This is a genomic window from Stutzerimonas sp., assembly GCF_982611455.1.
Map to the genome: position 1 here is coordinate 1 of NZ_CEXBBO010000032.1, position 56717 is coordinate 56717.

Here is a 56717-nt window from a genome sequence, read left to right on the forward strand (position 1 = left end):
TTTTCAGTCGGCAGAACAGCCTCTACTGGGTCAGTTTTCGGTCAGCGGCAACACTATGCGCCCTGATTGCACTCGCAAAGCGTCGAAGCGGCCTGGGATGGTTCCTCCTTGGGTGCCTTTTCGGTCCACTGGCCTTGCTATTCGCTGCTGCCATGTCTGCGACACAGAGAATCCAACATGAGCCAGCGCATACGCTGAAAACATGTCCTCACTGCGCTGAGACAGTAAAAATTCAAGCTGTAGTCTGCAAACACTGCGGCCAGCCCTTAGGAAGCTTGATCGAGAACAATCCAACGCAGGATCAATGGAACAGAGAGCTGGAAAAGCTCCCGCAGCGCCAAAAAAGCCGCTGGGGTTCCTCTCCCCAACCGGAGAAAGAAGACGACTAGCTCTCATCGACACAACTGAGCAAGGCACACTGATCTGACCAACCGCACTCCGACAGCGCATTAGGGTGACAGGCAAAAGCGGCCAGAAGCGGACGATCTGCCTCACGACTGCGCAATTGTATACTTGACCAGTCAGTTGCGTAGCACTGACCAAGTGTCCGCATCCAAGTTGGCCATCGGATCGTAAGTAGAGGCAAGAAAGCCCAGATTTCTCATTCTCCACCGGCGGTTTCCGGCCAGATACCCTTTCGGCCTCCGTGGCCGGCTGTCTGCGCTGACCCTAGATAGCACGGTCATTTGACAAACCAGGCTGTGTGAACGAATATCTGCAGCAATCGCGCCCAATCCTCTGGGGCTGGCATGTCCGGCTCTATGGTTGGGCCTTCTCATTTCTGGGACATGGAAGTTGCGACAACTCGCTCCACCGAAGCCATTCCGATCCTACAGCGACCTGGCCAAACTCTTGATCAGCCGCGGGATGGAAGTTGCAGATCCTCTCCGGGCTGAGCGCAAGCTTGCGCAGGTAGGCTATTACCGACTAAGTGGATTCTGGTTCCCGGCACGGGAGTATGTTCGGGATCAGCACGGCCAGGTCACCCTCTGCAACGTCACCCAAAAGCCTCTTCGCCAAGACACCTTCATGGCGGGGGCTTCCTTCGATTCAGCGTTCAGCCTGTATCTTTTCGACAAGAAGCTTCGCCAGTTGATGCTCGATGCCATTGAGCGCATCGAGATTCATGTGCGCTCGGTAGTCGCTCATGAGGTTGGGTACCACGAACCACTGGCTTACCTAGATTCTCGCTTCATCAACCCCAAGCAAACCCGCAACTGGCAGGACCGCTGGGGGAGACAGCGCAACACCTGGAACGAGTGGCAGGCACGACAAACGGAGCAGATCAACCGCAGCCGGGAAGACTGCATCGAGTGGCACCGGCAGAATCACAAAGCAATGCCCTTCTGGGTCGTCGTCGAAGCCTGGGACTTCGGGGTTTTATCCAAGTACTTTGAGATTTTAAAGGGAAGCCATCAGAACCGCATTGCCGCTCGTTTAGGCATCAGCAATGCCAAGGTACTGAAGGACTGGCTGCAGGAAATTAACACGCTGCGCAACCGCAGCGCTCACCACACGCGCGTCTGGAACCAGGTCGCCTCGAACCCTGTGCCGGTGCTACCCACCGAGGCCTACTTCCAAGGCTTGGCGTTGGATCAGAACGCGCTCAGCCGACTCTTCGGGCTGATCTCTGTAATCTGGTTCCTACTACGCCAGATCGGGCCTGGCTCGCAGTGGCTGCACCAGGTAGCAGACGTGATCGACACGAAGCCTGATTTGCCTGGCTGTCCATTCGCATCGCTTGGCCTGCCGTCCGAGGATGGGTTTCCCCGGCAGTTATTTGGAATCTGAGATGCTGCTCGATCTGGCTTGATAGCTGGGCGACCAGATGAGGCACCGATGGAATCAGGAGGCGATGCGAATGCCGCCTGCCGAGTACTTCTGCTTAAGCGCCAGATCGATGTCTGCAACGTACTTCTCGGGCGCCATGCTGCACGGCTCATCTATCAGGTGATGCACAGCCTCGACTGTTTCAGCCCGGACCTTGTGGTTGCTGACGATCTGGACCGTCAACTGCAGGTTCGCCGGCTTAAGGAAATCGGCCAGCAACTCGGCTTGATCCTGTAACTCGTTCTCGATAATCGCCAGCGTCGACACTTGGTTGAGGGCCGCCTCAGCCTGTTCCAGTTGCATTTGGCTCAGCCGCGCTTTGGTTGGAATTGCCTCCAACTCCCGGCGAAGGTACAGCAGAGCTTCCTGATACAACTGTTGATCTAATTGCAGCCATAGGCCCAGGCCTTTGAGCTTGCCGAAGGAATGCCGGTACCAGGTCCGTTCCTCATGCGGCTTCCCCTTTTCGTCTTTCCCCTTCTTGATGACTAGGTACTCCCAGGAGACCTCCAAGGCATTCCGCTTCCAACGATCGAGTAAGGCGTCACCTACTTCGCCAGGCAGGGTTGAGAGAATCAGGCTGACTTTACTCTGCAGCCCCCTGAGCTTGATGCTCGCGGCCCGGGTCCGGCCTATGAGACTCTCCCGCTGTTTGAGCATTGTTTCGATCTTATGCCGGCGGATGTTCTGCCGCTCGGTGGCGCTCAGCTTCTTAAGCTCCCCCCTGACCTGCTCGTCATCTAGGCCCAAGTGATTCAGGGCGCAGCAATTCCCTATCAGCACCTTCGAGTCGTCGTGCCGCTCGACGACGAAACCGTGCTGATGCATCTGGGAACATCGCTTCCCGTTCTTCTGGTACTGACAGCTGGCTTCAGGCTGAATCAGCCGGTATGGCCGCAACGGGTTTCGGTACTGGTCCTTTGTCAGCGTGCTATCCGAGGCGATCTCATAAAGGGACAACAATTCGGCGAGCGATCTGATTTCCACAATGTTATTCGAGGGGATCATCAAGTCCTCCTAGCGGGCCAGCCATGCGCAAGGCTGTATATTAACCCAGTAATTGCATTGTGGGATCATCTAGTGAATCGACCCTAATTTCGTAGACACCTCCAAGCCTCAATGGATGTCTGCTAAGACAGTTCTGAAAAGTCCGCTTTGGGCCGAAAGCAGCCTGCAATGAATGATCAAAGGCCTGTTAGACGCTCGCCTTTTCGCCTTTGAAACATCTACCTACATGCAAGGAGACGGTACAGTAGAGGTACAGTGCCTGTATGGAGTAGCTAACCTGAAATTGATCAAACCCCAGCATATTCAAGGGCTTAGGTTGTTGTATCTGGGTCTTATAGGGTCTAGACTGGATCAGCCTCGGTGCATTAGGCTATGACTTGTAATCAGTAGGTCCCGAGTTCGACTCTTGGTGCCGGCACCATATAAATCAAAGGCTTGCAGCGATGCAGGCCTTTGTTTTTTCCGGCGCGGGCCAACATTCGGTTAACAGTTATCCGAAGGCATTCCGCGAAACAGCCTCCCGGCCCGTATGCGCGGCGACTCTCCATCGCTCGCTGCAACCAATTAGGCACGGTCTCCATGCGAACCTGCTCGCCCTCTCGTGAGCTGCAGCCGTGGGCCTCGGCCCGAATATCCATGACTTGCTGCGTCTGGCATCCTCTCGCCACGATTACAGCCGCACCAGCATCTGGCTCCGAGGGCAGCTGGAACAGGGAAGGCTTCGATGAATGCAAGCGATGCCATCAACCTCACTAACGATGCGCTGAGTACCGTTCAGGGGATCGCAAGCCGCGCCAATAAGCTGGCCAACCGTTGCAGATGACGCCACGAAGCTTTGGCGTTCATCGATACTGCTTCGGCTCAGTTGAGTGCGGATTTCAACGCTGTCTCACGCCGCCCTTAAAGCGGCTAATTGGACATAATTTGGACGAACGCGCTCCGCGCCGCAGCATCACCAACTCAAACGTCAACTAGTGGAACGGAATAGCAACATGGAAGCGAACATTCAGAGCACGCCGACCAAACTCCTTGCCTGGCTGACAGGTTTGCTGTCTACCGTGATAGGGCTCTGCTGGGGCGGTTATCACGTATGTATTTCCAGACCCAACGGTATTCGGCCTGGGCGTGGTTAATTGGAAGAACTTTCTCTCCTTCTTCGCCGCCTTTGTTTTCATGGGCGCCCTGCTGCTTTCCGTCATGACGTGGCGGCTGCCAACTTTCCTGCGCCGCACCGTAAATCTGATATTGGCCGCAGCCCTCTGTGCCGGTTTTTTCGTGATCGGAATGGAGTACGCCAAGCCGTCGTTCGAGTTCGCACGGGAGCAGGATCGCATCATCGAAAACGACAGCCCAACGCTACTAGGCAAGCGCGTGGAAATGGTCAACAACGTTCGTATCAACCTCAGCGGGTGCAATTTCGTTGCGCAAACGCCTTCATGCGTATTCGAATTTACGAGCACCAACAAGGATCGCGAAATTCATGTTCGCAGCCTGAGCGCGGTCTTCGAGCCAGACGGCAACAACCTGCGCCTGGAAAAGACACTGGTGGGAAATACAGAACTGCAACGAGGGGCCATCGAGCTTGTGCGCAATCTCGATACGAAGGTGACCCTGATCTTCCAGCAGACCCGTAACGACCTCAGGACCATTCCCGCAGTCAAGCTGGTAATCAATGGCCTTGAACACCATGAGCAAGTCGTGAAGTTTAATGAGGTAACCACACGCTAATTTGGAATTACTGGTCCTGCGTTTGGCTCTCACACTGCAATCGGCATAGGGGACAGTCCCGTGGACTGCACCCTGCCACACCACCCGGCATGCGGGTCCGCACCGGGCGGTTCGGGAGATCGAGGCTATGAGAGCCGAGCTAATCCCAGACGGTCAAACCAGGTCAGGTTCAGCACACTATTGAGCAGTTTGCCGCTGTTGCATCACCAGCGCCGGCTGTTAGCCGCCACCCGTTGCGCCACCGCTGTGCTTGCTCCAAGTTCGCGTAGCTCCTGAACATGGTCTTGCCTCGCTTCCACTGCTTGGATGGCTCGCTTTCAGGACGGGCACCGTACCAGCACCGTCGAGCGTCCTTGGATACCGTAACGAGCCTGAGCCTCCTTGTAACTTAATTCGCCTTTTCAATCTGGTCTACCACCGCCAACTTAAAAGCCAGCGTGTAATCTCGCTGCGCTTAACACCTTCTGCCATGAAGCTCTCCTGAAAATAAGGCTGAAGGTGTAAACCTTATTCAGGACAAGCCAACAAACGCAAAAAAGCCCCGCATCGAGCGATGCGGGGCTTTTCTGTGTAAGGCTGAGTCCTATCCCTTCGGCCGCTCCAAGCGGCATTTCCTCGCGCCAGTCCAGGCGCTTGCGACATCCTTCGCGGCAGCCACAACCGACAACCCGAGAGTCGTAGGCGCGCCGTGCTAGGCGATCAGTGACGCATCAAGATGGGTCACCGACCGGCCAGCAACGGCAGCAGGGTTATGAGCGGGCGTGATGGCAAAAGTTCCACTTTTGAAATGAAAAGGCCATCAGATTAAGTACGACATAGCCAATCGCCAGTAAATGCAGGCGGCCGAGGCGTATGCAGCGGGTCGCCTTGCGTAGTTTTCAGACCACACGCCTTCGCCGTCGCAGCGAATTCGTCACGGCCCGTCACACGCGCCTTGCGGCCTAGTTCGGCTGCTAATGGTCTTCGCCATACCGAACCAAGGCAGTGGCCTCGATACATTTTGCTCCACTTGCAGCCGGGAACATGCCGAACGATTCGCGGTCAGCTGTCCGTCGCCACACTCCAGCGCATTGAAGGCAATGCTTGCACCACGGAGCCAGCCTTGGGAGCCAGGCAACTCGATGACCGCGATTACAACGCTCTTCAACAAACTCAAGCTCTATCTGTTCAACGCCTCGTGGATGATGGCGGAGCGGCTGCTGCACATCGGCGTGGGCTTTCTCACCGCGGTGCTGCTAGCGCGCTATCTGGGGCCGGAGCAGTTCGGCATCCTCTCCTATGCGATTTCGATGACCGCCATCTTCGCCTCGGCCGGGCATATGGGGCTGGCCGGTCTGGTGGTGCGCGAGGTGGTGAAGCAGCCGGACAAGGTCCCGGAAACCCTGGGCACGACCTTTCTCCTGAAGCTGACCGGGATGACGCTCGGGTTCATCCTGATCCTGATCTATTCACTGCTGTTCGAGGAGATCGGCGGCACCGAGTTCTGGATGTTGCTGATCGTCGCCTCGGCGATTTTTTTCCAGACGTTCGACGTGGTCGAATACTGGTTCCAGTCGCAAGTACAGGCCAAGTACCCGGCCATCGCCAAGTCCAGCGCGATCCTGCTTTCGGCCGGACTCAAGCTGTTGCTGGTATTCAGCGGCGCCGGGGTGGTGGCCTTCGCCTTCGCCCACACCGCGCAGTTCATGCTGGCCGCAGTGATACTGGCAATCCTCTACAAAGGCACCACAACCGTCTCGGTGATGAGTTGGAAAGCCAGCTTCGCCAAGGCCAAGGAGCTGCTCAGCCAAGGCTGGATCATCTATGTCGGTTCGATCTTCGCGGTGATCTACATGAAGATCGACCAGGTGATGCTCAAGTGGATGGTCGGAGCCGAAGAGGTTGGAGTCTATGCAGTTGCGGCGCAGCTTTCCGAAGCCTGGTACTTCCTGCCGACCGCCATCGTCGCGTCTTTCTTTCCCAAGCTGATCAAGCTGCACGCCGCCGATACGACGAGATTCAACCAGCGTTTCCAGCAGCTGTTCGATGTGCTGTTCATCCTCGCCATCGCCGTTGCGGTGTTGGTGACGCTCGTCGCCGGGCCGCTGATTTCGCTGCTGTTCGGCGCCGAGTATCAGAACTCCGCCTCGATCCTCACCATCCATATCTGGGGTGGCGTGTTCATCTTCATGCGCGCGCTGTTCAGCCGCTGGATCCTCATCGAGGGCGCGCTGATGTTTTCCCTGATCACCCAGGGCCTCGGCGCTCTGGCCAATATCGGTCTGAACCTGCTGCTGATTCCACATTACGGCGGTGAAGGTGCAGCCATGGCGACGCTGATTTCCTACGCCATTGCCTCCTACGCCGCGCTGCTGGTGCACAAGAAGACCCGGCCGGTGTTCTACATGATGACCCGATCCATATTCAGTCCATTTCGCTATGCCTTCAGCGCTGTAGGAGCCACCCGATGAGCCTCATGTCCCTTGCCCGCGCCCTGCCCGACCCGGTGAAGACTGCGCTCAAAGCCACCCGGGACAACACTGGCCTGGCCCTGGTCCGGCTGTTCTCCAGCAACGGTTTCCTGTCTTCTCTTTACTACTGTTTCATCAGCCGCGAGTTCGACCGCGAGCACCGCGCGGTGCTGCTCGGGCGCCTGCAGTTCGCCCGATTGATGCGCAGCAAGGGCGAAAACGACGCCTTTTTGCGGCGCAACGTGCACCGTCTGGAGAAGGGCCTGATCATGCGCCCGCGCCGCAATACTTTCGCCGAGGATTACATCGGCCCTACCGTTCGCTGCTATGCCGATGCGACGCAAGCCGGCGTGATCAATGGCCAGCAGCGTTGGGCCAACGACGTGCTGACCGATTATTTTTCGGCGGTCGGCAGCACGCCACGCATCGATTCGGCGAAGCGCGCCTTTACCCATGCGCAAAATCTCGATGAATCGAACCGCTGCGTGCCCTACCCGCACAGCCAGCTGCCGGAATGCCCGGTCAGCTATGACGAGCTGATGACACTGTTCCGCCGTCGGCGCTCAGTGCGTTGGTATCAAGACAAGCCGGTCAGCAACGAGCTGATCGAACAGGCGGTCAAGGCTGCCGCGCTGGCCCCCTCCGCCTGTAATCGCCAGCCGTTTCGCTTCTATGTCAGTAACGATCCGGTCAAGGCGTCGGATGTCGCCAAATGCGCTGGCGGCACGGCGGGTTTCCACGACAATCTGCAGTGCGTAATCGCCGTGGTGGGCGATCTGGGCTGCTACCCGGAAGCGCGGGATCGCCATGTCGTCTACATCGACGGCTCGCTGGCGGCGATGCAGCTGATGCTGGCGTGCGAAAGCCTTGGTCTCTCCACCTGTTCGATCAACTGGCCGGACGTGGAAGAACGGGAACGACTACTCGCTAAGAAACTGGGCCTGGCCTACCACGAGCGCACCGTCATGCTGCTGGCGGTGGGCTACGCCGATCCAACGGGAGGGATTCCTTATTCGGACAAGAAGACCGAGCAAGACCTGATTGTATTCAACTGAGGTAAGCGATGATTATCGAGATCAGAAAGGCAGGCTTCGTCAATAAAGGCGCAGAGCTGATGCTGCATGCGGCGCTGCAGAAGCTGAAGGCCCGGTATCCCGACGCTACCTACGTCATGGCACCGACACCGAAAAAGGCAGAACAACCGTTCCGCAAGCTCGTGCAGCTGGGTTTCTATCCCAAGGCTTGGCTGTGGCGCTACGGCATCCAATGGGGCGGGCTGGCGAATTTTGCGCCGCGCCCGCTACGTGAAATGTATGGCGTGGTGCTGGACAAAGAAGTCGATGTGGTCATCGACGCGGCTGGCTTCGCCTACAGCGACCAGTGGGGCGAAGACCCTTGCGCAGAGCTGGCGCAATCGGCCAAACGCTGGAGAAAGAACGGCACCCGAGTGATTTTGTTGCCGCAGGCGCTGGGCCCGTTCAAGTCCGAGAAGAACCAAGCGGCGATGAAAACCGTTGTCGAGAATGTTGACCTGATCTTCCCGCGCGAGCGCGTCTCCTATGAGCACCTGACCCACCTGGTTGGCGAACAACCCAAAATCAAGCAATCGCCCGACTTCACCAATCTGATTTCCGGCGTGATTCCACCCAGCTTCGACGCCGTACAGAACCGCTTCTGCATCGTTCCCAACTGCCGGATGCTGGACAAGACCGATCAGAAGACGCGCGATGCTTATCTGCCCTTCCTCATCAAGTGCACCCGCTATTTGCTGGAGAAAGACGCCAAGCCGTTCGTGCTGGTCCACGAAGGCAAGGGCGACCTGGCGCTGGCAGAGAAGCTCTCGGCGGCGGTTGGCGGCATTCCAATTGTGCAGGAAAGCGGCGCGCTGGAAATCAAAGGCATCCTCGGGGCCTGCAGCGGCACCTTGGGCAGTCGCTTCCATGGCCTGGTCAGTGCGCTGTCGCAGGGCGTGCCGGCGCTGGCGACCGGCTGGAGCCACAAATATCAGATGCTGTTCGAGGATTACGGCTTTGCGGATGGGCTGGTCGAGGTGACCACCGACGAGGCGGAGATCAAGCGCAAGATCGACCTTGTGACGGATGAAAGCGCGCGGATCGAGGCGCTGATTCAAGCCCACACTGCGCAGCTCAAGCAACAATCCGAGCAAATGTGGCAGCAGGTCTTTGAGGTGATCGATCAGTGCGAGCGCGCGCGCCAGACGCAGCACCACACCGCCGGCGCAGCCTGAGCTCGCGGAAACAGTCCTGGCGAGACATTGGAGAGCTGCTTGAGCGAGCAAGCGCTCCGCTTCACTCTCTGTAGGGTGGGCTTCAGCCCACCAGGAGAGCTATCGTCGACAGACCTGGCGAGGCGTTTAAGAGCTGGCGGTGCGAGAAAGCGGTGGGCTGAAGCCCACCCTACGCGGCGCGGGGATTGTAAGTCGCGTTCCGCTCAGCCACGCCGGGCAAATCGTTGGCGAATCAGCCTGTACAGGTAAAAGAGCACCATCAGCACCACCACGCCGGTGGAAATCGGATCGAGGTACTCGGCGACCTTTTCATACTGGGATTCGAGCAGAAAGCCCGCCAATGCCAGCAGCGCCGTCCAGAGCAGCGACCCCAGCGTCGAGTAAATCAGGAATCGGGTCATCGACATCCCGGCGATACCCGCCGGCACCGAGATCAGGGTCCGCACGGCGGGTATTAGACGACCGAAGAACACCGCACCCTTGCCGTGCCGGTCGAACCAGCCGATGGCCTTGTCGACATCCTCAGGCGACAGGGTCAGCCAATGTCCCCAGCGCTTGGCGAGGCGCTTCATGCGCTCCTTGCCGAGCTTGGCGCCGGCGTAATACCAGGGCAGCGCACCCACCACCGAGCCGGCCGTGCCAACCGCAATCACACCAGCGAAATTCAACTCGCCGCGCGCCGCCACGAAGCCCGCCAACGGCATGATCAGCTCGGACGGAATCGGCGGGAAGATATTCTCCAGCAACATCAACGCGAAGACCCCGAGATAGCCGAACGCCGAAACCACTTCCACGATCTTGTCGAACATCGGTTACCTCTGTTGTTGTGATGTCGGCTCGCTGGCCATTTGGGGCGCGGCCTTTTCCGGCAGCGAGGCATAGTAATCCGCCAGATCCTGCATCTGCTCGGGTGTCAGCCGCTGCGCGGCGCTGTGCATGATATGAGCGTATTCGCTGCCGCCGCGCTTACCTGCGGTGAATAGCTCCAGCTGCTGCTTTAGATAGCTGGCGTACTGTCCGGCGATGCTGGGGTACATCGGGTTGCGCGGACTGGTCTTGGGACCGTGGCAATGCACGCAGGACGGGATGCCGCGCTCAGGCACGCCGCGTTCGGCCAGTGTCTTGCCCACCGCAAGCGCAGCGGGCGTCGGCGCTGGTGCGTCCGTTCGGCTGACCGTCGGCAGTTCGGCGAAGTGCCTGGCCAGCGCCTGCAGAACCGGCGGATCGAGCCCGGCGGCGATCGGTTGCATGATGCCGCTGTGGCGGTCGCCCTTGGCGTAAGCCTGCAACGTGCCAAGCAGATAGGCCTCGCTTTGCCCGGCCAGCCGCGGAAAGGCGCCTTGCCCGCGCCCACCGCCATCGACGGCGTGACAGCGATTGCAGTTGGCCAACACCGGGCCCAGCGGATCACCGAGCGAGCGCAAATGATCAGGCGTCACTGGGTTGGTCGCATCAGCGGCACGTTCGCCCAGCGCCAGCGCCCGGTAGCGAGCGGTGGACATCTCCGGCATCGCCTGCAGAAAGGCGACCAATGCCCAGACTTCATCCTCGCGCTTCGACGCCGGCCAGGCTGGCATGGCGGTGAACTTGACGCCGTTTTTGACGATCCAGAACAGCTCCTGCGGCTCCCAATGCTCGATACGCGGCAGCAGTAGCGGTGGTTCGGGCATCATCTGCTGCGCGATCAAAGACCGCTCTCGTCCCGGTGCGCCATGGCAAGTGGCGCAACCGGTCTCGTAATGCCCGGCGCCCTTGAGTACCAGCGCCGGATCGTCGAGTGACGGCACCTCGATGCCCATCGACTGAGTGCTCACCGCGCGGCGCATGGCGTAATGCAGCACCCAGCCGGTCGCCGCCCAGTGGCCGGAACTGGCGCTGATCGACACCAACCCCAGCGAGATCAGCAAGAAGCCGCCGGAGCCTGCGATCGCAATCATCAACACCACTGCCGCCAGAACGCGTTTCCACGAGCCGCCCGTCAACCAGCGCAGCCACCGGCACAGAGGCGCCGAAACGCGACAGAACAGCCGCTTAGCTGATCGAAACGGCATGGCGCTTGTCCTGTAGAAGGCCACTCAGCAGATACAACCCGCCGATCAGGTAGGACGTGCCGCCGAATACCAGCATGATCACGCCGCCCAGTTGCTGATCTTCGAGCGGGCCGAGGCCCGACAACGCCGAGCCGGTGTGTTCGAACAGCGGTCGGCTCGCCATCGTCAGCAGCACGCCGAGCAGCGTCATGTGCATCGAGGTCAGCAGCAATCCAGCGATACCGGCCAACGCGCGTTGATGCCGGACGCCGCCGAACGCCGCGAGCCACACCAGCAGCCCGACGAACAGATAGCTGCCCTGCTCCAGCAACTCGGCGGACTGCGAAGTGCGTGCCGCGTGGTGCAGGGCTGGCATGTGCCACGCCCAGACTACGAACAGCTCGATCACCGACGCCAGAACCGGCGAGAACAGAAATGGGATTCGGCTGGAGAAATCCAACCGGCTGCCAGCGAGGCCGATCGCCAGCAACGGCGCCGCGACTGCCACCACCATCACGTGCATGAGCATGTGGCCGACGAACAGCCGATCGGCCATCGCCGGCAGCGGGCCGAGCCAGACCGCCGCCAGCGTGGCCAGGCCCAACATCAATGACAGCGGACGCCAGATCATGCGCAGCTCCTGATGAAGACCACACAGAGGGCGACGAAAACCGTCGCGACAAAACTCAGGCCACTGAGCAGTAGCGTTGAAAAGCCGAGAAACCGATGGCGGTCGCCTGGAGTATCGAAATCATGCGGCGCGGTGGCGTTACCGAAGCTGTGCATGCGCCAACCGCGCCAGCCGGTCAGGGCTATGCCTGTCAGGGCCAGCAGCGTCAGCACACCGATGACCAGACGCACGTCACCCAACGGTCCCGTACGCCCCGCCACCTTGGCGCACCAGACCGCGGCCGCCGCATAGGACAGCACGAAGTGCACCGCCCAGATCACCGGCCCGAAGGTCAACAGCCAGAGCGTAACCCGCTCGTCAGGCGGCGCTTCGGCCTTTTCCTCCGGCCGGATTTCGGTTCGCTCGTTCACGCGACCTCCGGGAAGCCGGCAATGACCGCGACGGTCATGCCCACGGTTATAGCCATGAAATGCCAGTACAGCGCGACGTTACGGATATCGATGTCGTGCTCGGCCGTCATCCGCCCGGCAGCGCGGCGCGCCAGGCAATAGAGCTGCATGATCAGACCGATACCCAGGTGCAGCAGGCACCAGAGCACCAGCACCCAGACCGTTGCCGGGTAGACATTGCTGGTCGGATCGAGCCCGCTGAAATGCGGCCCCGCAAAGAGCGCACCACCGCCGGCAATGGTCAGCAAGGAGGCCAGCCCCAGCGCCAGATAGAAGCTCGCCGCCTGGTCGCGGTCATTGCAGCGGCGCGCCAGCAGCGTCAGGCCCCAAGAGACGAGGATCAGGCCAAGCGCGATCGACGGCCAGACCACGCCAGGCCCGGTCGCGTCCGCTGGCGGGAAATCCTCATGCACCGTCCAGAAGAAGAAGTAGCCAAACACCAGACTGGCGAAGGCACTCATATCGCCGATCATGGTGATGAAGGTCGCCCACCAGCCCACCGACTTCGCGCCGGAGGCGTAGAGCGGCGCCGACACGTTCAGGCCGATGTCTTTTCGCGGCTTCTCCGGAATCACCGCAGTGCCCGTCCACAGCCAGATGAGGATGGTCACCAGGGCTAGAAAGCCGCTGGTCAGCGCCGCGACGTACCAGCTGTAGGTGGCGAAGATGAACAGGCCACCGGTGAATACCGCCGCCCAGAAGCTTAGAAAGGTCGGCCCCGGCACCCGCAAACACTGGATCGGCTCGGCATCGATGATGCTGCTGATCAGCGTCTCGCGCTTGCCCTCCTCAGCGTCCGGTAGATAGAAACGCCCGGCATCGACGTCGCGCATCAGGTTGGGCTGATCCCACAGCGGATAGCGGCTCTTGATGATCGGAATCGAACGCACGCCCCAGGACTTGCCGGGCATTTCGGCCAGCCATTCCAGAGTGCCGGCGTTCCACGGGTTGCGCTTGCTGTAAGGCTGCTTGCCCTTGGGCCGCAGCACGTCCCAGACCAGCACCGCGACGCCGATCGTAAGAATGAAGGCGCCCACCGTGGAGACCATGTTGAGCACGTCGAAACCCATATCCGGCGCATAGGTATAGACCCGCCGTGGCATGCCCAGCAGCCCAGTGAAGTGCATCGGCAGAAAGGCGACGTTGAAGCCGATGAACATCAGCCAGAAGGCGATGCGTCCGAGGCGGTCCGACAGCGTCTTGCTCATCGCCAGCGGGAAGAAGTAATAGAGGCCGGCAATCACCGGGAACAGCATGCCGCCAATCAACACGTAATGCAGATGCGCGACGATGAAGTAGGTGTCGTGCGCCTGAAAGTCGAACGGCGCCAGCGCCACCATCACGCCGGTCAGACCGCCAAGGACGAAAATCGCCAGCGCACCGGCGACGAACAGCATCGGCACCGATTTGACGAAACGCCCCGCCAGCGCCGTGGCGAGGAAGCAGAAGATCTGCACGCCGGTGGGAATCGCCACCGCCTCGGACGCCGCCGAGAAGAACGCCAGTGAGATGCCCGGCATGCCGGTGGTGAACATGTGGTGCACCCACAGTCCGAAGCTGATGAAGCCGGTGCCCACTGCCGCCAGAACGATGAAGCTGTAACCGACGATGGGCCGCTGCGCGGCGGTGGGAACGATGGTCGCCACCAGCGCGACGGCGGGCAGAAAGATGATGTAGACCTCGGGGTGGCCGAAGATCCAGAACAGGTGCTGCCAGAGCAGCGGATCGCCGCCGCGGGTGTGGTCGAAGAACGGCCAGTCGAAGGCGCGCTCCAGTTCGAACAACAGGTCGCCAGCGATCAGCGGCGGGAAGGCAAACAGGATCATCCCCGCCACCACCAGGATGTACCAGGTGTACAGCGGGATCAGGTTGATGCGCATGCCCGGCGGACGTGTCTTCAGCACGCCGACGATCAGTTCTACCGCTGCCGCAATCGACGACACCTCGATGAATGACAGCCCCAGCAGCCAGATATCCGCGCCGAGACCGTCCTGGTAGGTAGTGGTCAGCGGCGGGTACATGAACCAGCCGCCCTGCGGCGCGACGCCGAAGAAAATCGAGCCGCAGACGAACACGCCACCGATGATGAAGCACCAGAAACCGTAGGCCGACAGTCGCGGGAACGGCAAGTCCCGCGCACCCAGCATCTGCGGCAGGATGAGGATCGAAAACGCCTCGAAAATCGGCACGCCGAACAAGAACATCATCACCGAGCCGTGCAGGGTGAAGACCTGGTTGTAGGTGTCGGCAGACAGCAGGTCGTTATTCGGCACCGCCAGCTGAGCACGAATCAACATTGCCAGCACGCCGGCAAAGAGGAAGAAAAGAAAGGCCACGCCGGTGTACCAGAGCCCGACCTCAGTGTTGTTCACCGCCGACCAATAGCGCCAGCCGGTGGGCGTCTTCCAGGCGGCGGCGAGGCGCTCGGCTTGCGCCTTGGCACGGGCTTCTTCCTGCGGGTTGCGGTCGCTCTCCGGCTCGATCACATCCTCGGGCTCGCTCATTTCAGTCCGCTCAGGTAATGCGCCATGGCGCTCAGCTGATCATCGGGCAGCATGCCGAAGGCCGGCATTTTCACGTCCGGCTTGATATCGCCGGTGTGGCCAATCCAGCGCTGGAACGCCTCGACATCTGCCGGCAGCGTCCCGGCCGCGAGGCTCAAGCGGCTGCCAACGTGGGTCAGGTCCGGCCCGACCGTGCCGTCGGCCTCGGTGCCGCGCACGCTGTGGCAGGCGCCGCAACCGTTGCTGAGAAAGGCGCGCTGGCCAGCTTGCTCCAAAGCCGAGTCTGGCGCTTGCGCAGGTTGCGCCTGTTCCGCAAGCCAGCGGTCGAAGTCTTCTCGCTCCATGACTACTACGGGAAAATTCATCAGCGCGTGGGACGCCCCGCAATATTCGGCGCAGGCGCCACGGAAGGTGCCGGTGCGCGTGGGCTCCAGCACCAGCTCATTGGTGCGCCCAGGAATCATGTCGACCTTGCCGCCAAGCGAAGGAATCCAGAACGAGTGGATCACGTCCGGGCTGGTCAGGCTGAAGGCGACCCGCTCACCCACCGGCAGGCGGATCTCGTTGGCCAGCTCCACCTTGTCGCCTGCATCAGTTGCATAGCGCACGCGCCACCACCACTGCTCGCCGGAAACCTCGACGCTGAGGTCAATAGCCTCGGTCGAGCGCAGCTGTGGCATCAGCATCAGCCCATAGATCAACAAGCCGGTCAGCACCACCACCGGGAAAACGATCCCCCCGCCGATGATCAGCCAGCGGGCACCTCGAATGCCGTGCGCTTCTGGGTGCGCCTGGGTCGCGTAGAGGGCGATGCCCATCACCACCATCCAGATGACGAGCGCGCCACCGCTCATCCACCAAAACAGCTCGGCGATACTCTGTGCACCCACGCCGGCAGGATTCAGCGCCGATTGTCGTCCGTCGCAGCCAGCCAGCAGCGTGAGCAGCGCCAGCCCAAGGCCATGCGGTGATGGCCTCGCTCGGATGCCGCTGGTCAGAATGGGCACATAGTCCGCCTCGCTAAGGGTCCAGCTTTTGTGACCCTTCTCAGGCGGAAAAAGTTGGGTAGCGGCCTGCTGCAATATCGGCCCCGGCCGCTGGACGGACCCTCTTGCCGCTGCGCTGGTCCCACAAAGAACACAGTGATCGTTCAGGAGAGAACATGGAGACAGACCGAAGCCACCGACACTTCCTGCTGACGCTGGTTGGGCTCTTTCTGCTGGTTTGGGGCGTGCTCGCCATCGCACCGTTCAACCGCCACGATTGGCTGCTGGAAAACCTGCTGGTGGTGGCATTGGCTGCCGCCCTGCTGTTTGGTCACAAGCACTACCTGCCATCGCGCAGCGCGGCAACGTTGATCTTTCTTTACCTCTGTATCCACCAGCTGGGCGCGCATTACACCTATGCCAAGGTTCCTTACGACGCTTGGTGGCAGGCGCTGACTGGAGAGGGGCTGGACGACCAAATGGGCTGGGAGCGCAACCAGTTCGACCGGCTGGCGCATTTCAGCTATGGGCTTCTGCTGGCTTATCCCATTCGCGAAGTGCTCATTCGCCTGGGCCTGCGCCCCGGTTTCTGGAGCGTTCTGCTACCGGTGGATATCGTGCTCTCGACCTCAGCGGTCTACGAGCTGATCGAATGGTTTGGCGCCGAAATGCTCGGCGGCGGGCTGGGCCGCACCTTCCTGGCGACACAAAACGATAGATGGGACCCGCAAAAAGACATGGCTTTGGCGACTGCCGGAGCGATCGTCGCCATGATCATCACCGCACTGTTTTCCCAGAGGACAAAGCATCGGGCAGCGAACTAGGCCGCTGATGCCGGCCGCTGCCACGTCGTGCCGAGCCAGCACTTCAGGAACGGGTAGCGCTTTCCAGGCGTTCTATTTGCTCCGGCGCATCGATGTCGGTGGTGACACCGATACGGCGCAGATACCACTGATAGGCCAAGTACGAACAGCCCCAGCCAAGCAGCACGCCCAAGGTGTTGGCCAGCATGTCGCCCAGCGATGCCTGGCGATTGGGCAGCATGCTCTGGCCAATCTCGATCAACAGCGCGGCGGCGAGGCTCACCACGATTGCCCAGAGCACGCGCCACTGCGGAAACGCCAGGCGCAAGGTAAACATCAGGGCAGCAAAGCCGAGCATGTGGTGCAGTTTGTCCTGCTGATCGAAGATCTGCGGCACCGGCTCCGGGCGCAGACCGCTGAACAGGATGACCGCCAGGACTGCGATGAACGGCAGTGAGCGCAAGAAATTCATAGGCAATCGGTCGCTCTCGCTGTGATCGTGAAAAAGGAAGGATGACGGCAGGACCCGATGCCGGGCGTGTTGAATGTGACTAGGTAAAGGCGGCGTAAGATATCAGCCCCGTGACGCGATGCGTACCGACCATGGTTGCCGGCTTGCACGCTATGGAGAGCTAAAGCGGTCGATAGTTCGTGCCGCTCTGTAACAAATTGCTCGGCGGCGCGACGGTCGGCATCGATAGCAGGACGGCAAACGGAGCCGCGTTCGTAAGGTCCCACCTGATAGGATCGGCGAAATCGACGGTGATCAGGCTCGCCTCTCGACGCCACATGCAATACGGGACCCAACCTTGACGCAAACCACTTCGCCGCCGGGCAGTCTGCAACGGCAACCGACCAGCGACGCACAGGCCGCCACTCTGGCCATCGGCGGCGACTGGACGTTGCAGCACTACGCGACGCTCCGACGCGAGATCGAGCGGGCGCGTCATCAGATCAGCGAGACCGACAGCGTTGAGCTCGATGCCATTGGCGAACTGGATACCGCCGGCGCCGGCCTGCTGGTCGAACTGCTCGGCCCGACCCGAGTCGCCCGACTGAACGAGTGGGCGCCGCAGCTTGCCCCGGAGCGCCAGGCTTTGCTGAAAACTGTCGCCGCCGCGATGAACCAGCCGGAGGCCAAGCAGGCCCCGGAAACCAACGGCATGGCCGATGTGCTGGCGCATGTCGGGCGCACCATTGCCGGCGTCTGGAACCAGCAGCGCACCCTGCTCGGCTTCATCGGCCTGACCCTGCAGACGCTGTTCAGCGTCATCCTCAATCCTCGACGCTGGCGAATGACGGCCCTGGTCGCGCATATCGAGCAGACCGGCCTGGATGCTATTCCCATCGTCGCGCTGCTGACCTTTCTGGTCGGCGCGGTGGTCGCTTTTCTCGGCGCCACGGTGTTGGCCGATTTCGGCGCGACCATCTACACGGTCAACCTGGTGGCGTTTTCCTTTCTGCGCGAATTCGGTGTGCTGCTGGCTGCGATCCTGCTCGCGGGGCGCACCGCCAGCGCCTTCGCTGCGCAGATCGGCGCAATGAAATCCAATGAGGAGATCGACGCCATCCGCACCCTTGGCCTCAGCCCGATCGAACTGCTGGTGCTGCCCCGCGTGCTGGCGATGCTGATCACGCTGCCAATCCTGACCTTCATCGGCATGCTCAGCGGCATTGTCGGCGGGCTGGCGGTCTGCTCGCTGGCACTGGATATCTCGCCAGCGATGTTCTTCACCATTTTGCAGCGCGACATTCCGCTCAATCACTTCCTGGTCGGCATCGGCAAGGCCCCGGTGTTCGCCTTCCTGATCGCGGTGATCGGCTGCCTGGAAGGCTTCAAGGCCAGCGGCAGCGCACAGTCGGTCGGCGAACACACCACTTCCAGCGTGGTGCAGTCGATCTTCATGGTGATCCTGCTCGATGCCATCGCCGCGTTGTTTTTCATGGAGATGGGCTGGTGAAGACAGACGAACCCGTGATTCAGGTCAGCGGCCTGGTCAACCGTTTCGGCAGCCAGGCGGTGCACGTCAATCTCGACCTGGACATTCGCCGTGGCGAGATCCTCGGCGTCGTCGGCGGTTCCGGCACCGGCAAGTCGGTATTGCTGCGCAGCATCGTTGGCCTGCGCCGGCCGAACGCCGGCAGCGTCAAGGTGTTTGGCGAGAACCTGCTGAAACTCTCGACCCAGCGCCGTTCAGAGATCGAACGGCGCTTTGGCGTCCTGTTCCAGCGCGGCGCACTGTTCACTTCGCTGAACCTGCAGGAAAACGTCGCCTTGCCGCTGATCGAGCACATCGGCCTCAAGCGCGCCGATGCCGAACACCTGGCGCGGCAAAAGCTAGCGCTGGCTGGCCTGCCACCGGAAGCCGCCTGCAAATACCCCGACGAGCTGTCCGGCGGCATGGTCAAGCGCGCTGCGCTGGCTCGTGCATTGGCGCTGGACCCGGAAGTACTGTTTCTCGACGAGCCGACCGCGGGCCTCGACCCTATCGGCGCAGCGGCCTTCGACCAGTTGATCCTGACCCTGCGCGACGCACTGGGCTTCAGCGTGTTCCTGGTCACCCACGATCTGGATACGCTCTACACCATCTGCGACCGCGTCGCGGTGCTGGCGCAAAAGCGCGTGCTGGTGGTCGATACATTGGAGGCGGTCGCCGCCACCGACGACGACTGGATTCGCGAATATTTTCACGGCCCGCGTGGCCGCGCGGCGCACGAAGCGGCGCTGGCAGGTCGTTGAAACGTATGCGAGGCAGGCAAGACAAGGCGCAACGACCAAAGGGAGTAACAGCCGAAGGCTGGCCCGAAGGGCGAGTGCAACGAGTCAAAACAGGCGAGGAAGCGGAGTTTAGTCGTCTAAATGAGCATTCCGAGCCTGTTTTTTAACGCAGTATTGCCAACGCAGGTAGTTTTCAACGGCCTGCCAAAGTTGGAGAACTGAAATGGAAACCCGTGCCCATCACGTACTGATCGGATTGTTTACCGTGATCGCGGTCGGCTGCGCGCTGCTTTTCGCGCTGTGGCTGGGCAAGTCCAGCATGGACCGTGAATATAGCTACTACGACATCGGCTTCAGCCAGGCGGTCAGCGGGCTGTCCAGCGGCAGCTCGGTGGAATACAGCGGCATCAAGGTGGGCGACGTCACCCAGCTGTGGCTGGAGCCGGACGACCCACGCAAGGTCCTTGCACGCATTCGCGTCTATGGCGGCACGCCGATCAAGACGGATACCCAGGCGCGTCTGGCACTGGCCAATATCACCGGCAGCATGGTCATCCAGCTACACGGCGGAACCCCGGACAGTCCGCGCCTGGAAGGCGACCCTGACAACCCGCCGCTGATTGTCGCCGACCCGTCCTCGCTCAGCGCGCTGCTGGAAAACGGCGAAGATTTGATGAGCAACATCAACAACCTGCTGCTCAGCGCCAACAAGATCTTTTCCGAAGAAAACACCAACCGCCTCAGCCGCACCCTGGAGCATCTAGAACAGGCCACCAGCGTGCTGTCCGACCAGCGCGGCGACCTGGCTCAGACGCTGCAGCAGTTCAATCAACTCAGCCAGCAGGCCAATACGGTCATGGGTGAGCTGTCGAGCCTGGCGCGCAATGCCAACGGCCTGCTCGACGATCAGGGCCGCAGCGTGCTCGACAGTGCCGCGCAGTCGATGAGCGCGCTGGACCGGACCACCTCGCGGCTGGACACTTTGCTCGAAGAAAATCAGGGCGCGTTGAACAACGGCATGCAGGGTTTCAACGAGTTGGGCCCCGCGATCAACGAGTTGCGCTCGACCCTCGGTGCCCTGCGCCGAGTGACCCAGCGCCTGGAAGACAATCCGAGCGGGTTTCTGCTCGGGCGAGACAAACTGCAGGAGTTCACCCCATGAATCTTTGCCGTCGTCCCCTGCCCCGCCTCGCCCTGTTCGGGCTGCTTGCAGTGCTCTCGGCATGTTCGGTATTGCCGGACTCCGAGCCGTTGCGGATTTTCCTCCTGCCTACCGTGACGACGCCGCAGCAGGCCAGCGAGCCGACGCTGCAACACGCGCTGCGCATCAATACTCCGCAGGCCAGCCGCATTCTGTCCGGCCAGCGCATCGCCGTGGTCCCACAGGGCAATCAGATCAGCGCCTATCAAGGCGCACGCTGGAGCGATGCGGCGCCAGTGCTGCTGCGTGATCGTCTGATCGAAACCTTCCAACGTGACGGGCGGATGCCTTCGGTGAGCAACGAAGACGTCAATCTTTATGCCGACATCAGCCTGCACAGCGATCTGCGCGCGTTCCAGAGCGAATACGTCGACGGCAAACCGCAAGTATTGATTCGACTCGATGCGCGGCTGGTGAACCGCCAGAACCAGCACACCCTGGCCAACCGGCGTTTCGAGGTCCGCCAGCCCAGCGCCGATCCGAGCGTCGAGCGTGTGGTCGAGGCGTTCGGCAAGGCCAGCGACACGTTGAGCCGAGAGGTTCTCGAATGGACTCTTTCCCACGCAAAGCAGATGCCGCAGGACTGAAGCGGCCGCTGCCCAGCTTCAAGGCGCAATACTATTCATAAGCGCTGACGGCTCAGGCACCCTTGCGTTTCGGACAGGCCTGCGGCCTGCATTCGCCGCGAGGTCGCGCCTCCCACGGAGCTGGTGTGCACGGCTGCTTTTGTGGGAGGCCCGACCTCGGGGCGAACTTGCTCAAGTGAACAACATTGCGCGTCAAGGCGGGCTCGTGCTCCGAGCACAACCTGCCCGTTCTACCATTCATCGCGCCAGTTACAGCTTGCGCGCGGCGGGACGATAACAGCCCGGTCAGTGCCCCTTTCAAACGGGGCCGTAACGTTCTGAAGGGTGTTCCATGTCGCTGTCGCTGCGAAAAAAAATCGTGCTTTCCACTTGCGCCGCAGTGCTGCTCGCCGGCGCTAGCCAGTTGTGGCTGAATTTCATGGAGAGTCGCAAGAATCTTGAGAACCACATCGCCGAGCAGGTCGCGATCGCCAGCAAGACTTTCAGCGCCAGCGTGCGCTACTGGCTGCAGAGCAAGGAGGCGGCGCTGCTGTCCGTCCTGGCCACTGAAGATGCGACCAAGCTGCATGATGCGCTGTTGCAGGCGAAGGTTGCTGGCGGGTTCGAGAACGTCTTCGTCGCGCGCGCCGACGGCAGCCAGATCAACGCCGACCAGGTCAGCCTGCCGTCGGGCAACAATGATCCGCGCCGCTGGAAATGGTATCAGCAAGCGCTGCTAGTGCCGGGCGCCGTCTACATTTCCACTCCCAGCGTGGCGGCGGCGACCGGCGAGTTCGTGCTTTCGCTAGGGCGTACCCTGCAGCGCAACGGGCAAACGCTCGGTGTTCTGGGCGCCGATGTCGGCATGAGCGAGATACTCGGCCAGCTGAAGCAGATCGAATTACCGGGCGACGGCCTGGCGTTCTTCATCGACAAGCAAGGCACCGTGCTCGGTCACCCGGATAGTGCCTTCCTGGACAAGAAGGTGACGGCGCTGTACCCGGCGCTGGACCAAGCAACGCTCGCCGGCCTCGTCGCCAATAGTGGCACCCGGCACCTGCTCGATGGCGATGGCAAGCGCCTGTACGCCACGCCGATCGGCCATGCCGACCAAGTTTTGGTCATGGTGCTAGACGAGGCAGTACTTGCAGCGCCGCTGTATCGCCAGCTTTGGACGGGCCTAGCCGCCTTCGGCGTGATCCTGATCATCTCGTTGGCCGCCATCGGCCTGCTGTGCACCTGGCTGCTGCGGCCGCTGGGCGTGGTCTCCGTGGGCCTGCAGGTGATCGCCGACGGCAACGGCGACTTGACCCAGCGCATCCCGGAAGCGAGCAACGATGAGTTGGGCAGCCTTGCCCGGCATTTCAACCAGTTCGTCGGCAGCCTGCATGCGCTGGTTGGACACATTCGCCATCAGGCCGAAGATATCGGCGACGAGTCCGGTGCCGTGCTGCAGCGCAGCAGCCTGTCGGTCGCCGAACTCGGGCGCTTGCAGCAGGAGCTGGCGATGGTCGCCACGGCGGTGACCGAGATGGCTTCGGCCACCCAGGAAATCGCCGGCAATGCCGAGCGCACCGCGCAATCGGCGCAGCAATCGACACTCAACAGCCAGCAGGGACTGGAACTGGTGCGCCATACCCAGCGTTCGATCACCGGGCTGGCCGAGGAGGTTGCAAACGCGACTGGGGTGATCGCCGAGCTGAGTCAGCACTCGCAGTCGATCTCCGGAGTGCTGGCCAACATCCAGGGCATCGCCGAGCAGACCAACCTGCTGGCGCTGAACGCCGCGATCGAAGCCGCGCGCGCCGGCGAGCAGGGCCGCGGGTTCGCCGTGGTAGCGGACGAAGTGCGGGTACTGTCGCAGCGCACGCATGCCTCGACACAGGAAATCCAGGCGACCATCGCCACTTTCCAGCGCATCACTCAGAACGCCGTGGACAAGATGGACAGCAGCCGTGTGATGGCCGAGCGCAGCGTAAGCGACGCCCAGCAGGCGTCTACCGCTCTGGAGGAAATTACCCAGGCGGCACAGCGGATCTCCGATATGTCCATGCAGATCGCCGCCGCGGCCGAGGAGCAGTCGTCGGTTACCGAGGAGATCACCCGCAACGTGGTTACCATCAAGTCGCTGGGCGATACCCTGGCAACCAACTCGGTGGAAGGCGAGCGACAGGCGCACCTGCTACAGGGGCATGCCAGCGAGCTGAACGATAAAGTCGGGCGCTTTATCCTCTAAAGCCGCCGGCACTGTTCGTCGCTTCTTTCTGAAGAAGGGTTAGATCAAAACGCAACAGGCGCTAGCCGTCTTTGTGGTCAGTCTCGGCGGTATCAGGGTCTTCCGGCGAAGCATGCATGCTCACCTCGGGCGCCGAGCCAGGCATGCTCGACGCAATCCCAGCGGCGGCGCCGAGCAGGCGCCACTTCTGGTCGAAGGTTGATTGGATCGCCGAGACTCGGGACACCATGCGGCGGCTGGCGATGCGCGCAGCGGGATCCTCGCTGGCCATGAGCTCGAAGGAAAAGGTCGTCAGCGCTTCGGATAATTGAGAAATACTTTGCGCGGTGAGGTTCAGCAACTCGGCGAGCTGTTCATTACGGGTGGGCATTCCATTGCTACCTGTCGTTAATTCCGAGGCGATATTACTCATTTGCGCCAAACGCGCCACCCATCCCTTGGTATCGCCAGGGCCGTTGAGGAGCCAGTGTGCGGTCCTGCGCAAACCTGCGCGAAAAAAGTGGCCGTTGCCACCGTGTCATACGCCGCCACATGCGCCGTTACATGCGCGCGATGTATTGGCGTCATTGTCTATCAGGCAGCGCTGCCGCAAACTTTCACCGAACCCTTACCTTCTACAGCCCACGGCTGGGAATTTTTATATTTCCGGCAGGTCTATCCTGCCGACATGCCAAAGAGCCCGTTGCTCTGTAGCGCGCCAAGGAAGCCTATCATCATGCGCATTCTCGTCACCGGCGGAGCCGGATTCATCGGCTCTGCACTGATCCGCCATCTCATTCACGACACCGAGCACAGCGTCCTCAATCTGGACAAGCTGACCTACGCCGGCAATCTCGAGTCACTGGCTGAAGTGGAGAGCAGCGATCGTTATCAGTTTCTTCAGGCCGACATCGCCGATCGCGAGCGGGTGAGCGAAGCGCTGCTGGAATTCCAGCCGGACGCCATCATGCATCTGGCTGCCGAATCCCACGTCGATCGCTCCATCGACGGCCCGGCTGAATTCATCCAGACCAACATCGTCGGCACCTATCAGCTGCTCGAGGCGACTCGTGCCTACTGGCAGACGCTGCCTGAAGGCCGCCGCGAGACCTTCCGCTTCCACCACATCTCCACCGACGAAGTGTACGGCGATCTGCACGGCGTCGATGATCTGTTCACCGAGACCACACCCTATGCGCCAAGCTCGCCCTATTCGGCCAGCAAGGCGTCGTCGGATCACTTGGTCCGCGCTTGGCAGCGGACCTACGGGCTGCCGGTGCTGATCACCAACTGCTCGAACAATTACGGGCCGTACCATTTCCCGGAAAAGCTGATTCCACTGGTGATCCTCAACGCGCTGGACGGCAAGCCGCTACCCGTCTACGGAAACGGTACGCAGGTGCGTGACTGGCTGTTCGTCGAGGATCATGCGCGTGCACTGTTCAAGGTCGTCAGCGAAGGCAAAGTCGGCGAGACCTATAACATCGGCGGTCATAACGAGCAGAAGAACATCGACGTGGTGCGCGGTATCTGTGCCCTGCTCGAAGAACTGGCGCCGCAGAAGCCCGAAGGCCTGGCGCGTTACGACGACTTGATCACCTTCGTCAAAGACCGCCCCGGTCATGATCTGCGCTACGCGATCGATGCCAGCAAGATCGAGCGCGAGCTCGGCTGGGTCCCGCAGGAAACTTTCGAGACCGGCCTGCGCAAGACCGTGCAGTGGTACCTGAACAACCTCGAATGGTGCCGTCGCGTCCAAGACGGCAGCTATCAACGTGAGCGCCTCGGCGCGCTGGAGAACGCATGAAAGGAATCATCCTCGCCGGTGGGTCCGGCACCCGCCTGCACCCCATTACTCTTGGCGTATCCAAGCAGCTGCTGCCGATCTACGACAAGCCGATGGCTTACTACCCAATCTCGGTACTGATGCTCGCCGGGATTCGCGACATCCTGCTGATTTCCACGCCGCACGACCTGCCGCAGTACAAAAGCCTGCTGGGTGACGGCAGTCAGTTCGGGGTGAACTTCAGCTACGCCGAACAGCCGTCACCGGACGGCCTGGCCCAGGCCTTTCTGATCGGCGAGGAGTTCATCGGTGATGACTCGGTGTGCCTGATCCTCGGCGACAACATCTTCCATGGCCAGCACTTCACCGAGAAGCTGCAGCGCGCTTCGGCGCAGCAGAAAGGCGCCACGGTGTTCGGCTATTGGGTCAAGGATCCGGAGCGCTTTGGCGTGATCGATTTCGACGAGACCGGTAAGGCTCTGTCGATCGAGGAAAAGCCGCAGAAGCCCAAGTCCAGCTACGCGGTGACCGGCCTGTATTTTTACGACAACGACGTGATCGAGATCGCCAAGTCGATCAAACCCTCACCGCGCGGCGAGTTGGAGATCACCGACGTCAACAATGCCTACCTCAAGCGCGGCGACCTCAATGTCGAGCGCTTCGGCCGTGGTTTTGCCTGGCTCGACACCGGCACCCACGACAGCCTGCTGGAAGCCTCGCAGTACGTGCAGACCATCGAGCACCGCCAAGGGCTGAAAGTCGCCTGCCTGGAAGAAATCGCCTATCAGCACAAGTGGATCGACCGCGAGCAGCTGCTGCAGCGCGCCGACGCCCTGGGCAAGACCGGTTATGGCCAGTACCTGTTCAAGCTGGCGGGTGAAGACGCATGAAGGTCATCGAAACCGACATTCCCGATGTACTGATCATCGAACCCAAGGTGTTCGGCGATGAACGTGGCTTTTTTTACGAGAGCTTCAACGCCGCGGCCTTCGAAGCCGCAACCGGGCTCAAGCGTACCTTCGTCCAGGACAACCATTCCAAGTCCCAGCGCGGTGTGCTGCGCGGGCTGCACTACCAGATCCAGCAACCCCAGGGGAAGCTGGTGCGGGTCGTGGCTGGCGAAGTGTTCGACGTGGCGGTCGACCTGCGTCGCAGCTCGCCCAGCTTCGGCCGTTGGGTTGGCACCCACCTGAGCGCGCAAAACCAGCGGCAGTTATGGATTCCAGAGGGTTTTGCCCACGGTTTCGTGGTGCTCAGCGAGAGCGCCGAGTTCCTCTACAAGACCACCGATTACTACGCACCGGCCCACGAACGCTCGCTGCTCTGGAACGACCCGCAGATTGGTATCGAGTGGCCGTTTCAGGAGCTACCGCAGCTATCGCAGAAAGACGCCGCGGGCAAGATACTCAGCGAAGCGGAGCTGTTTGCATGAAAATCCTGATCACCGGTAGCAAGGGGCAACTGTCTCAGGAGCTGCAACTGGCGCTTGCCGGTGAAGGGAAGGTGCTCGCCTTGGGCCACCAGGCGATGGATCTGGCCGAGCCTGCACAGATTCGCCAGCAGGTTCGCCTGCTACGTCCCGACTTGATCATTAACGCGGCAGCCTATACCGCGGTCGATCCGGCGCAGGGTGATCGCGATCAAGCCTTCGCGGTGAACGCCACCGGCCCTGGCGTGCTCGCCGAGGAAGCTGCGGGCCTTGGCGTGCCGCTGATTCACTATTCCACCGATTATGTTTTCGATGGACGCAAGCCCGAGCCATATCAGGAAGAGGATCAGCCCGCCCCGTTGAGCATTTACGGCGCGAGCAAGCTGGCCGGCGAACAGGCGATCCAGGCAATTGGCGGCCCGCATCTTATTCTGCGTACCAGCTGGGTCTACTCGCTGCACGGTCGCAACTTTCTGCTGACCATGCAGCGCCTGCTGCAAGAGCGCGATTCGCTGTCGGTCGTCGAAGACGAGATCGGCGCACCGACCTGGGCAGGCACCATCGCCGCGGCCACGGCCGAGATGGTGCGCAAGTTGCGCAACGGCACAGGCGGACCCAGCGGTCTGTATCACTTGACGGCTACCGGCGAGACGTCCTGGTACGGTTTCGCCTGTAGCATTGCCGAGCACCTGCGCCAGCAGGGCCGTTTGCGTGCCACACTCGAACCCATCCTCTCCAAAGACTACCCCACCGCCGCTCAGCGTCCGCTCAATTCACGCCTCAACTGCGCGCACTTGCAACGCGACTGGAGTATCGCGCTGCCGGACTGGGAAACCGCGCTGCATCAATGCCTCAGCAATCCACGCAACGGCCAGGCAGAGCACAGCGTCGAGGCCACGCAGAGCGTCTGATAGCCGCCTACGCGGGCCGAGCCAACCCGTCCAACCCGCTTGCCCTGGTGGCACCCGCAATGCCCTGAACGTGCATAATGTGCCCGAATCACAGGCGCACCCGCATGACTCCACCTGAATCTCCTCGTCGTCCACGCTGGCGCAACCTGGCCTTGCTGGCATTGTTGCTCGCACCGCTGCTCTGGCCGTTGCAGCACCTGGCCGAGCGGTACTACAGCAACGAACTGATCGAACAGAATCGGCAGACGCTCGATCTTTACGTGGCCAATCTGCTCGGCTCACTGCGGCGCTACGAAGTCCTGCCGCGCATCCTCGGCGATCTGCCGACTCTGCGTACCGCTCTGCGTCAGGCTGACAGCCCAGCCGCCAAGGATCAGGCCAATCGCCTGCTGAACCGGTTACGCAAGGAAACCGGTGCCGACGTGATCTACCTGATGGCACCGGACGGGAATACCCTGGCAGCGTCGAACTGGAACGATGAAGACAGCTTCGTCGATCGAAACTTCGCGTTTCGCCCTTATTTCAGGGAAGCCATGGCCGGCGGGCTGGGGCGCTTCTTTGGCTTGGGCACCACCTCCGGCAAACGTGGCTATTATTTCGGCGCGGCCGTGCGCGACGGCGCAGAGGTGCTCGGCGTGCTGGTGGTCAAAGTCGAACTGGACCATACCGAGACGCTGTGGGGCAGCACCCCGGAGCAGCTCATGGTGACCGACAACCTCGGTGTGGTGATCCTGACGTCTCGGCCCGAATGGCGTTTCCGCGCGAGCCGAGCACTGGATGCCGATGATCGCGAGCAGATCGCATCCGATCGCCCTTACCCGACCCTCGAGCCCCTGGACCTGACACTCGATATCAACGCTTGGCTGATTCAGAGCCGGGAACTCAAGGAAATCGGCTGGACGGTACGCATCTTGGCGCCGATCAGCCTGGTCGAGCGGCCGGTACAAACGGTCGTGGCGATCGGTGCGGCAACCCTGGCGGCGCTGTTGTTGTTGCTTGGGTTAATGATGCAGCGACGCCGGCACTATCTGGAGCGCATCGCGCTGGACGCCAAGGCGCGCCAGCAACTGGAACGCCGCGTGCAGGAGCGGACCCAGGACCTGGAAGCGCTCAATAGCAGGCTCAAGCTGGAGGTGCTCGAACGCGAGCAGGCGCAGCAGGAATTGGTCCGTGCCCAGGATGAGCTGCTGCAAGCCGGCAAGCTGTCGGCGCTGGGCACCATGTCGGCGAGTATCAGCCATGAGCTCAATCAGCCGCTGGGAGCCATCCGCAGCTATGCGGACAACGCCGGTGTGTTGCTCGACCAGCAGCGCAGCGAAGAAGCCCGCGACAACCTCAGGCTGATCAGCCAGCTGACGGCGCGCATGGCGTCGATCATCGCGCATCTACGCGCCTTTGCCCGTCGCGACCGCCATGCGCCGGAGCGGGTGGCGCTGCAACCAGCACTCGATGATGCGCTGGCGCTGCTAGCCAAAAGAAGGCAGGCAATGGGGGTCGAGCTGATCCGCGACCTGCCGGAAGCCACGCTATGGGTTCAGGCCGGCGAAACGCGGCTGCGGCAGATCCTTTCCAACCTTCTGGCCAATGCGCTCGACGCGCTTAACGAGCGACCGCCGGTACGGCGCATCTGGCTGCGCGCCGAGCGCCAGGGCGATGGCGTGCTGTTGACTTTGCGCGACAATGGTTCGGGTTTTTCCGCCGAGGCATTGCAGCGCTCCCGCGAACCCTTCTTCACCACCAAGACCAGCGCGCAGGGGCTGGGGTTGGGCCTGGCCATCTGCGATACGCTGACGCGCGCCCTAGGTGGCGAACTGATCATCGCCAACCATCCCGAGGGCGGCGCCCAGCTCAGCCTTTATCTGCAATCCGCCGATCCCGGCGTCGCCTTACCGAGCGAGGACTAGCATGACCAGCCAGATCGACCCGCAGACCCAGGTAGTCCTGGTCGACGACGATCCCCATTTGCGCAAGGCGCTGAGCCAGACGCTCGACCTCGCCGGACTCAAGGTGCTCAGTCTGGGCGATGCGCGCGGTTTAGCAGCGCTATTGCCGGTGGACTGGCCCGGCGTGGTGGTCAGCGATATCCGCATGCCGGGCCTCGACGGCCTCGAACTGCAGCAACAGCTGCACGCCATCGACAGCGAGCTGCCGGTGCTGCTGATTACCGGCCATGGCGATATCCAGCTGGCGGTGCAGGCGATGCGTGCCGGAGCCTATGATTTTCTCGAGAAGCCGTTTCCCAGCGAGGCACTGCTCGACAGCGTGCGCCGCGCCATCGCCCTGCGTCAGCTGGTGCTGGATAACCGCAGCCTGCGCCTGGCCCTGGCCGACCGCCAGCAACTGTCGACGCGCCTGGTGGGTCAATCACCGGCGATGCAGCGACTGCGCGAGCAAATCGGCGCGCTCGCCGGTACTCAGGCCGATGTGCTGATCCTCGGCGAAACCGGCTCCGGCAAGGAAGTCGTGGCGCGCGCGCTGCATGATCTGTCCAGCCGTCGCAGCGGCCCGTTCGTCGCTATCAATGCCGGGGCGCTGGCCGAGTCTGTGGTGGAAAGCGAACTGTTCGGCCACGAGGCCGGCGCGTTCACCGGCGCGCAGAAGCGCCGCATCGGCAAGTTCGAATTCGCCAACGGCGGCACGCTGTTCCTCGATGAGATCGAGAGCATGAGCCTGGACGTGCAGGTCAAGCTGCTACGCATGCTGCAGGAGCGGGTCGTCGAGCGCCTCGGCGGCAACCAGTCGATCCCGCTGGACATCCGCGTTATCGCCGCCACCAAGGAAGATCTGCGTCAAGCCGCTGACCAAGGCCGTTTCCGTGCAGACCTCTACTATCGACTGAATGTCGCACCCTTGCGTATCCCGCCGCTTCGAGAGCGCAGCGAGGACGTCTTGTTCCTGTTTCAGCATTTCGCCGAAACCGCCGCCAGCCGCCACGACTTGCCGATTCGCGAGCTGCGCCCGGAGCAGCGTGCTCATCTGTTGCGTCACACCTGGCCCGGCAACGTGCGAGAACTGCAGAACACCGCGGAGCGTTTCGCCCTGGGGCTTCAGCTGGGTCTCGACGATCCGGCCCGTCTCGTCGAAGGCACGCCGACCGACACCGGCACTGCACTCAACGAGCAGGTCGATGCCTTCGAACGAGCCCTGATCGCCGCAGAGCTGGCGCGCCCGCACAGTTCGTTGCGCAGTGTTGCCGAGGCACTTGGGCTGCCACGCAAAACCCTGCACGACAAGCTGCGCAAGCATGGATTGGTATTCAACGATGCTGGCGGAACCTCGCCGGAAGACGGCGAATAGCTGGCGGGTTTCCGCCAATCGCACCCTCAAGGGAACTGCTTTTCCCGCTGCTACGGTCGACTGCCGCGGTTTTGCAATAATTGTCCGGCTAGATGATGCTCGCCGTCTCAACCCCAATGGAATAAAGGAGCCTGCGAGCTAGAGGCGTTGCTTGAGAATTGTTCGTCAGCATTTCACCACTACACCGGTAAACTCACGCGTCACGGGTGAAGGTTCTGCGCTTCTGGCACAGCACTTGCTCCCGTTAACCCGATGAGCCAGTTAAACAAGTCAGTAGTTGGCGCAACGACTTCTTCGATGACGCCTAGACTTGTCATTGCTGGCTACAGCCGAGCTGCCGCTCCAGCGCGGCGGCTCAATCCACAACAAGAGGAAACACAACAATGTTCAAGCTGACTGCCACGGCGCTTGCCTGCGCTCTGTCCCTGGGTATCGCCGGTCTGGCCCAAGCCGCCGACCCGATCCTGATCAAGTTCTCCCACGTGGTTGCCGAAAACACGCCGAAAGGCCAGGGCGCCAACCTGTTCAAGAAGCTGGTCGAAGAGCGTCTGCCCGGCAAGGTCGAAGTTCAGGTCTACCCGAACTCGTCGCTGTTCGGCGATGGCAAGGAAATGGAAGCGCTGCTGCTGGGCGACGTGCAACTGATCGCACCTTCGCTATCCAAATTCGAGCATTACTCCAAAGGCATTCAGGTTTTCGACCTGCCGTTCCTGTTCGACAACATCCAGGCGGTTGACCGCTTCCAGCAGAGCGAAGCCGGCCAGAAGCTGCTGCACTCCATGGAAAGCAAGAACATTACCGGCCTGGGCTACTGGCACAACGGGATGAAGCAGCTGTCCGCCAACAAGGAATTGCGTGAGCCGTCAGACGCCCGCGGTTTGAAGTTCCGCGTACAGGCTTCCGCCGTACTGGACGAGCAGTTCAAGGCCCTGCGCGCCAACCCGCGCAAAATGAGCTTCGCCGAGGTTTATCAGGGTCTGCAGACTGGCGTGGTAAACGGTGCCGAGAACCCCTACTCGAACATCTACTCGCAGAAGATGCATGAAGTACAGAAGCACATCACCGAGTCCAACCACGGTCTGGTCGACTACATGCTGATCACCAACACCAAGTTCTGGAACGGTCTGCCGGCTGACATCCGCGGTGAGCTGGAAACCATTCTGGACGAGGTAACTGTTGAGGTGAACGAGCTGGCCGATGACCTGAACAAGAAGGCCAAGGCAGATATTCTGGCCGCCGGCACTACCGAAATCCTGGTGCTGACTCCGGAAGAGCGTGCCAAGTGGCGCGAAGCCATGAAGCCGGTATGGAAGAAGTTCGAGAACGACATCGGTGCTGACCTGATCAAGGCCGCCGAGGCGTCCAACGCTCAGTAACCCTGCCGAGAGGGCGGGCACAACCCGCCCTCTCCGTTCCGACAGTTGCACACCGATAGATCAGTGAAAAACAAAACCAGCCAGGCGGTTATCAAGGCGCGACGATTCGGCGCCTGACGCTTGGACGAAACAACAGTTTTTCATTGCTCTATAACCCGGTCACCAGACCGGTTCATGGCGCACGCTCTGTACGCCCGTCAAAAAAAACAATGCTCCATCGGGAGATGCCATCCATGAACGCCCTCTGGCGCGTCTGGGACCACTTCGAGGAGGCTTTCATCGCCTTCCTGCTGGCCGCCATGACGTTGGTGACCTTCGTTTACGTGGTCTTGAACAACCTTTACACCGTTTTCTATAGCCTTGCGGACTCCTATCCGGAAGCTGAGGATTTCTTCTTCGCCATTGGCGATTTCGTTATCAGCCTGGCCCAGGCAATGACCTGGAGCACCGCGCTGACCAAGGCCCTGTTCGCCTGGCTGATCTTCTCCGGCCTGGCCTACGGCGTGCGCACCGCCGGTCACATCGGCGTCGACGCGCTGGTCAAGCTCGCATCGCGCCCGGTACAGCGTTACATCGGCATCGTTGCCTGCCTGTTCTGCCTCGGCTATGCGGGCTTGCTGGCGGTCGCCAGCTTCGAATGGATCCAGGCCCTGTTCACCGCCAACATCGGCGCTGAAGACCTTGGTCATTTCGGCGTCAAACAATGGCATATCGGCATGATCGTACCCATCGGCTTTGCCATGGTATTTCTCCGTTTCGCCGAAATCTTCGTGCGCATCCTGCGCAACGAGCAAACCGGGCTGGGCCTCGCCGACGAGGCAGCCGATGCGCTCAAGCTCGGTGAAGAGGAGCCGAAATAAATGACTATCCTGTTCCTCTTCGTGGCGCTTTTTGTGCTGATGTTCATCGGTGTGCCGGTGGCCGTTTCTCTCGGCCTCGCCGGCTCGCTGACCATTCTGCTGTTCAGCCCGGATTCGGTTACGTCACTGGCGATCAAGCTGTTCGAGACGTCCGAGCACTACACGCTGCTGGCCATTCCGTTCTTCCTGCTAGCCGGCGCCTTCATGACCACCGGTGGCGTGGCGCGTCGTCTTATCGACTTCGCCAACGCAACTGTTGGCCATATCCGCGGTGGCCTGGCCATCGGTGCAGTGATGGCGTGCATGCTGTTCGCCGCGCTTTCGGGCTCGTCGCCTGCGACCGTGGCAGCGGTCGGTTCCATCGCCATCGCCGGCATGGTCCGCTCCGGCTATCCGCAGGCCTTCGGTGCCGGCATCGTCTGTAATGCCGGTACGCTGGGCATCCTGATTCCGCCTTCTATCGTCATGGTGGTCTATGCCGCCGCTACCGAAACTTCGGTCGGCAAGCTGTTCATGGCCGGTGTGGTGCCAGGCATTCTGCTGGGCGTCGGGCTGATGATCGCGATCTACATCATCGCAGTGAAGAAAAACCTGCCGGCCATGCCGCGGGCGACCTTCCGTGAGTGGCTGTCATCCGCACGCAAGGCGGTATGGGGCCTTCTGCTGATGGTGATCATCCTCGGCGGAATTTACTCCGGCATGTTCACCCCGACCGAAGCGGCCGCAGTGGCGGCGGTGTACTCAGCCTTCATCGCACTGTTCGTCTACAGGGACATCACCATTCGCGATTGCCCGAAAGTGCTGCTGGAGTCGGGCAAGCTCACCATCATGTTGATGTTCATCATCGCCAACGCGATGCTCTTCGCCCACGTGCTGACCACCGAGCAGATTCCGCAACAGATCACCGCCATGGTGCTCGAGGCCGGACTGCAGCCATGGATGTTCCTGCTGGTCGTCAACATCGTGCTGCTGGTAGCCGGTGCCTTCATGGAGCCGTCGGCGATCATCCTGATTCTGGCGCCCATCCTGTTCCCGATCGCCGTGCAGCTGGGCATCGATCCGATCCACCTGGGCATCATCATGGTGGTTAACATGGAGATCGGCCTGATAACACCGCCGGTGGGATTGAACCTGTTCGTCGCCTCGGCTGTGACCGGTATGCCGGTAACTCAGGTGATCCGCGCCGTACTGCCGTGGCTGGCGCTGATGTTGGCCTTCCTGGTTCTTATCACCTATGTGCCGTGGATTTCCTTGGCGCTGCCGAACCTGCTGGGTATGTAACACGCACCAGCAAGCCAGCTTTTCTTCTGCCCGGCCTTTGTGCCGGGCTTTTTTTGCGCTGCTGTTTCTATCCAGAAATCAAAGCGCCAGCACATCTACCGGGCGACGACGGAACCAACCGGTCAGGGAGAGGCGGTCGGCGCGGGTGACCAGCACCTCATGAGGGAAGTCGGCGGACAGAAACATGAGCAGATCGCCGGCCAGCGGAGGAATATCCAGCTGCGAACCGTCATCGAAATGCATGCGCAACTCGCCGCCATCGGTTGGCTGCCAGTGCGGGTTGAGATAGAGCACCACGCTGATACAGCGGCTGTCGTCGTCGCGGAAACGATCCAGGTGGGTCTGGTAGAAGGCCCCGGGCGGATAGAGAGCAAAGTGGCATTCGAACTCTTCCAGACCGAGGAACAGCTCGCGATTGAGCGTCTGCCGCAGCTCGTCCATCAAGGCCAGGTAGGTATCGCATACCTCGGCCTGCCCCGCTTCCAACCACTGGATATGGTCGCCACGAATGCCTTCACGCACCGCCTGCTCTTCGCCGCGGCCGACTCCGGCGGGTGCCAGTGCGCCCTCGTTGTCTCGTCTGCGGCACTCGTCGGCCAGCTTTCGGGTCACATCACTGGTAAGAAAGGAACTCTGCAGCGACCAGCCGCGCTCGGCCAGGTCGTCGATAATTGTAGAGAACGGCAAGGAAGTGACTCCGATGGGGTCTGATGACGTTTCATTGCAGCCTTGGCGGGCCCGCTCTGGAACAGCGGCGAAGTCTAGCAGCCGCGCTTTCGCTCCTCGACAAGCCCAGGTCGTGGCGCCGAAAATAAACCGCCCGCCAGACAGGAGTTTCCATGCGCGCCCTACTTACATGTGTATTACTCGCCTTCAGCCTGAACAGCCTCGCCGATACCTACGACGAACTCTATGAGACCGCTGGCTGGACCGAACAACGCGCCAACTTTTCCGATGCCCTGACGGCCGCTCAACAACGCTACAAGAACAGCCTGCCACCGGCGGTTTATCAAGCGCTGGTGACCAATAGCAATCGGCGCTTCGCCGTTAACGCCATCGATCAGCGCGCGAAGCAGGCGCTGCGGCAGAATCTACCGGAACCCCAAGCGGCGCTGGAGTTCTTTCAATCGCCGCTGGGCCACAAGGTGGTCGCGTCCGAAACGCTGGCAGGTCGCCGCGAGCAGCTCGCCCGCTACGAGAATGGTCTGCCGCGAATGGAGGCCGGCAGCAACCGGCAATTGCTGATCCGTCACCTGGCCCAGGCCTTGCCAGCCGCTGAGGCCGGGGCCGAGGTCAGCCTTGCGCTGGCCGGAGTCGCAGCAGACAGCCTCAGTCAGATGATTCCCGGGCTGCTCGGCGGCAATCAGGCCCAGGGGCTGCTGGACGGCCAGCGCGAGCGCTTGCAACAGCAGGTCGAAAGCGACCTGGACAACACACTGCTGTACATCTATCGCGACCTTTCCGACGCCGAACTGCAAGAATTCGTCGAGTTCGCCCAATCGCAAGCGGGCCAGAACTACTACCAGGCCGCACTGCAAGCCCTGCGTGCGGGTCTTGCGGTCGGCATGAGCGGCGCCGACATTCAGGCAGCAGGAACTGCAGTTCGAGCGCCTGAAACTACTTCAACTGCTGGCTGATAAACTCGAAGTACTCGCGGCGCAGCGCCTCGCGCTCGTTGACCAGATGGTGGCGCGCGCCCGGCAGGCGGAGAATTTGAGGCGCCGCGAATTTGTACTCGAGAAGCGGCAGGTTGTGCCGCCAGTCGACGGTCATATCCGCTTCACCCTGAATGATGATCGGACTGTGTGAACTGGCGGGCGCGGCTTCGATACGCGGTATCCAGCGCGACAGAGCGCCCACCCAGGCGGTCGGCAAAATAGTCGGTTGCAGCGGATCGCCCGACTGGATGAATTTGAGAAACGCCGGGTCGCCCGAGTTTTCACTAAAGCGCCGAGGGATCTGCTTGACGAAATGGCGCATCACTTCGTAGCTGAACCGTGACCAGCCCCAAGCACACGGACGCACCAGCGGTGCCAGTAAAATGCTGCGCCCCAGCTGCGAATGTTCCGGCTGACTCAGCAGGTAATCGATAACGATCGCTGCCCCGGTGCTTTGCCCCAACAGGTGCCAGGGCCGCGGCAACTTGAGCTTCTCGGCTTCGCCGAGCAGGCCTTGCAGCACCGCCTGATATTCATCGAACTCATTGATGCTCGCCCGCGGGCCGCTGGACAAACCATGCCCAGGTAAATCGCAGGCAAGCACGGCGAAGCCCATCTGCAGCCCCCAATCCACCACGTGCCGGTAAAGCCCCATATGATCGTAGTAGCCATGCAGAATCAGCAACGTCGCCACCGGCTGCTCAGGGCACCACGCCTGCGCGACCACCTCGTAATCGTGCACCGGAAAGCAGCCCAGACGCCGCTGGGCATCGCCTCGGTGAGGCAGGTCCAGGCCGTAGAAGGCTTGATAGAAATGTGCGTCGGGGGTGAGTTCTGCACCGTGGCTGAAAGGGCTCAGCTGGGCACGCAGAGCGTCGGGATCGATTCGCGAGGGCATAGCGGGTTTTCTTGCTCAGGTTGGGTAGGATATTCAGCTCTGTGGCGCAGCATGGCAAGCTGATGCCCCCATCGACGAGCGCCGCCATGTCCTTACGCAGCAAATATCTGATCGCAGCGCTCATTGCCCTGCTTTGGGGCGGCGGCATGCTGGCTGCCTTCTGGTGGTTCGAGGCGCGCTACCTGCGTCCCTTCGAAAGCGAACATGCCGAGCTGTTCTCCGGCGACGCCTTGCAGCTGCCTACGGAACTCCAAGGGCCGGGGCCAGTGCGTTTCGTGCATTTCTGGGATCCGGGCTGCCCATGCAACGTCGGCAACCAGCAACATCTGCAGGAATTGCTCGAGCGTTTCGCCGGCGTCGATGTGGCGTTCTACGTAGTGCAGAAACCGGGCAGCAAAGGTCGACTGCCGCAGCAGCTCGCCGCGCTGAAGCCGCTGAGCGGCCTGGCAGGCTCGGAGCAATTACCCGCCAGCCCGGCGGTTGGAATCTGGGATAGCCATGGTCGGCTTGCCTACATCGGCCCGTATAGCGAGGGTGCTGTCTGCAGCTCGGACAACAGCTTCGTCGAGCCGATTCTCGACGCCTTACTGGCGGGTCGCCAGGTGCGTGCGACTCATTCGCTGGCGGTGGCGTGTTTCTGTGATTGGCAAGAAGACGGATTGTAAGGCGCACCCCGCGGAGGCGCGCCTGACTGGAATCAGCTATGCGCGGCAGGTGGCGCCACGATCGTGTTATCGACTGCCGGGCGCCAGTTCCGATCATTCCCATCGTCCATGGCCTGACGCATCGCGCGAACGCGGCGCTTCTCGGCACGGCGGGTGGTGTACCAGGCGATGAAGGTCGCCAGCGACACCACTAGCAGAATCAGGCTGGCAACCGCGTTGATTTCTGGCTTCACGCCCAGACGTACGGCGGAAAATATCTCCATCGGCAGCGTGGTCGAGCCCGGCCCGGAAACGAAGCTGGCCAGTACCAGATCATCCAGCGACAGGGCGAACGACAGCATGCCGCCAGCGGCCAGTGACGGTGCGATCATCGGCATGGTGATCAGGAAAAACACCTTCCACGGCCGTGCGCCGAGATCCATCGCCGCTTCTTCGATGGACAGGTCGAGCTCGCGCAGTCGCGCCATCACAACCACGGCGACATAGGCCGAGCAGAAGGTCGTGTGGGCGATCCAGATGGTGACGATGCCCCGCTGTGCTGGCCAGCCAATCAGCTGCGCCATGGCGACGAACAGCAGAAGCAAAGACAGACCGGTGATCACCTCAGGCATTACCAGCGGCGCGGTCACCAGGCCACCGAACAGCGTACGGCCACGAAACACCGGTACCCGCGTGAGCACGAAGGCCGCCATGGTTCCCAGCGCCACCGCAGCGATCGCGGTGTAGGTCGCCACTTCCAGCGAGCGCATCACCGCGCCCATCAACTGGCTGTTGTCGAGCAGGCCGGCATACCACTTCAGTGACCAGCCGCCCCACACCGTCACCAGCCGCGAGGCATTGAATGAGTAGATGACCAGCAGCACCATCGGCAGGTAAATGAATAGCAACCCGAGCACCAGGATCACGTTGGAAAAGCTCCAGCGCTTCATAGCTTGCCCTCCAACTCTTTCGCTTGGTTGCGGTTGAACAGGATGATCGGCACCAGCAATATCGCCAGCATCACCACCGCCAGCGCCGAAGCCACGGGCCAGTCGCGGTTGTTGAAGAATTCCTGCCAGAGCACCTTGCCGATCATCAGCGTCTCCGGCCCGCCGAGCAGTTCGGGGATGACGAACTCACCCACTACCGGAATGAATACCAGCATGCAGCCGGCAATGATGCCGTTCTTCGATAGCGGTACGGTGATCTTCCAGAAGCTTGTGAGGTTGCGCGCACCCAGGTCCGAAGCCGCTTCCAGCAGGCTCAGGTCATGTTTTACCAGGTTGGCAAAGAGCGGCAGAATCATGAACGGCAGGTACGAATAGACCACGCCGATGTACACGGCGGTATCGGTATTGAGGATTCGCAGCGGCTGATCGATCAGCCCCATGCCCTGCAACAAACCGTTGAGAATGCCGTTGCTGCTGAGGATCCCCATCCAGGCGTAGACGCGAATCAGGATCGCGGTCCAGGTCGGCATCATGATCAGCAGCAGCAGCACGGTCTGCAGGTCTTTGCGGGCGCGGGCGATGGCGTAGGCCATCGGGTATCCGATCAACAGGCACAGCAGGGTGCTGAAAAAGGCGATCTTCAGCGAGCCCGCATAGGCCGCCCAGTACAGACTGTCCTCGCTGAGAAAGATGTAATTGCCGAGGTTGATCACGACTTGCAGTTGCTGCTCGGCGTAGACGAAAACCTCCGTATAGGGCGGAATCGCCACATCTGCAGCTGCGAAGCTGATCTTCAACACGATGATGAATGGCAGCAGGAAAAACAGCGCCAGCCACAGGAAGGGTACGCCGATGACCAGACGGCGACCCGCATTCAGGCGTGAGCGGCTCATGCCTGCAACACCACGCCGCTGTCGTCCCACCAGTACACGTAAATTTCTTCCTCCCAGGTCGGCCACTTCACGTGACGCTCGGAGTTGGCGAGAAACGCTTGGACCAGATTTCCCGACGGCAGCTTGACGTAATAGACCGAATGCCCGCCGAGGTAGGCGATGTCATGCACGACCCCTTTCGCCCAGTTGTAGCCGGGCCGTTGCAGCTCGGGTAGTTCGGTGCCGATCAGCATCTTTTCCGGGCGCAGGGCGTAGGTGATCTGCTTGTCCTGAGCACGGGTGCTGATGCCATGGCCGACATAGATCGGGTTCTCCAGGCCTGGACAGGCGATCACCGCGTGATCCTCGACGTCTTCGATCAACTCACCATCGAACAAATTAACGTTGCCGATGAATTCGCAGACCAGCCGGCTCGCCGGAGTCTCGTAGATATCCATCGGGCTACCAACCTGGGCGATCCAACCGAGATGCATGATGGCGATGCGCTCGGCCATGGTCATGGCTTCTTCCTGATCGTGTGTGACCATCACGCAGGTCACCCCGACGCGCTCGATGATTTGCACCAATTCCAGCTGCATCTGCGAGCGCAGCTTCTTGTCCAGCGCGCCCATGGGCTCGTCGAGCAACAATAGTTTCGGACGTTTTGCCAGCGAACGGGCCAAGGCCACACGCTGTCGTTGGCCGCCGGAAAGCTGATGCGGCTTGCGCTTGGCGTACTGGCTCATCTGCACCAGGGTCAGCATTTCCTCGACCCGCGTCTGCACCTCGTCCTTGGACAAGCCGTCCTGCTTGAGGCCGAAGGCGATGTTCTGCGCCACGGTCATGTGCGGGAACAGCGCATAGGACTGGAACATCATGTTGATCGGCCGCTCATAGGGCGGCATGTCGGTGATGTCCTGACCGTCGAGGAAAATGCGACCCTCGGTGGGTCGCTCGAATCCCGCGAGCATGCGCAGCAGTGTGGACTTACCCGAGCCAGAACCACCCAGCAGCGCGAAAATCTCGCCCTGGTGGATGCTCAGCGAGACATCATCGACCGCCACCGTTTCGTCGAACTTCTTGGTGACGCGGTCGATCTTCAGCAGCACCTGCTTGTTCTGGCTCTCACCGGTGAGGGCCTTTTTGTAGGCGCTGGAGGCAACGGCCATGCGCGAACTCCCGATTGAAAAAATGGGCCCGGACGGCGCCGGGAAATGGCATTTTGAAAAGGCGAGGCGGCTGGCCGATACCGGCACCGCCTCGCCCGGTGTCGCTATTGACCGGACTTGACCTTCGTCCAGGTGCGGGTCATCAGGCGCATCACCTTCGGCGGCAATTCAGCCGACACGTACAGCCGGTCCAGCACCTCCTGCGGCGGGTAGACCGAAGCGTCGTTACGCACTTCCTGATCCATGAGCTCGCCGGCCTCGAGGTTGGGATTGGCGTAACCGACATAGTCACTGACCGAAGCGATCACCTCCGGCTTCAGTAAGTAGTTGATGAACGTGTGGGCTTCGTCGACATTCTGTGCATCCGCCGGGATGGCCAGCATGTCGAACCAAAGGTTGCCGCCTTCCTTGGGAATCGAATAAGCGATGTCGATGCCCTTACCTGCCTCGTCGGCGCGGGCCGCAGCCTGGAAGATGTCACCGGAGAACCCGGCGGCGATACAGATATTGCCGTTGGCCAGGTCCGAAATGTATTTGGACGAATGGAAATACCGCACGTAAGGGCGCACTTCGAGCAGCTTGGCCTCGGCCTTGGCGTAGTCGTCCGGGTTTTCGCTGTTGGGGTCCAGCCCCAGGTAGTTAAGCACGGCCGGGATCATTTCATCGGCCGAATCGAGAAACGCGATGCCGCAACCGGCGAGCTTCTTGGCGTTTTCCGGCTCGAACAGCACGGCCCAGGAATCGACCTTTTCGATACCCAGCGCAGCGGTCACCTTCTCGACGTTATAGCCGATGCCATTGGTGCCCCAGAGATAAGGCGCGGCGTAGGCATTGCCCGGATCGTTCTTTTCCAGCTGCTTGAGCAACGCCGGATCAAGATTCTTCCAATTCGGCAGTTTGCTCTTGTCCAGCTTCTGAAAGGCGCCGGCGCGGATCTGCTTACCGAGAAAATGGTTGGAAGGCACCACCACGTCGTAGCCGGTGCGGCCAGCGAGCAATTTGCCCTCTAGGGTTTCGTTGGAATCGAAGACATCGTAGACGGGCTTGATGCCGGTCTCCTTCTCGAATTCTTCCAGCGTCGTTTCACCGATGTAATCCGACCAGTTGTAGATATGCACGGTGGCGGCCTGGGCGGTGGCGGCACCGCTGACGGCGGCGGCGATGATGAGCGACTTCAGTGTCGAACGCATGGAATTGTCCTCTTGTTACAGACCGCTCGCGTGCCTGCGGGCAAAGGCGGGCTGTTTATTGGAAAAACCTTTAAAAATCAACTGGCAAGATGCCAATAGCGATGCAGTCATGCTCGAAGGGGACTACAGCGCAACGAAATCGCAGGCCAGAAATGCGTGTCCGTATAAAGCATCCTCGCGTGGCCGACGGCCGTGCCGCCGGCGTCGACTCGCACAGGCCCAAAGGCCTGGCGAGACGGTTTGAGCATCAACGGCCCGACTTGATCTTGGTCCAACTGCGGGTCATGGTCCGCTGGGTTTTGGGGTCCAGGTCCGGGAAGGTGTAGAGCTTTTGCAGCACGGCCTGGCTCGGATAGATGCCTGGGTCGGTGCGGATCGCTTCATCCACCAGCGGGGTGGCCGCCGCGTTGCCATTGGGGAATTGCACGTAGTCGGTAATGGATGCCATCACCTCGGGCTTCATCAGGTAGTTAAGAAATACGTGCGCACTGTCGACATTCTTCGCATCGGCCGGTACGGCCAGCATGTCGAAGAAAGTGCCTGCGCCTTCCTTGGGAATGTTGTATTTGACGGTGACCTGGTTGCCCGCTTCCTCGGCGCGCGCCTTGGCCTGGTAGATATCGCCCGAATAGCCGATGGCGACGCAGACGTTGCCGTTGGCCAGGTCCGAGATGTATTTGGAGGAATGGAAATAAGCGACGTTCGGACGGATCTGCATGAACAGATCTTCGGCCTTCTTCAGCTCGTCCGACTTGGTGGTGTCGGGCTTATAACCGAGATAGTGCAGCGCAGCCGGAAGAATTTCAGTCGGCGAATCGAGGAAGGACACGCCGCACGCCTTCAGCTTTTCCATATTTTCGGGCTTGAACACCAGATCCCAGGAATCGACCGGCGCGTCTTCACCCAAGACTGCCTTGACCTTCTCCGGGTTGTAGCCGATGCCGATGGTGCCCCACATGTAGGGCACGGCGTACTGGTTGCCCGGATCGCTCGGCTGCAACGCCTTGAGCAGGTCCTTGTCGAGATTTTCCCAGTTCGGCAGCTTGCTCTTGTCGAGCTTCTGGAACACACCGGCCTTGATCTGCTTGGCCAGGAAAGGGTTCGACGGAACTACCACGTCATAACCGGAGCTGCCGGCGAGCAATTTGGCTTCCAGCACTTCGTTACTGTCGAAGACGTCGTAGACCACCTTGATGCCGGTTTCCTTGGTGAAGTTTTCCAAGGTGTCTTCGGCGATATAGTCGGACCAGTTGTAAACGTGCAGTACTTTGTCTTCGGCCTGCGCAGCGCCGGCGACCGCGCCAGCCAGCGTCATCGCAAGTAAGGTCTTGGCAAAGGGTTTCATCCGTGCAGCTCCTGTTGTCATCGTTTATGTCGGGGCTAGGGACAGGTCACGCTGAGATGGCGATCGCCATCCCACCGCGCCTGGGCAGCTAAGTGGCTGTGCCGGCATCGACACACCCCTCGGTAAGTCAGGCCAAAGCACGCGCGCAGTCTGGCAAGGTCGATGGCTGTTTTTCAACAACCCGAACGAGCTTCGCACGCACGTTCGTAACATTAGTACATACCGCCCGGAGAGCGCCGCGACCAACACCCTCGCGGGTCAAGCCAAAGCGTCCTTGGCGGTTGCATCCAGGCATTGCCGAACCTTGCCGATCAGCTCGTCGATCTGCTCTTCGTTTATCACCAACGGCGGTGAAATGATCATGGTGTCGCCCACCGCCCTCATCACTAACCCGTTGCGGAAACAGTGCTCGCGACAGAGCATGCCAACGCCCGGATCGGCGAAGCGCTCGCGGGTTTTCTTGTTCTTCACCAATTCCAGCGCGCCGAGCATGCCCACGCCGCGTGCCTCACCCACCAATGGGTGCTCGCCCAGCTCTCGCCAGCGGGATTGCAAATAGGGTGCCGTCTTCGTCTTGACCCGCTCGACCACCTTTTCCTCGCGCAGGATGCGAATATTCTCCAGCGCCACGGCCGCCGCCACCGGATGCCCTGAGTAGGTGAAGCCGTGATAGAACTCGCCGCCTTCGTTGAGTGTGTGCACCACTTCGTCGCGCACCACCACGCCGCCCATGGGTAAATAACCGGAGGTCAGGCCTTTGGCGATGGGCATCAGATCCGGCGCGTTGCCGTAATAGTCGCTGCCGAACCATTCACCGGTACGGCCAAAGCCGCAGATGACTTCGTCGGCGATAAAAAGGATGTCGTAGCGGGCGAGGATCTCGCGAATCTTCGGCCAGTAACTGTCCGGCGGAATGATCACGCCGCCCGCGCCCTGGATCGGTTCGGCGATGAAGGCGGCCACCTTGTCTTCGCCGACTTCGAGAATCTTGCGCTCCAGCTGCTCGGCTACGCGCACGCCGAACTCCTCCGGCTCGAAATTTCCGCCTTCGCCGAACCAGTAGGGCTGGTCGATGTGCTCGATGCCAGGAATGGGGCCGTCGCTCTGCTCGTGCATGGCTTTCATACCGCCCAGGCTGGCACCGGCGATGGTCGAGCCGTGGTAACCGTTCCAGCGGCCAATCACGACCTTCTTCGAAGGCTGGCCCTTGATTGCCCAGTAATGGCGCACCATGCGCAGCACGGTGTCGTTGGCTTCCGATCCCGAGCCCGTGAAGAAGACATGGTTCATGCCGTCCGGTGCGATCTCGGCGATGGCTTTAGCCAGTGCCAGGGCCGGGGGATGCGCAGTCTGGAAGAACAGGTTGTAGTACGGCAGTTCACGCATTTGCCGAGTCGCCGCTTCGACCAGCTCTTCGCGCCCATAGCCAAGGTTGACGCACCAGAGCCCGGCCATCGCGTCGAGGATTTTATGTCCCTCGCTATCCCACAGATAGACGCCCTCGCCGCGGGTGATGATGCGCGTGCCCTTGGCGTTCAGCGCCTTGAAGTCAGTGAACGGCGGCAGATGATGGTCGCGGCTCAGGGCTTGCCAATGCAGGGTTTGCGAATCGCTCATCAGTCACCTCGTTTTGAATGGTTTTATGGTGCCCGCCGTTGCAAACACCCCTCACCCCAACCCTCTCCCCAAAGGGGAGAGGGAGCTTGCTAAGGCGTGCCTTCCAGCTTCCAGCTTCCTGCTCTGCTTCCAGCCTGTAGCCTGTAGCCTGTAGCGCTTTTTCGGCCTTTCCGCCTACACCGACAACATCAGAAATTCGCGCTCCCACGAGCTGATCACCCGATGGTAGTTCTCCTGTTCGGCACGCTTGACCGCGACATAGCCGGTGATGAATTTCGGGCTCAGATACTTCTCCAGCTCCCGGCAATTCTCCATGCGCTCCAGCGCTGCTTCGAGCGTCAACGGTAGGCGGAGGTTGCGTCGTTCATAGCCACGACCCTTGACCGGCTGGCTTGGCGTCAGCTCTTCGATCATGCCGATATAGCCGCATAGCAGGCTCGCAGCGATAGCCAGATAGGGATTGGCATCGGCGCCTGGCAGCCGGTTCTCGACGCGACGGTTCTGCGGGTCGGAGTCCGGCACACGCAGGCCCACGGTACGGTTCTCTTCGCCCCACTCGACGTTCACCGGAGCCGAGGTATCCGGCAGGAATCGGCGGAAGGAGTTCACGTTCGGCGCAAACAGCGGCAGCAGCTCGGGGATGTATTTCTGCAGGCCACCGACGTGGTGCAGGAACAGCTGGCTCATGGTGCCGTCTGGGTTGGAAAAAATGTTGCGCCCGGTTTCGTCGATCACGCTCTGGTGCAGGTGCATGGCGCTGCCCGGCTCTCCCGTCATGGGCTTAGCCATGAAGGTGGCGGCGACGTTGTGCTTGAGTGCAGCCTCACGCATGGTCCGCTTGAACACCAGAATCTGATCGGCCAGATGCAGCGCCTCGCCGTGACGGAAGTTGATTTCCATCTGCGCGGTGCCTTCTTCGTGGATCAACGTATCCAGATCGAGCCCCTGCGCCTCGCACCAGTCGTACATGTCCTCGAACAGCGGATCGAACTCGTTGGCCGCGTCGATGGAAAACGACTGCCGCCCGGTTTCCTGACGGCCCGAACGGCCAATCGGCGGCTGGAACGGCAGGTCCGGGTCTTCGCAGCGCTTGGTCAGGTAGAACTCCATCTCCGGCGCGACGATGGGCTGCCAACCCTTGTCGGCATACATCTTCAGCACACGTTTGAGTATGTTGCGCGGCGAAATCTCGATGGGGTTGCCCATCTTGTCGTAGGTGTCGTGAATCACCTGGGCGGTGGGCTCGATCGCCCAAGGCACGAGAAACACCGCATCGGGATCGGGCCGGCAGAACATGTCGATGTCCGCCGGGTCGAGCAGCTCGTAGTAAATGTCATCCTCGACGTAGTCGCCGGTAACCGTCTGCAACAGCACGCTCTCAGGAAGGCGCATGCCCTTCTCGTCGAGGAACTTGTTGGTAGGAGAAATTTTGCCGCGGGCGATGCCGGTCAGGTCGCTGATCAGGCATTCCACCTCGGTGATCTTGCGTTCTTTCAGCCAGCCGGTGAGCTGGTCGAGCTTGCTGGACATATCGACCTCGGGATTATTGAGACGAGCACCGTGCCGGCTTAGCGCCGCTCGGCGCGTTCCTGGCAAGCTTGGGCAAAGCCCTGAAACAGCGCCAGGTAATGCGGGTATTCATGCACCTTCCACTCTGGATGCCACTGCACGCCAAGCGCGAAGGTGCGCGCGGCCTCGACGGAAAAGGCTTCGATCAGCCCGTCCGGGGCCAGCGCCTCGATGCGCAGCCCGTTACCGAGCCGTTCGACACCTTGGCCGTGCACCGAATTCACCTCGATCTGCGCCGGCAACCCGAGGCGTTCTAGTAACCCGCCAGGCTGTATATGTAGCGGATGGCTGAGACCGTACTGCACATCCAGCGGATCGTCGGCGCGCTCGCGATGATCCGCATAAGGACCAACCTCGTGCACGTTCTGATGCAGGCTGCCGCCGAAGGCCACGTTCATTTCCTGGAAGCCGCGACAGACACCGAATACCGGAATGCCGGCTTCCACCGCCGCACGAATCAGTGGCAGCGTCAGGCGGTCACGCGAAGGATCATGCGGCGTGCCCTCGGCGCTGGCCGGTCCGCCGTAATGATGAGGTTCAACATTGGAGGGCGAGCCAGTAAAGAGCAGGCCGTCTACGCTATCTAGAAGAGCAGCGGGGTCGATCAGATCACCGAGCGCTGGAATGACCAGCGGTATACCTGCGACTGCCGCCGCTCGCAGGTACTTATCGCCGGCAATGTGAAAGTTGTGGTGGCCGATCTGCCTGGTACAGGCGGAAACGCCGATCAATGGCACGCGAGGCATGGGATACTCGTCTTTCCGGATGGGGCTCGTCGGAGATTAGTCTTGTTCGTTTTTATAGACAATAGCCGACGAAATCTTGAACGCAAAGTCGCGGTCGCTCATCTTGGTAACGGCCTCGAATGCCCCAAAAGTGCCCAAAGCGGGCCTTCGTGGCGCTTTTTAAGCGCTATTGACACCGACAAAGGTTTTCGATTGACTCCAAGGCAAGCTGTCTGATGATTGAAATTTTTAACAATTAAGGTGCTTCATCATGCTCCCGCAGCCGCGTGCCGTTCAGCTCAACGAAGCGAACGCATTTCTCAAGGAACACCCGGAGGTCCAGTACGTCGACCTACTGATCGCAGACATGAACGGTGTCGTTCGTGGCAAGCGCATCGAACGCGCCAGTCTGCATAAGGTTTATGAAAAGGGTATCAATCTGCCCGCCTCGTTGTTCGCCCTCGATATCAACGGCATCACCGTGGAAAGCACCGGGCTGGGCATGGACATCGGTGACTCGGACCGGACCTGCTTCCCCATTCCCAACACCCTGAGCAACGAACCCTGGCAGAAGCGCCCCACCGCGCAGTTGCTGATGACCATGCATGAGCGCGACGGCTCGCCGTTCTTCGCCGATCCGCGCGAAGTGCTGCGCCAGGTGGTGAGCAAGTTCGACGAGCTGGATCTGACCATCTGCGCCGCGTTCGAACTGGAGTTCTACCTGATCGACCAGGAGAACGTGAACGGCCGGCCTCAACCGCCGCGCTCACCGATCTCTGGCAAACGCCCGCATTCCACCCAGGTCTATCTGATCGATGACCTCGACGAATATGTCGACTGTCTGCAGGACGTCCTCGAGGGCGCCAAGGAACAGGGCATTCCCGCCGATGCCATCGTCAAGGAAAGCGCCCCGGCGCAGTTCGAGGTCAACCTCCATCACGTCGCCGATCCGATCAAAGCGTGCGACTACGCGGTGCTGCTCAAGCGCCTGATCAAGAACATCGCCTACGACCATGAGATGGATACCACCTTCATGGCCAAGCCCTATCCAGGCCAGGCCGGCAACGGGCTGCACGTGCACATTTCGCTGCTCGACAAGAATGGCAACAATATCTTCGCCACCGACAAACCGCTGGAAAGCGAAACGCTGCGTCATGCCATCGGCGGGATCCAGCAGACAATGGCCGCATCGATGGCCTTCCTCTGCCCCAACGTGAACTCTTATCGCCGTTTCGGCGCGCAATTCTATGTGCCCAACGCGCCGTGTTGGGGCCTGGACAACCGCACCGTAGCGCTGCGAGTGCCGACCGAGAGCTCGGACTCGGTGCGCATCGAACACCGCGTGGCCGGCGCCGACGCTAACCCCTATCTGCTGCTGGCCAGCGTGCTGGCCGGTATCCACCACGGCCTGACCAACAAGATCGCACCGGACGAGCCGATCGAAGGCAACTCCTACGAGCAAGTCGAACAGAGCCTGCCGACCAACCTGCGCGACGCCTTGCGCGAGCTAGATGACAGCGAAATCATGGCGCGCTACATCGACTCCACCTACATCGATATCTTCGTCGCCTGTAAGGAAAGCGAGCTGGCCGAGTTCGAACACTCGATCTCCGACCTCGAATACAACTGGTATCTGCATACGGTTTAACGGCTGGAAAACCGAAAAAAGCGCGGGAGGCGGGACGGTGTGGTGATTGCCTATGTCTTGGGAACGTTGGGCAGCTATGACGCTGAAGGCTGTGAATCGTAGGGTGGGCTTCAGCCCACCAAGTGCGGCAATGGTGGCTGAAGCGGAAAGCCGCCCGACCCCACCCCACGCCCAGCGCAGCTTTTTCGTCCAGCCTTCCTGCCTCCAGCGCTGTCGTCGTCTTTTCCAGGCCTCAGCGAACCCCATCGCGTAAAATCGATCCACTTTTATAAGCCAATCTTTTTCGAGGCCGCCATGTCCCGTATCGTCACCGTCGCCGCCACCCAGATGGCTTGTTCCTGGGATCGCGACGCCAACATCGCCAATGCCGACAAGCTGGTCCGTGAAGCGGCCACCAAGGGTGCACAGATCATCCTGATTCAGGAGCTGTTCGAGACGCCCTACTTCTGCCAGAAGCCGAATCCCGAATACCTGCAACTGGCCACTTCTGTCGAGCAAAATCCGGCCATTCAGCACTTCCAGAAGGTCGCCGCCGAGTTGCAGGTGGTACTGCCGATCAGCTTCTTCGAAGTTGCCGGTCGCGCGCGTTTCAACTCCATCGCCATCATCGATGCCGACGGCAAGATGCTCGGCGTCTACCGCAAAAGCCACATCCCGGACGGTCCCGGCTATCACGAGAAGTATTACTTCAACCCCGGCGACACCGGCTTCAAGGTCTGGAATACCCGCTATGCCAAAATCGGTGTGGCGATCTGCTGGGACCAGTGGTTCCCTGAAACCGCCCGCAGCATGGCGCTGATGGGTGCCGAGCTGCTGTTCTACCCGACCGCGATCGGCAGCGAGCCGCATGACCCGAACATCACCTCGCGCGACCACTGGCAACGCGTCCAACAAGGTCACGCCGGCGCCAACCTGATGCCGCTGATCGCCAGCAATCGCATCGGCACCGAAGAGCAGGACGGCTACGACATCACCTTTTATGGATCTTCGTTCATCGCCGACCAGTTTGGCGCCAAGGTCGAAGAAATGGACGAAACCAGCGAAGGCGTGCTGGTGCACGAATTCGACCTGGACAAGCTAGAGCACATCCGCAGCGCCTGGGGCGTGTTCCGCGATCGCCGACCGAACCTGTACAGCCCGATCAAGACGCTGGATGGCTCGCTGGAGTCCTGACCGAGCATTTTTTTGACATATCCATCGTAGGAGTGAGCTTGCTCGCGAGCGGCGCTGAAGGCCGCATGGCGAGCAAGTTCGCTACAGGCAGCGCACTCTACGGAAAATACCGATGACCACTCTCAAAACTACGCCGCGTGCCGACGACTATCACATGCCTGCCGAATGGGCGCCGCACAGCCAAACCTGGATGGTCTGGCCGCAGCGTCCGGACAACTGGCGCGACCAGGGCACGCCGGCACAGGCAGCGTTTACCGCAGTCGCCAAGGCGATTACCCGCTTCGAGCCGGTTACGGTCTGCGCCACCGCCGAGCAATACCAGATGGCACGCGCTCAGCTGGACGATCCGCGCATTCGCGTGGTGGAAATCAGCACCGATGACGCCTGGGTGCGCGACACCGGCCCCACCTTTGTAATCAACGGCAAAGGCGGGCTGCGCGGTGTCGATTGGACCTTCAACGCCTGGGGCGGGCTGGAAGGCGGGCTCTACAGCGAGTGGCAACGCGACGACGCGGTTGCGCAGAAGATCCTCGAAATCGAGCGCTGTGATCGCTACCGCACCGAAGGCTTCGTGCTCGAAGGCGGCTCGATCCATGCCGACGGCGAAGGTACGCTGATCACCACCGAAGAGTGCCTGCTCAACCGCAACCGCAATCCGCATCTATCTCGCGAACAGATCGAAGCGATCCTTGCCGATTACCTGGCGATCGACAAAGTGATCTGGCTGCCGCACGGCCTGTACAACGATGAGACCGACGGTCACGTCGATAACTTCTGTTGCTTCGTGCGTCCCGGCGAAGTGCTGCTGGCCTGGACCGATGATCGCGACAACCCCAACTACCAACGCTGCCAGGCTGCCATGCAGGTGCTTGAGCAGGCACGCGATGCCTGGGATCGCCAGCTAGTCGTGCACAAGATGCCGATCCCAGGCCCCCTGCACGCCACCGAGGAAGAATGCGCCGGCGTGGTCCCGCTGGTCGGCAGCCAGCCACGCGATCCATCGATCCGCCTGGCCGGCAGCTATGTCAATTTCCTGATCGTAAATGGGGGCATCATCGCGCCGTCTTTCGACGATCCGCTGGATATTGAAGCCGAGGCGATTCTCACCAGACTGTTTCCACAGCATCAGGTGGTGATGGTACCCGGCCGGGAAATTCTCCTGGGTGGCGGCAATATCCATTGCATTACCCAGCAGCAACCGATCGCGACATTGACTCACAAAGGTTGAGTGTCTCAGCCAAACGAAAAACCGCGGCGAGCCTCAGGCTACGCCGCGGTTTTTTTGTAGGTGATGGATAGCGTCAGGCGACGATCACCTGATTCTTGCCCAGACGCTTGGCGGTATACATCGCCGCATCGGCGCGCGCAAAAAGCGAGCTGAGATCCGGATCGCTGGCCCTGAGGTAAGTCACGCCGAGGCTGACGGTGACGCCGAAACGATGTCCGTCCGGGCTGGAGAAGACCAGACGCTGGATCTCTCGCTGCAAGCGTTCGGCGATCTGCTCGGCGAGGTCCGGCTGACAGCCTGGTAGCAGCAGCGCGAATTCCTCGCCACCGATGCGTCCGAACAAGTCGCCGCGGCGCAACACGGACGAGCCGCACTGGGCGACGCGCTGCAGTACCTGGTCGCCCATCTGATGACCGTGGGTATCGTTGATCCGCTTGAAATCATCGATGTCCAGCAGCTGGAACGCCAGCGGCGCGGCGTACTGCCGGGCCAGGTCGAATTCGCGCTGGGCGCATTCGAAGAAGTGCCGGCGATTGCTGCTCTGGGTCAGTACATCAATGGTGGCCAGACGTTGCAACTCACCTTCGAGCTGCTTCTTTTCGGTGATGTCTTCGGCAATGCCGACGATGATCGGCCCGTGCGAGCTGTCTGCGTTGCGCGCGATAAAACACTTGTCGCTGAGCCAACGCAGCTGCCCGTCAGCGCGAATGATGCGGTACTCACGCTCCTCGACCGCACCCTTGTCGAGCACGTCTAGCATGCTCTTCTGCGCGTATTCCAGGTCGTCCGGATAGATGCTGTTGCGCCATTCGCCGAAGTCCGACAGCAGCAGCGCGGCGGAGCGGCCGAAAATCTGCTCGTAGGCGGGACTGACGTAAATCATCTGCTGGGCCTGCCAATCGAAGGCCCAAAGCACCGCATTGACCGCGCCCATCAGTGTGCTGAACAGCTGCTCGCGCTCGCTCAGACGATCGGCCTCGGCGCGGGCATGCATCAACGCCAAAAGGGTCTGCGCCTCGGTCGGAGGAAGAATGCCGACCCCCGTGTCGCTTCGCTGCTTCACCAGATTCATACCTGCGTTCCAAAAAGAGCGTCAGGCACCGGCGGAGACCCGCTGAGCAACTGTCGCCATAGCACTAGATTGCAGTTCAGAGAGTGCCGGTTGAGCAAAGTTCCAGACGGCGCGCCAGCCGATGGTCGCGCCGATAAAAGGTCACGCGTGGGCAATGGCTGGCCTGAGCGAGTAGGTTTTCAGGTGATCGGCGAATTCACGTAGCGACTGAATACCACTGGTTTCGGCGTCCTGCACCCACTGTTTGATCGCGGCGAGCATGTCGTGGCCGTTGGCGCTGGTACGCGTCCAGATTTGCTGCAAGGCCAGGCGCTGCTCGTAGATCACCCGCAGCGAGTGGCTCTGCTCGAGTATCACCGCGATGCGTGCCTGTTGCTCATGCTGCAAAAGGCTCGGTTCTCGCGCCAGCAGGCGCTTAGCACGGCGGAACTGGTGGCGTACCGACGCATCGGCGCGCTGTAATTCCAGGCGTACCAGCGGCTTGATCACCAGCTTGCGGTACTGCGCCATGATCTGGAAACGGTTGTTGAGAATCGCCATGGCGCTGTCCATGTCCAGCTGATGCTTGGGCGTGACTCGGTGCGCGATGGGCGCGGTGCGGCTCACCTTCGCCAGCCCGCACAGGCTGAATAGCTTGATCCAGGCCCAGCCCATGTCGAATTCCCACTTGCGTACCGACAGCTTGGCCGAATTCGGATAGGTATGGTGGTTGTTATGCAGCTCTTCGCCGCCGATGAGGATGCCCCACGGCACCAGATTGGTCGCCGCGTCGCGGCACTCGAAGTTGCGATAGCCCACCGCATGGCCCAACCCGTTGACCACTCCGGCGGCCCAGAACGGGATCCAGATCATCTGCACCGCCCAGACGCTCAGACCGATAATGCCGAACAGCGCCAGGTCGAGGCCCAGCATCAGCACGATGCCGAGATTGGGGAAGCGCGAGTAAAGGTTGCGCTCGATCCAGTCGTCCGGGCAGTTCTTGCCGTAGATGCGCAGCGTTTCGGGATTTTTGGATTCTTCCTGATAGAGCTCGGCGCCTTTACGCAGAACGGTCATCAACCCCTTCTGTACCGGGCTGTGCGGATCATCGGGGGTTTCGCATTTGGCGTGGTGCTTGCGGTGAATCGCAGTCCATTCGCGGGTGTTCATTGCCGTGGTCAGCCACAGCCAGAAACGGAAAAAGTGCTTGAGCCCGGCGTTCAGCTCGAGCGAGCGATGTGCCGAATAACGGTGCAGGTAGACGGTGACGGCGACAATGGTCACGTGCGTCATAAGCAAGGTGACCGCAACCACCTGCCAGGCAGAGAGATCGAGAAAACCGGTGTACCACATAGTGCTGCAGCCTCGCAGTGAGAGGAACCATGGTCGGCAGGTGCCGGCCCAACGACATTATCTTCTCACGGCGACGCATTGCCGCACCCGCCCGTCGCACAGCATGGTTTATCGACGGACGCCACGGAACGTCTGACCGGACGGGTGAATGCAGCTGCACCCTTGTCAGGTTGAGAATTATCGCCTGGGACAAAAGTCGAACTTGAACGACAAACGCCGGAGTCTGTCGCGGCATGTGTCGGTGGGGTATTTTCGTCGAACGATGCGTCAGCAGCCGGACAAGCTGGCAAACTGCCCACTTTCGACCGATTGAAAACACCTGTCGATGGAGGCAACGCATGATCGAGCTGAAACGGATTCTGCATGTCGAGGACGATCCGTCCATCCAGGCCGTTGTAAAAGTCGCGCTGGAGGCAATCGGCGGTTATCAGGTGCTGTCTTGCTCGTCCGGCCTACAGGCGCTGGAAGAGGCCGAACGGTTCGACCCGCATTTCATTCTGCTTGATGTGATGATGCCCGGCATGGGCGGTACGGAAACCCTGACCAGGCTCAGCGAGCGGATCGATCTGGCACAGGTGCCGGTGGCGTTCATGACTGCGAAGGTCCAGCCCGGCGAAATCGAGCACCTGCGTGGCCTGGGCGCGCGTGACGTGATCGTCAAGCCGTTCGATCCGATGCGCCTGGCCAGCCAGATCCAGGCAATCTGGGAAGCCAGCCGCCAGTAGGCCGCAGCAACCAGCCCTTCAACCCAGCGAGATAGGCCAGCCAGATGGATTCACCGAAAGCGATGCGGGCATCCTCCCCTCCGCCAACCCGCGAATTGTCCCGACTCGCCGCGCTGCTGCGCTACGAGATCCTCGACACGCCCGATGAGTCCACTTTCAACGATTTTACCCACCTAGCCTCGCATATTTGCGGCACCCCTATCGCACTCATCTCGCTGGTCGATGAGCGTCGCCAATGGTTCAAAAGCCGCGTCGGCCTGGACGTCAACGAAACCCCGCGGGAGATCTCCTTCTGCACCCACGCCATCGAAGGCCAGGGCGTCTTCGAGGTCACCGACACGCAACAGGACCAGCGCTTTCTCGACAATCCGCTGGTGACTGGCGACCCCGGCATCCGCTTCTATGCCGGTGCTCCACTGACTTCGCCGGATGGCTACAACCTCGGCACCCTCTGCGTAATCGACCGCCAGCCACGGCAACTCAGCGACGCGCAGCGCGAGGCGCTGGTGCGTCTGAGCCGGCAAATCATGCGACTCTTCGAAGGACGACTTCAGGCGCACCGCTACGTGGAACAGGCGGCGCTGCACCAGGCCCTGCTCAACAGCGCCGCGAGCGCCATGCTGGTGACCACCGCTGAAGGACTCATCTCAGGCGTCAACCCGACCGCCGAACGCCTGTTCGGCTACTCCGAGCAGATGCTGGTCGGCCATCCACTGACCTCGGCTCTATTCCCTCCAGAAGCCTTGGCCCGGCGCGCCGCCATCCTCAGCAACGAACTGGGCGAGACCATCGAGCCGGGATTCGCCGTGCTCATCGCGCCGCTGCTCGAGGGGCGACGAGAGATGCGTGAGTGGCGCCTGCTGCATCGAAACGGCGACAGCGTGCCGGTCCTGCTGAACGTCTCGGCGATCCACGATGAATACGAGCTGCTCCGTGGTTATATCGTCAGCGCCTATGATCTGGCCCACCAGGAGCATCTGCAGTTGCGTCTGCAGCAGATCGCCGCACAGGTGCCAGGCCTGCTGTTCCAGTTCTGCTGGCGACCCGACGGCAGCAGTTCCTTTCCCTACCTCAGCGAAGGCGTCGAGGATATCTATGGCCTGAGCGCCGCCGAAATGGCACCGAGCATCGGCCCGATCTACACGCGGGTTCATCTGGATGACCGAGAGCACGTGCTGGCAAGTATCAGACACGCCGCTGCCACCCTGACGCCCTGGCATTTCGAGCATCGCATCGACCATCCGCGCAAAGGGATCATCTGGGTCGAAGCGCGTGCGACGCCGATGCGCCAGGCCGATGGCTCCGTGCTCTGGCATGGTCTGGTGACCGACATCACCGAGCGCAAGGCCGAGCAGCTCGAGCTGGACAAGCAGCAGGAAATCAACCGGCGTTTGCTCGAAGCCTTGTCCGAAGCCGTTGTCGCCTGCGACGCCGAAGGCAATCTGACCCTGTTCAACAACACCGCTCGGCTCTGGCACGGCCTCGATGCCCAACAGCTGCCACCGGAACACTGGCCGGCCGTCTACAACCTCTTCCACGCCGACGGCGTGACGCCGATGCCGCTGGAAGAGGTTCCGCTGATGCGTGCCCTTCGCGGCGAGCACATCCGCAACGCTGAGATGACCATCGTGGCTCACGGCACGACACGGCACGTGCTGGCCAACGCCGATCCGATGTACGCCTCCAAGGGCCAGCAGAGCGGCGCTGTGGTGGTGCTGCATGACATCACCGAACGCAAGAGGATCGAGACTCTCCAGCGCGAATTCGTCTCCACCGTCAGTCATGAGCTGCGCACGCCGTTGACCTCCATTACCGCTTCGCTGGGGCTGATCTGCGGACAGGTGATGGGCGAAGTGCCCAAACACTTGCAGGAGCTGCTGGATATCGCCCACCAGAACAGTAAGCGCCTGAGCGCGCTGATCGACGACCTGCTGGACATCGACAAGCTCTACGCCGGCAAGATGCGCTTCGAGCTGGAGAAGCAGCCGCTGCAGCCGCTGCTCGAACAGGCGCTTCGCAGCAATCAGGGCTACGCCGACAGCTACACTGTCAGCATCGAGCTGGGCGCGTGCCCGGCGGTGTTGATCAACGTCGATACGATGCGTTTGGAACAGGTACTGAGCAATCTGCTGTCCAACGCATCTAAATTTTCACCGTCCGGCGAAATCATCGAGCTGTGGGGCGAAGCGGTGGGCGATCGCCGAGTACGCGTAAGCGTTCGCGACAAGGGGCCGGGGATTACCGAGGCGTTCCGCGAACGGATATTCAGCAAGTTCGCCCAGGCGGACTCGTCGGATACTCGCCAACAAGGCGGCACCGGCCTCGGGCTGGCCATCAGCAAGGAGTTGATCGAGCATATGGACGGACAGATCGGTTTCGATTCGACACCGGGCGAAGGTGCCTGTTTCTGGTTCGAGCTGCCTTGCGAGCCCGCCGACGAGCGGCAACCGTGAGACCCCTGCTGCGCATCCTGCATGTCGAGGATGTGCCATCGATCCAGGTGGTGACCCGCATCGCCCTGGAGAAGCTCGGCGGCTTCCATGTGCTCAGCTGCGCTTCTGGCCAGGATGCGCTGAACCAGGTCCAGCAATTCG

The 56717-nt window shown here is 61.0% G+C and carries 51 protein-coding genes (1 of these 51 running past the window's edge); 30 read left to right on the forward strand and 21 right to left on the reverse strand.

Features of this window, described 5'->3' with window-relative positions:
• Positions 1-152 precede the first annotated feature (152 nt).
• Together AC2LD7_RS17225 and AC2LD7_RS17230 are read left to right on the forward strand one after the other, a co-directional pair.
• Positions 153-389, forward strand: coding sequence for a zinc ribbon domain-containing protein (locus AC2LD7_RS17225; RefSeq protein WP_484599001.1), 237 nt, complete (start codon positions 153-155; stop codon positions 387-389).
• A gap of 478 nt (positions 390-867) precedes the next feature.
• The gene (locus tag AC2LD7_RS17230; RefSeq protein ID WP_484598950.1) at positions 868-1791 is read left to right on the forward strand and encodes an Abi family protein; all 924 of its coding nucleotides are present in this window, start codon (positions 868-870) and stop codon (positions 1789-1791) included.
• A gap of 54 nt (positions 1792-1845) precedes the next feature.
• On the opposite strand, the gene AC2LD7_RS17235 is transcribed toward AC2LD7_RS17230, so the two are convergent.
• Positions 1846-2838: a hypothetical protein gene (locus AC2LD7_RS17235; RefSeq protein WP_484598951.1), complete on the reverse strand. Its 993-nt coding sequence runs from the start codon at positions 2836-2838 to the stop codon at positions 1846-1848.
• A gap of 1173 nt (positions 2839-4011) precedes the next feature.
• On the opposite strand from AC2LD7_RS17235, the gene AC2LD7_RS17240 reads away from it, so the two are divergent.
• The 4 genes from AC2LD7_RS17240 to AC2LD7_RS17255 all read left to right on the forward strand — a co-directional run bounded on the left by AC2LD7_RS17240 (position 4012) and on the right by AC2LD7_RS17255 (position 9264).
• Positions 4012-4566 carry a hypothetical protein gene (locus AC2LD7_RS17240; RefSeq protein WP_484598952.1) on the forward strand — a complete coding sequence of 185 codons (555 nt, stop codon included), beginning with the start codon at positions 4012-4014 and terminating at the stop codon, positions 4564-4566.
• A 1121-nt stretch (positions 4567-5687) separates the two neighbouring features.
• Entirely contained in the window at positions 5688-7016 is a 1329-nt protein-coding gene (locus AC2LD7_RS17245; protein ID WP_484598953.1) for a flippase, read from the forward strand.
• Positions 7013-8071, forward strand: coding sequence for a nitroreductase family protein (locus AC2LD7_RS17250; RefSeq protein WP_484598954.1), 1059 nt, complete (start codon positions 7013-7015; stop codon positions 8069-8071). Before AC2LD7_RS17245 ends, AC2LD7_RS17250 begins: the two co-directional genes overlap by 4 nt.
• Positions 8072-8079: 8 nt before the next feature.
• Positions 8080-9264: a polysaccharide pyruvyl transferase family protein gene (locus tag AC2LD7_RS17255; protein WP_484598955.1), complete on the forward strand. Its 1185-nt coding sequence runs from the start codon at positions 8080-8082 to the stop codon at positions 9262-9264.
• 203 nt (positions 9265-9467) lie between these two features.
• Here the strand turns inward: AC2LD7_RS17255 and AC2LD7_RS17260 are convergent, their stop codons facing one another.
• The 6 genes from AC2LD7_RS17260 to coxB are packed head-to-tail and all read right to left on the reverse strand — an operon-like array spanning position 9468 to position 15885.
• Positions 9468-10073 carry a DedA family protein gene (locus tag AC2LD7_RS17260; RefSeq protein ID WP_484598956.1) on the reverse strand — a complete coding sequence of 202 codons (606 nt, stop codon included), beginning with the start codon at positions 10071-10073 and terminating at the stop codon, positions 9468-9470.
• 3 nt (positions 10074-10076) lie between these two features.
• Positions 10077-11315, reverse strand: coding sequence for a c-type cytochrome (locus tag AC2LD7_RS17265; protein WP_484598957.1), 1239 nt, complete (start codon positions 11313-11315; stop codon positions 10077-10079).
• Positions 11296-11925, reverse strand: a complete 630-nt coding sequence (locus AC2LD7_RS17270; protein ID WP_484598958.1) for a cytochrome c oxidase assembly protein — start codon at positions 11923-11925, stop codon at positions 11296-11298. The genes AC2LD7_RS17265 and AC2LD7_RS17270 overlap by 20 nt, the downstream gene beginning before the upstream one ends.
• The gene (locus AC2LD7_RS17275; RefSeq protein ID WP_484598959.1) at positions 11922-12335 is read right to left on the reverse strand and encodes a hypothetical protein; all 414 of its coding nucleotides are present in this window, start codon (positions 12333-12335) and stop codon (positions 11922-11924) included. Before AC2LD7_RS17275 ends, AC2LD7_RS17270 begins: the two co-directional genes overlap by 4 nt.
• The gene (gene ctaD, locus AC2LD7_RS17280; protein WP_484598960.1) at positions 12332-14878 is read right to left on the reverse strand and encodes a cytochrome c oxidase subunit I; all 2547 of its coding nucleotides are present in this window, start codon (positions 14876-14878) and stop codon (positions 12332-12334) included. The genes AC2LD7_RS17275 and ctaD overlap by 4 nt, the downstream gene beginning before the upstream one ends.
• Complete coding sequence (coxB, locus tag AC2LD7_RS17285) at positions 14875-15885, reverse strand: cytochrome c oxidase subunit II (RefSeq protein WP_484598961.1); 1011 nt, start codon at positions 15883-15885, stop codon at positions 14875-14877. Before coxB ends, ctaD begins: the two co-directional genes overlap by 4 nt.
• A 155-nt stretch (positions 15886-16040) precedes the next feature.
• Between coxB and AC2LD7_RS17290 the strand changes: the two genes are divergently transcribed.
• Positions 16041-16688 carry a DUF2238 domain-containing protein gene (locus AC2LD7_RS17290; RefSeq protein WP_484598962.1) on the forward strand — a complete coding sequence of 216 codons (648 nt, stop codon included), beginning with the start codon at positions 16041-16043 and terminating at the stop codon, positions 16686-16688.
• 43 nt (positions 16689-16731) lie between these two features.
• On the opposite strand, the gene AC2LD7_RS17295 is transcribed toward AC2LD7_RS17290, so the two are convergent.
• A complete protein-coding gene (locus AC2LD7_RS17295; protein WP_484598963.1) occupies positions 16732-17139 on the reverse strand; it encodes a VanZ family protein in 408 nt (135 codons plus the stop codon).
• Between the two features lie 337 nt (positions 17140-17476).
• Here AC2LD7_RS17295 and AC2LD7_RS17300 point away from each other — a divergent pair, with 337 nt between their 5' ends.
• From AC2LD7_RS17300 to AC2LD7_RS17320, 5 genes are all read left to right on the forward strand, one after another.
• Positions 17477-18628 carry an MlaE family ABC transporter permease gene (locus AC2LD7_RS17300; protein WP_484598964.1) on the forward strand — a complete coding sequence of 384 codons (1152 nt, stop codon included), beginning with the start codon at positions 17477-17479 and terminating at the stop codon, positions 18626-18628.
• Positions 18625-19407: an ABC transporter ATP-binding protein gene (locus AC2LD7_RS17305; protein ID WP_484598965.1), complete on the forward strand. Its 783-nt coding sequence runs from the start codon at positions 18625-18627 to the stop codon at positions 19405-19407. The genes AC2LD7_RS17300 and AC2LD7_RS17305 overlap by 4 nt, the downstream gene beginning before the upstream one ends.
• Positions 19408-19609: 202 nt before the next feature.
• Positions 19610-20548 (forward strand): MlaD family protein, encoded by a 939-nt coding sequence (locus AC2LD7_RS17310; RefSeq protein WP_484598966.1) that lies wholly within the window; start codon positions 19610-19612, stop codon positions 20546-20548.
• Entirely contained in the window at positions 20545-21174 is a 630-nt protein-coding gene (locus AC2LD7_RS17315; RefSeq protein WP_484598967.1) for an ABC-type transport auxiliary lipoprotein family protein, read from the forward strand. The genes AC2LD7_RS17310 and AC2LD7_RS17315 overlap by 4 nt, the downstream gene beginning before the upstream one ends.
• 331 nt (positions 21175-21505) lie before the next feature.
• Complete coding sequence (locus AC2LD7_RS17320) at positions 21506-23389, forward strand: methyl-accepting chemotaxis protein (RefSeq protein ID WP_484598968.1); 1884 nt, start codon at positions 21506-21508, stop codon at positions 23387-23389.
• A gap of 61 nt (positions 23390-23450) precedes the next feature.
• Here AC2LD7_RS17320 and AC2LD7_RS17325 read toward each other — a convergent pair whose 3' ends face one another.
• Positions 23451-23759, reverse strand: coding sequence for a hypothetical protein (locus AC2LD7_RS17325; protein ID WP_484598969.1), 309 nt, complete (start codon positions 23757-23759; stop codon positions 23451-23453).
• A 345-nt stretch (positions 23760-24104) separates the two neighbouring features.
• Here AC2LD7_RS17325 and rfbB point away from each other — a divergent pair, with 345 nt between their 5' ends.
• The 9 genes from rfbB to dctM all read left to right on the forward strand — a co-directional run bounded on the left by rfbB (position 24105) and on the right by dctM (position 34308).
• The gene (gene rfbB / locus AC2LD7_RS17330; RefSeq protein ID WP_484598970.1) at positions 24105-25175 is read left to right on the forward strand and encodes a dTDP-glucose 4,6-dehydratase; all 1071 of its coding nucleotides are present in this window, start codon (positions 24105-24107) and stop codon (positions 25173-25175) included.
• A complete protein-coding gene (gene rfbA, locus AC2LD7_RS17335; RefSeq protein WP_484598971.1) occupies positions 25172-26044 on the forward strand; it encodes a glucose-1-phosphate thymidylyltransferase RfbA in 873 nt (290 codons plus the stop codon). Before rfbB ends, rfbA begins: the two co-directional genes overlap by 4 nt.
• On the forward strand, positions 26041-26586 hold the full coding sequence (rfbC, locus tag AC2LD7_RS17340) for a dTDP-4-dehydrorhamnose 3,5-epimerase (RefSeq protein WP_484598972.1): 546 nt from the start codon (positions 26041-26043) through the stop codon (positions 26584-26586). Before rfbA ends, rfbC begins: the two co-directional genes overlap by 4 nt.
• Complete coding sequence (gene rfbD, locus AC2LD7_RS17345; protein ID WP_484598973.1) at positions 26583-27494, forward strand: dTDP-4-dehydrorhamnose reductase; 912 nt, start codon at positions 26583-26585, stop codon at positions 27492-27494. Before rfbC ends, rfbD begins: the two co-directional genes overlap by 4 nt.
• Positions 27495-27598: 104 nt before the next feature.
• Positions 27599-29398, forward strand: a complete 1800-nt coding sequence (locus AC2LD7_RS17350; protein WP_484598974.1) for a sensor histidine kinase — start codon at positions 27599-27601, stop codon at positions 29396-29398.
• Position 29399: 1 nt separating this feature from the next.
• Positions 29400-30791 (forward strand): sigma-54-dependent transcriptional regulator, encoded by a 1392-nt coding sequence (locus AC2LD7_RS17355; protein WP_484598975.1) that lies wholly within the window; start codon positions 29400-29402, stop codon positions 30789-30791.
• A gap of 383 nt (positions 30792-31174) precedes the next feature.
• Entirely contained in the window at positions 31175-32167 is a 993-nt protein-coding gene (locus tag AC2LD7_RS17360; protein ID WP_484598976.1) for a TRAP transporter substrate-binding protein, read from the forward strand.
• Between the two features lie 233 nt (positions 32168-32400).
• Positions 32401-33027, forward strand: coding sequence for a TRAP transporter small permease (locus tag AC2LD7_RS17365; protein WP_484598977.1), 627 nt, complete (start codon positions 32401-32403; stop codon positions 33025-33027).
• A complete protein-coding gene (gene dctM / locus AC2LD7_RS17370; RefSeq protein ID WP_484598978.1) occupies positions 33028-34308 on the forward strand; it encodes a C4-dicarboxylate TRAP transporter large permease protein DctM in 1281 nt (426 codons plus the stop codon).
• A 78-nt stretch (positions 34309-34386) separates the two neighbouring features.
• On the opposite strand, the gene AC2LD7_RS17375 is transcribed toward dctM, so the two are convergent.
• On the reverse strand, positions 34387-34995 hold the full coding sequence (locus AC2LD7_RS17375; RefSeq protein ID WP_484598979.1) for a 2OG-Fe(II) oxygenase: 609 nt from the start codon (positions 34993-34995) through the stop codon (positions 34387-34389).
• Between the two features lie 152 nt (positions 34996-35147).
• Here AC2LD7_RS17375 and AC2LD7_RS17380 point away from each other — a divergent pair, with 152 nt between their 5' ends.
• Positions 35148-35945, forward strand: a complete 798-nt coding sequence (locus tag AC2LD7_RS17380; protein ID WP_484598980.1) for a hypothetical protein — start codon at positions 35148-35150, stop codon at positions 35943-35945.
• Here AC2LD7_RS17380 and bipL read toward each other — a convergent pair.
• Positions 35926-36864 (reverse strand): phospholipase BipL, encoded by a 939-nt coding sequence (bipL, locus tag AC2LD7_RS17385; protein ID WP_484598981.1) that lies wholly within the window; start codon positions 36862-36864, stop codon positions 35926-35928. The genes AC2LD7_RS17380 and bipL overlap by 20 nt on opposite strands.
• A gap of 86 nt (positions 36865-36950) precedes the next feature.
• Here bipL and AC2LD7_RS17390 point away from each other — a divergent pair, with 86 nt between their 5' ends.
• Positions 36951-37529, forward strand: a complete 579-nt coding sequence (locus tag AC2LD7_RS17390) for a DUF6436 domain-containing protein (RefSeq protein WP_484598982.1) — start codon at positions 36951-36953, stop codon at positions 37527-37529.
• Positions 37530-37561: 32 nt separating this feature from the next.
• On the opposite strand, the gene AC2LD7_RS17395 is transcribed toward AC2LD7_RS17390, so the two are convergent.
• From AC2LD7_RS17395 to potA, 3 genes are read right to left on the reverse strand one after another with little or no spacing between them, the layout of a single operon-like run.
• Complete coding sequence (locus AC2LD7_RS17395) at positions 37562-38458, reverse strand: ABC transporter permease subunit (RefSeq protein ID WP_484598983.1); 897 nt, start codon at positions 38456-38458, stop codon at positions 37562-37564.
• Entirely contained in the window at positions 38455-39351 is an 897-nt protein-coding gene (locus AC2LD7_RS17400) for an ABC transporter permease subunit (protein ID WP_484598984.1), read from the reverse strand. Before AC2LD7_RS17400 ends, AC2LD7_RS17395 begins: the two co-directional genes overlap by 4 nt.
• Positions 39348-40499 (reverse strand): polyamine ABC transporter ATP-binding protein, encoded by a 1152-nt coding sequence (potA, locus tag AC2LD7_RS17405; RefSeq protein WP_484598985.1) that lies wholly within the window; start codon positions 40497-40499, stop codon positions 39348-39350. The genes AC2LD7_RS17400 and potA overlap by 4 nt, the downstream gene beginning before the upstream one ends.
• On the opposite strand from potA, the gene AC2LD7_RS17410 reads away from it, so the two are divergent.
• Positions 40498-40620 carry a hypothetical protein gene (locus AC2LD7_RS17410; RefSeq protein WP_484598986.1) on the forward strand — a complete coding sequence of 41 codons (123 nt, stop codon included), beginning with the start codon at positions 40498-40500 and terminating at the stop codon, positions 40618-40620. The genes potA and AC2LD7_RS17410 overlap by 2 nt on opposite strands.
• On the opposite strand, the gene AC2LD7_RS17415 is transcribed toward AC2LD7_RS17410, so the two are convergent.
• The 5 genes from AC2LD7_RS17415 to AC2LD7_RS17435 form a co-directional block, all read right to left on the reverse strand.
• Positions 40604-41689 (reverse strand): polyamine ABC transporter substrate-binding protein, encoded by a 1086-nt coding sequence (locus tag AC2LD7_RS17415; RefSeq protein WP_484598987.1) that lies wholly within the window; start codon positions 41687-41689, stop codon positions 40604-40606. The two genes, AC2LD7_RS17410 and AC2LD7_RS17415, sit on opposite strands and share 17 nt — an antisense overlap.
• Before the next feature lie 247 nt (positions 41690-41936).
• Positions 41937-43034, reverse strand: a complete 1098-nt coding sequence (locus AC2LD7_RS17420) for a polyamine ABC transporter substrate-binding protein (RefSeq protein WP_484598988.1) — start codon at positions 43032-43034, stop codon at positions 41937-41939.
• 258 nt (positions 43035-43292) lie between these two features.
• Positions 43293-44651, reverse strand: coding sequence for an aspartate aminotransferase family protein (locus AC2LD7_RS17425; protein WP_484598989.1), 1359 nt, complete (start codon positions 44649-44651; stop codon positions 43293-43295).
• 174 nt (positions 44652-44825) lie between these two features.
• Entirely contained in the window at positions 44826-46181 is a 1356-nt protein-coding gene (locus tag AC2LD7_RS17430; RefSeq protein WP_484598990.1) for a glutamine synthetase family protein, read from the reverse strand.
• 38 nt (positions 46182-46219) lie between these two features.
• Positions 46220-46966, reverse strand: coding sequence for a gamma-glutamyl-gamma-aminobutyrate hydrolase family protein (locus tag AC2LD7_RS17435; RefSeq protein WP_484598991.1), 747 nt, complete (start codon positions 46964-46966; stop codon positions 46220-46222).
• A gap of 250 nt (positions 46967-47216) precedes the next feature.
• Between AC2LD7_RS17435 and AC2LD7_RS17440 the strand changes: the two genes are divergently transcribed.
• From AC2LD7_RS17440 to aguA, 3 genes are all read left to right on the forward strand, one after another.
• Positions 47217-48593 (forward strand): glutamine synthetase family protein, encoded by a 1377-nt coding sequence (locus tag AC2LD7_RS17440; RefSeq protein ID WP_484598992.1) that lies wholly within the window; start codon positions 47217-47219, stop codon positions 48591-48593.
• A gap of 294 nt (positions 48594-48887) precedes the next feature.
• On the forward strand, positions 48888-49766 hold the full coding sequence (aguB, locus tag AC2LD7_RS17445) for an N-carbamoylputrescine amidase (RefSeq protein WP_484598993.1): 879 nt from the start codon (positions 48888-48890) through the stop codon (positions 49764-49766).
• A gap of 112 nt (positions 49767-49878) precedes the next feature.
• Positions 49879-50994, forward strand: a complete 1116-nt coding sequence (gene aguA, locus AC2LD7_RS17450; protein WP_484598994.1) for an agmatine deiminase — start codon at positions 49879-49881, stop codon at positions 50992-50994.
• Between the two features lie 73 nt (positions 50995-51067).
• Here the strand turns inward: aguA and AC2LD7_RS17455 are convergent, their stop codons facing one another.
• Together AC2LD7_RS17455 and desA are read right to left on the reverse strand one after the other, a co-directional pair.
• Positions 51068-52066, reverse strand: a complete 999-nt coding sequence (locus tag AC2LD7_RS17455) for a GGDEF domain-containing protein (protein WP_484598995.1) — start codon at positions 52064-52066, stop codon at positions 51068-51070.
• Positions 52067-52207: 141 nt separating this feature from the next.
• Positions 52208-53398 (reverse strand): delta-9 fatty acid desaturase DesA, encoded by a 1191-nt coding sequence (gene desA / locus AC2LD7_RS17460; RefSeq protein WP_484598996.1) that lies wholly within the window; start codon positions 53396-53398, stop codon positions 52208-52210.
• Between the two features lie 338 nt (positions 53399-53736).
• Here desA and AC2LD7_RS17465 point away from each other — a divergent pair, with 338 nt between their 5' ends.
• The 3 genes in view from AC2LD7_RS17465 to AC2LD7_RS17475 are tightly spaced (at most 44 nt apart) and all read left to right on the forward strand, a layout consistent with a single transcriptional unit that may run on beyond the window.
• Positions 53737-54123 (forward strand): response regulator, encoded by a 387-nt coding sequence (locus AC2LD7_RS17465; protein ID WP_484598997.1) that lies wholly within the window; start codon positions 53737-53739, stop codon positions 54121-54123.
• Between the two features lie 44 nt (positions 54124-54167).
• Positions 54168-56576, forward strand: coding sequence for a PAS domain S-box protein (locus AC2LD7_RS17470; RefSeq protein WP_484598998.1), 2409 nt, complete (start codon positions 54168-54170; stop codon positions 56574-56576).
• Positions 56573-56717, forward strand: partial view of a response regulator gene (locus AC2LD7_RS17475; protein ID WP_484598999.1) — the beginning only. The gene runs 242 nt beyond the window's last position; only the first 145 of its 387 coding nucleotides appear in the window; it begins with the start codon at positions 56573-56575; its stop codon lies off the right edge, out of view. The genes AC2LD7_RS17470 and AC2LD7_RS17475 overlap by 4 nt, the downstream gene beginning before the upstream one ends.

Excerpts from the sequence above, each read along its gene's own strand:
- AC2LD7_RS17225 (WP_484599001.1), top strand. The coding sequence starts at position 153 with ATGTCTGCGACACAGAGAATCCAACATGAGCCAGCGCATACGCTGAAA.
- AC2LD7_RS17230 (WP_484598950.1), top strand. The coding sequence starts at position 868 with ATGGAAGTTGCAGATCCTCTCCGGGCTGAGCGCAAGCTTGCGCAGGTA.
- AC2LD7_RS17235 (WP_484598951.1), bottom strand. The coding sequence starts at position 2,838 with ATGATCCCCTCGAATAACATTGTGGAAATCAGATCGCTCGCCGAATTG.
- AC2LD7_RS17240 (WP_484598952.1), top strand. The coding sequence starts at position 4,012 with ATGGGCGCCCTGCTGCTTTCCGTCATGACGTGGCGGCTGCCAACTTTC.
- AC2LD7_RS17245 (WP_484598953.1), top strand. The coding sequence starts at position 5,688 with ATGACCGCGATTACAACGCTCTTCAACAAACTCAAGCTCTATCTGTTC.
- AC2LD7_RS17250 (WP_484598954.1), top strand. The coding sequence starts at position 7,013 with ATGAGCCTCATGTCCCTTGCCCGCGCCCTGCCCGACCCGGTGAAGACT.
- AC2LD7_RS17255 (WP_484598955.1), top strand. The coding sequence starts at position 8,080 with ATGATTATCGAGATCAGAAAGGCAGGCTTCGTCAATAAAGGCGCAGAG.
- AC2LD7_RS17260 (WP_484598956.1), bottom strand. The coding sequence starts at position 10,073 with ATGTTCGACAAGATCGTGGAAGTGGTTTCGGCGTTCGGCTATCTCGGG.
- AC2LD7_RS17265 (WP_484598957.1), bottom strand. The coding sequence starts at position 11,315 with ATGCCGTTTCGATCAGCTAAGCGGCTGTTCTGTCGCGTTTCGGCGCCT.
- AC2LD7_RS17270 (WP_484598958.1), bottom strand. The coding sequence starts at position 11,925 with ATGATCTGGCGTCCGCTGTCATTGATGTTGGGCCTGGCCACGCTGGCG.
- ctaD (WP_484598960.1), bottom strand. The coding sequence starts at position 14,878 with ATGAGCGAGCCCGAGGATGTGATCGAGCCGGAGAGCGACCGCAACCCG.
- AC2LD7_RS17290 (WP_484598962.1), top strand. The coding sequence starts at position 16,041 with ATGGAGACAGACCGAAGCCACCGACACTTCCTGCTGACGCTGGTTGGG.
- AC2LD7_RS17295 (WP_484598963.1), bottom strand. The coding sequence starts at position 17,139 with ATGAATTTCTTGCGCTCACTGCCGTTCATCGCAGTCCTGGCGGTCATC.
- AC2LD7_RS17310 (WP_484598966.1), top strand. The coding sequence starts at position 19,610 with ATGGAAACCCGTGCCCATCACGTACTGATCGGATTGTTTACCGTGATC.
- AC2LD7_RS17315 (WP_484598967.1), top strand. The coding sequence starts at position 20,545 with ATGAATCTTTGCCGTCGTCCCCTGCCCCGCCTCGCCCTGTTCGGGCTG.
- AC2LD7_RS17320 (WP_484598968.1), top strand. The coding sequence starts at position 21,506 with ATGTCGCTGTCGCTGCGAAAAAAAATCGTGCTTTCCACTTGCGCCGCA.
- AC2LD7_RS17325 (WP_484598969.1), bottom strand. The coding sequence starts at position 23,759 with ATGCCCACCCGTAATGAACAGCTCGCCGAGTTGCTGAACCTCACCGCG.
- rfbB (WP_484598970.1), top strand. The coding sequence starts at position 24,105 with ATGCGCATTCTCGTCACCGGCGGAGCCGGATTCATCGGCTCTGCACTG.
- rfbA (WP_484598971.1), top strand. The coding sequence starts at position 25,172 with ATGAAAGGAATCATCCTCGCCGGTGGGTCCGGCACCCGCCTGCACCCC.
- rfbC (WP_484598972.1), top strand. The coding sequence starts at position 26,041 with ATGAAGGTCATCGAAACCGACATTCCCGATGTACTGATCATCGAACCC.
- rfbD (WP_484598973.1), top strand. The coding sequence starts at position 26,583 with ATGAAAATCCTGATCACCGGTAGCAAGGGGCAACTGTCTCAGGAGCTG.
- AC2LD7_RS17350 (WP_484598974.1), top strand. The coding sequence starts at position 27,599 with ATGACTCCACCTGAATCTCCTCGTCGTCCACGCTGGCGCAACCTGGCC.
- AC2LD7_RS17355 (WP_484598975.1), top strand. The coding sequence starts at position 29,400 with ATGACCAGCCAGATCGACCCGCAGACCCAGGTAGTCCTGGTCGACGAC.
- AC2LD7_RS17360 (WP_484598976.1), top strand. The coding sequence starts at position 31,175 with ATGTTCAAGCTGACTGCCACGGCGCTTGCCTGCGCTCTGTCCCTGGGT.
- AC2LD7_RS17365 (WP_484598977.1), top strand. The coding sequence starts at position 32,401 with ATGAACGCCCTCTGGCGCGTCTGGGACCACTTCGAGGAGGCTTTCATC.
- dctM (WP_484598978.1), top strand. The coding sequence starts at position 33,028 with ATGACTATCCTGTTCCTCTTCGTGGCGCTTTTTGTGCTGATGTTCATC.
- AC2LD7_RS17380 (WP_484598980.1), top strand. The coding sequence starts at position 35,148 with ATGCGCGCCCTACTTACATGTGTATTACTCGCCTTCAGCCTGAACAGC.
- bipL (WP_484598981.1), bottom strand. The coding sequence starts at position 36,864 with ATGCCCTCGCGAATCGATCCCGACGCTCTGCGTGCCCAGCTGAGCCCT.
- AC2LD7_RS17390 (WP_484598982.1), top strand. The coding sequence starts at position 36,951 with ATGTCCTTACGCAGCAAATATCTGATCGCAGCGCTCATTGCCCTGCTT.
- AC2LD7_RS17395 (WP_484598983.1), bottom strand. The coding sequence starts at position 38,458 with ATGAAGCGCTGGAGCTTTTCCAACGTGATCCTGGTGCTCGGGTTGCTA.
- AC2LD7_RS17400 (WP_484598984.1), bottom strand. The coding sequence starts at position 39,351 with ATGAGCCGCTCACGCCTGAATGCGGGTCGCCGTCTGGTCATCGGCGTA.
- AC2LD7_RS17410 (WP_484598986.1), top strand. The coding sequence starts at position 40,498 with ATGCGCGAACTCCCGATTGAAAAAATGGGCCCGGACGGCGCCGGGAAA.
- potA (WP_484598985.1), bottom strand. The coding sequence starts at position 40,499 with ATGGCCGTTGCCTCCAGCGCCTACAAAAAGGCCCTCACCGGTGAGAGC.
- AC2LD7_RS17415 (WP_484598987.1), bottom strand. The coding sequence starts at position 41,689 with ATGCGTTCGACACTGAAGTCGCTCATCATCGCCGCCGCCGTCAGCGGT.
- AC2LD7_RS17420 (WP_484598988.1), bottom strand. The coding sequence starts at position 43,034 with ATGAAACCCTTTGCCAAGACCTTACTTGCGATGACGCTGGCTGGCGCG.
- AC2LD7_RS17425 (WP_484598989.1), bottom strand. The coding sequence starts at position 44,651 with ATGAGCGATTCGCAAACCCTGCATTGGCAAGCCCTGAGCCGCGACCAT.
- AC2LD7_RS17430 (WP_484598990.1), bottom strand. The coding sequence starts at position 46,181 with ATGTCCAGCAAGCTCGACCAGCTCACCGGCTGGCTGAAAGAACGCAAG.
- AC2LD7_RS17435 (WP_484598991.1), bottom strand. The coding sequence starts at position 46,966 with ATGCCTCGCGTGCCATTGATCGGCGTTTCCGCCTGTACCAGGCAGATC.
- AC2LD7_RS17440 (WP_484598992.1), top strand. The coding sequence starts at position 47,217 with ATGCTCCCGCAGCCGCGTGCCGTTCAGCTCAACGAAGCGAACGCATTT.
- aguB (WP_484598993.1), top strand. The coding sequence starts at position 48,888 with ATGTCCCGTATCGTCACCGTCGCCGCCACCCAGATGGCTTGTTCCTGG.
- aguA (WP_484598994.1), top strand. The coding sequence starts at position 49,879 with ATGACCACTCTCAAAACTACGCCGCGTGCCGACGACTATCACATGCCT.
- AC2LD7_RS17455 (WP_484598995.1), bottom strand. The coding sequence starts at position 52,066 with ATGAATCTGGTGAAGCAGCGAAGCGACACGGGGGTCGGCATTCTTCCT.
- desA (WP_484598996.1), bottom strand. The coding sequence starts at position 53,398 with ATGTGGTACACCGGTTTTCTCGATCTCTCTGCCTGGCAGGTGGTTGCG.
- AC2LD7_RS17465 (WP_484598997.1), top strand. The coding sequence starts at position 53,737 with ATGATCGAGCTGAAACGGATTCTGCATGTCGAGGACGATCCGTCCATC.
- AC2LD7_RS17470 (WP_484598998.1), top strand. The coding sequence starts at position 54,168 with ATGGATTCACCGAAAGCGATGCGGGCATCCTCCCCTCCGCCAACCCGC.